At 69.5% G+C, this 55,800-nt stretch carries 53 protein-coding genes, 2 pseudogenes and 1 other annotated feature (1 of these 56 only partly in view); of the genes and pseudogenes, 11 read left to right on the top strand and 44 right to left on the bottom strand.

The genetic code is table 11. The features are described 5' to 3' along the window. The 9 genes from ACZ4UV_RS45900 to ACZ4UV_RS45940 form a co-directional block, all read right to left on the bottom strand. On the bottom strand, positions 1-286 hold the 5' portion of the coding sequence (locus ACZ4UV_RS45900; RefSeq protein ID WP_467847209.1) for an MAB_1171c family putative transporter. The gene continues 830 nt to the left of window position 1, outside the view; only the first 286 of its 1,116 coding nucleotides appear in the window; its start codon is at positions 284-286; its stop codon lies beyond the left edge, outside the window. A gap of 3 nt (positions 287-289) precedes the next feature. Continuing rightward, positions 290-829 carry a hypothetical protein gene (locus ACZ4UV_RS45905; protein WP_351717776.1) on the bottom strand — a complete coding sequence of 180 codons (540 nt, stop codon included), beginning with the start codon at positions 827-829 and terminating at the stop codon, positions 290-292. A gap of 955 nt (positions 830-1,784) precedes the next feature. After that, the gene (locus ACZ4UV_RS45910) at positions 1,785-2,255 is read right to left on the bottom strand and encodes a hypothetical protein (protein WP_467847214.1); all 471 of its coding nucleotides are present in this window, start codon (positions 2,253-2,255) and stop codon (positions 1,785-1,787) included. Between the two features lie 173 nt (positions 2,256-2,428). Next, entirely contained in the window at positions 2,429-2,698 is a 270-nt protein-coding gene (locus ACZ4UV_RS45915) for a hypothetical protein (RefSeq protein ID WP_467847217.1), read from the bottom strand. Positions 2,699-2,868: 170 nt separating this feature from the next. Further along, a complete protein-coding gene (locus ACZ4UV_RS45920) occupies positions 2,869-3,417 on the bottom strand; it encodes a peptidylprolyl isomerase (protein ID WP_467847221.1) in 549 nt (182 codons plus the stop codon). A 306-nt stretch (positions 3,418-3,723) separates the two neighbouring features. After that, the gene (locus ACZ4UV_RS45925) at positions 3,724-4,893 is read right to left on the bottom strand and encodes a bifunctional class I SAM-dependent methyltransferase/NUDIX hydrolase (RefSeq protein ID WP_467847224.1); all 1,170 of its coding nucleotides are present in this window, start codon (positions 4,891-4,893) and stop codon (positions 3,724-3,726) included. 168 nt (positions 4,894-5,061) lie between these two features. After that, the gene (locus ACZ4UV_RS45930; protein ID WP_467847227.1) at positions 5,062-6,975 is read right to left on the bottom strand and encodes an ATP-binding cassette domain-containing protein; all 1,914 of its coding nucleotides are present in this window, start codon (positions 6,973-6,975) and stop codon (positions 5,062-5,064) included. Then, a complete protein-coding gene (locus ACZ4UV_RS45935; protein ID WP_467847230.1) occupies positions 6,972-7,097 on the bottom strand; it encodes a hypothetical protein in 126 nt (41 codons plus the stop codon). The genes ACZ4UV_RS45930 and ACZ4UV_RS45935 overlap by 4 nt, the downstream gene beginning before the upstream one ends. Then, the gene (locus ACZ4UV_RS45940; protein ID WP_467847234.1) at positions 7,094-7,984 is read right to left on the bottom strand and encodes a phosphotransferase; all 891 of its coding nucleotides are present in this window, start codon (positions 7,982-7,984) and stop codon (positions 7,094-7,096) included. The genes ACZ4UV_RS45935 and ACZ4UV_RS45940 overlap by 4 nt, the downstream gene beginning before the upstream one ends. Before the next feature lie 775 nt (positions 7,985-8,759). On the opposite strand from ACZ4UV_RS45940, the gene ACZ4UV_RS45945 reads away from it, so the two are divergent. Next, positions 8,760-8,996 (top strand): hypothetical protein, encoded by a 237-nt coding sequence (locus tag ACZ4UV_RS45945; protein WP_467847237.1) that lies wholly within the window; start codon positions 8,760-8,762, stop codon positions 8,994-8,996. Between the two features lie 28 nt (positions 8,997-9,024). Here ACZ4UV_RS45945 and ACZ4UV_RS45950 read toward each other — a convergent pair whose 3' ends face one another. From ACZ4UV_RS45950 to ACZ4UV_RS46025, 16 genes are all read right to left on the bottom strand, one after another. Continuing rightward, positions 9,025-10,170 (bottom strand): hypothetical protein, encoded by a 1,146-nt coding sequence (locus ACZ4UV_RS45950; RefSeq protein ID WP_467847240.1) that lies wholly within the window; start codon positions 10,168-10,170, stop codon positions 9,025-9,027. 4 nt (positions 10,171-10,174) lie between these two features. Next, complete coding sequence (gene fxlM, locus ACZ4UV_RS45955) at positions 10,175-12,220, bottom strand: methyltransferase, FxLD system (protein WP_467847242.1); 2,046 nt, start codon at positions 12,218-12,220, stop codon at positions 10,175-10,177. Positions 12,221-12,257: 37 nt separating this feature from the next. Next, positions 12,258-13,328, bottom strand: a complete 1,071-nt coding sequence (locus tag ACZ4UV_RS45960; protein WP_351717760.1) for a lanthionine synthetase LanC family protein — start codon at positions 13,326-13,328, stop codon at positions 12,258-12,260. Further along, on the bottom strand, positions 13,325-15,364 hold the full coding sequence (locus tag ACZ4UV_RS45965; protein WP_467847249.1) for a lantibiotic dehydratase family protein: 2,040 nt from the start codon (positions 15,362-15,364) through the stop codon (positions 13,325-13,327). Before ACZ4UV_RS45965 ends, ACZ4UV_RS45960 begins: the two co-directional genes overlap by 4 nt. Positions 15,365-15,449: 85 nt before the next feature. Next, the gene (locus tag ACZ4UV_RS45970) at positions 15,450-15,635 is read right to left on the bottom strand and encodes an FxLD family lanthipeptide (protein ID WP_384577158.1); all 186 of its coding nucleotides are present in this window, start codon (positions 15,633-15,635) and stop codon (positions 15,450-15,452) included. Positions 15,636-15,789: 154 nt separating this feature from the next. Next, positions 15,790-16,365: a DUF6624 domain-containing protein gene (locus ACZ4UV_RS45975; RefSeq protein ID WP_467847252.1), complete on the bottom strand. Its 576-nt coding sequence runs from the start codon at positions 16,363-16,365 to the stop codon at positions 15,790-15,792. Then, entirely contained in the window at positions 16,362-16,925 is a 564-nt protein-coding gene (locus ACZ4UV_RS45980; protein ID WP_467847255.1) for a hypothetical protein, read from the bottom strand. The genes ACZ4UV_RS45975 and ACZ4UV_RS45980 overlap by 4 nt, the downstream gene beginning before the upstream one ends. An 83-nt stretch (positions 16,926-17,008) precedes the next feature. Beyond that, positions 17,009-17,491 carry a LuxR C-terminal-related transcriptional regulator gene (locus tag ACZ4UV_RS45985; protein WP_467847258.1) on the bottom strand — a complete coding sequence of 161 codons (483 nt, stop codon included), beginning with the start codon at positions 17,489-17,491 and terminating at the stop codon, positions 17,009-17,011. 26 nt (positions 17,492-17,517) lie between these two features. Continuing rightward, the gene (locus ACZ4UV_RS45990; protein WP_467847261.1) at positions 17,518-18,750 is read right to left on the bottom strand and encodes a cytochrome P450 family protein; all 1,233 of its coding nucleotides are present in this window, start codon (positions 18,748-18,750) and stop codon (positions 17,518-17,520) included. A 13-nt stretch (positions 18,751-18,763) separates the two neighbouring features. After that, positions 18,764-19,942, bottom strand: coding sequence for a cytochrome P450 (locus ACZ4UV_RS45995; RefSeq protein ID WP_467847265.1), 1,179 nt, complete (start codon positions 19,940-19,942; stop codon positions 18,764-18,766). After that, positions 19,939-20,529, bottom strand: coding sequence for a GTP-binding protein (locus tag ACZ4UV_RS46000; RefSeq protein WP_467847269.1), 591 nt, complete (start codon positions 20,527-20,529; stop codon positions 19,939-19,941). Before ACZ4UV_RS46000 ends, ACZ4UV_RS45995 begins: the two co-directional genes overlap by 4 nt. Beyond that, the gene (locus ACZ4UV_RS46005) at positions 20,507-20,863 is read right to left on the bottom strand and encodes a DUF742 domain-containing protein (protein ID WP_351717744.1); all 357 of its coding nucleotides are present in this window, start codon (positions 20,861-20,863) and stop codon (positions 20,507-20,509) included. The genes ACZ4UV_RS46000 and ACZ4UV_RS46005 overlap by 23 nt, the downstream gene beginning before the upstream one ends. Beyond that, positions 20,860-21,270 (bottom strand): roadblock/LC7 domain-containing protein, encoded by a 411-nt coding sequence (locus tag ACZ4UV_RS46010; RefSeq protein ID WP_351717742.1) that lies wholly within the window; start codon positions 21,268-21,270, stop codon positions 20,860-20,862. The genes ACZ4UV_RS46005 and ACZ4UV_RS46010 overlap by 4 nt, the downstream gene beginning before the upstream one ends. Beyond that, positions 21,267-22,721, bottom strand: coding sequence for an ATP-binding protein (locus ACZ4UV_RS46015; protein WP_467847274.1), 1,455 nt, complete (start codon positions 22,719-22,721; stop codon positions 21,267-21,269). Before ACZ4UV_RS46015 ends, ACZ4UV_RS46010 begins: the two co-directional genes overlap by 4 nt. Next, complete coding sequence (locus ACZ4UV_RS46020) at positions 22,718-24,565, bottom strand: glycoside hydrolase family 15 protein (RefSeq protein ID WP_467847277.1); 1,848 nt, start codon at positions 24,563-24,565, stop codon at positions 22,718-22,720. The genes ACZ4UV_RS46015 and ACZ4UV_RS46020 overlap by 4 nt, the downstream gene beginning before the upstream one ends. 228 nt (positions 24,566-24,793) lie before the next feature. Then, positions 24,794-25,318 (bottom strand): ATP-binding protein, encoded by a 525-nt coding sequence (locus tag ACZ4UV_RS46025; RefSeq protein ID WP_467847280.1) that lies wholly within the window; start codon positions 25,316-25,318, stop codon positions 24,794-24,796. A gap of 130 nt (positions 25,319-25,448) precedes the next feature. On the opposite strand from ACZ4UV_RS46025, the gene ACZ4UV_RS46030 reads away from it, so the two are divergent. After that, the gene (locus tag ACZ4UV_RS46030) at positions 25,449-26,690 is read left to right on the top strand and encodes a helix-turn-helix transcriptional regulator (RefSeq protein ID WP_467847282.1); all 1,242 of its coding nucleotides are present in this window, start codon (positions 25,449-25,451) and stop codon (positions 26,688-26,690) included. Between the two features lie 70 nt (positions 26,691-26,760). Here ACZ4UV_RS46030 and cutA read toward each other — a convergent pair whose 3' ends face one another. The 4 genes and pseudogenes from cutA to ACZ4UV_RS46050 all read right to left on the bottom strand — a co-directional run bounded on the left by cutA (position 26,761) and on the right by ACZ4UV_RS46050 (position 28,517). Then, entirely contained in the window at positions 26,761-27,081 is a 321-nt protein-coding gene (gene cutA, locus ACZ4UV_RS46035) for a divalent-cation tolerance protein CutA (protein WP_467847286.1), read from the bottom strand. A 278-nt stretch (positions 27,082-27,359) separates the two neighbouring features. Further along, entirely contained in the window at positions 27,360-27,518 is a 159-nt protein-coding gene (locus ACZ4UV_RS46040) for an integrase core domain-containing protein (RefSeq protein WP_467847290.1), read from the bottom strand. A 151-nt stretch (positions 27,519-27,669) separates the two neighbouring features. Further along, positions 27,670-28,260 (bottom strand): annotated as a pseudogene (locus tag ACZ4UV_RS46045) (IS3 family transposase); the annotation flags it as partial. Next, positions 28,188-28,299: a sequence feature (AL1L pseudoknot), on the bottom strand. It overlaps the preceding pseudogene by 73 nt. After that, entirely contained in the window at positions 28,257-28,517 is a 261-nt protein-coding gene (locus ACZ4UV_RS46050) for a hypothetical protein (protein WP_467847293.1), read from the bottom strand. It overlaps the preceding feature by 43 nt. The pseudogene ACZ4UV_RS46045 and the gene ACZ4UV_RS46050, both read right to left, overlap by 4 nt. Positions 28,518-28,749: 232 nt before the next feature. On the opposite strand from ACZ4UV_RS46050, the gene ACZ4UV_RS46055 reads away from it, so the two are divergent. Beyond that, the gene (locus tag ACZ4UV_RS46055; RefSeq protein ID WP_467847296.1) at positions 28,750-29,235 is read left to right on the top strand and encodes a hypothetical protein; all 486 of its coding nucleotides are present in this window, start codon (positions 28,750-28,752) and stop codon (positions 29,233-29,235) included. Here ACZ4UV_RS46055 and ACZ4UV_RS46060 read toward each other — a convergent pair. The 5 genes from ACZ4UV_RS46060 to ACZ4UV_RS46080 all read right to left on the bottom strand — a co-directional run bounded on the left by ACZ4UV_RS46060 (position 29,228) and on the right by ACZ4UV_RS46080 (position 33,946). Further along, positions 29,228-30,433 carry an IS110 family RNA-guided transposase gene (locus ACZ4UV_RS46060; RefSeq protein ID WP_467847300.1) on the bottom strand — a complete coding sequence of 402 codons (1,206 nt, stop codon included), beginning with the start codon at positions 30,431-30,433 and terminating at the stop codon, positions 29,228-29,230. The two genes, ACZ4UV_RS46055 and ACZ4UV_RS46060, sit on opposite strands and share 8 nt — an antisense overlap. A gap of 284 nt (positions 30,434-30,717) precedes the next feature. Continuing rightward, entirely contained in the window at positions 30,718-31,494 is a 777-nt protein-coding gene (locus ACZ4UV_RS46065; RefSeq protein WP_351717729.1) for an SDR family NAD(P)-dependent oxidoreductase, read from the bottom strand. A 70-nt stretch (positions 31,495-31,564) separates the two neighbouring features. Further along, entirely contained in the window at positions 31,565-32,428 is an 864-nt protein-coding gene (locus ACZ4UV_RS46070) for a fumarylacetoacetate hydrolase family protein (RefSeq protein ID WP_351717727.1), read from the bottom strand. Beyond that, positions 32,425-33,297 carry a fumarylacetoacetate hydrolase family protein gene (locus ACZ4UV_RS46075; RefSeq protein WP_467847307.1) on the bottom strand — a complete coding sequence of 291 codons (873 nt, stop codon included), beginning with the start codon at positions 33,295-33,297 and terminating at the stop codon, positions 32,425-32,427. Before ACZ4UV_RS46075 ends, ACZ4UV_RS46070 begins: the two co-directional genes overlap by 4 nt. An 82-nt stretch (positions 33,298-33,379) precedes the next feature. Continuing rightward, positions 33,380-33,946 (bottom strand): carboxymuconolactone decarboxylase family protein, encoded by a 567-nt coding sequence (locus ACZ4UV_RS46080; RefSeq protein ID WP_351717723.1) that lies wholly within the window; start codon positions 33,944-33,946, stop codon positions 33,380-33,382. A gap of 107 nt (positions 33,947-34,053) precedes the next feature. On the opposite strand from ACZ4UV_RS46080, the gene ACZ4UV_RS46085 reads away from it, so the two are divergent. Next, positions 34,054-34,869, top strand: a complete 816-nt coding sequence (locus ACZ4UV_RS46085; RefSeq protein ID WP_467847312.1) for an IclR family transcriptional regulator — start codon at positions 34,054-34,056, stop codon at positions 34,867-34,869. A gap of 30 nt (positions 34,870-34,899) precedes the next feature. Here the strand turns inward: ACZ4UV_RS46085 and ACZ4UV_RS46090 are convergent, their stop codons facing one another. Next, positions 34,900-35,655 carry an SDR family NAD(P)-dependent oxidoreductase gene (locus tag ACZ4UV_RS46090; protein WP_351717719.1) on the bottom strand — a complete coding sequence of 252 codons (756 nt, stop codon included), beginning with the start codon at positions 35,653-35,655 and terminating at the stop codon, positions 34,900-34,902. Between the two features lie 222 nt (positions 35,656-35,877). On the opposite strand from ACZ4UV_RS46090, the gene ACZ4UV_RS46095 reads away from it, so the two are divergent. Next, complete coding sequence (locus ACZ4UV_RS46095; protein WP_467847320.1) at positions 35,878-37,284, top strand: MFS transporter; 1,407 nt, start codon at positions 35,878-35,880, stop codon at positions 37,282-37,284. Between the two features lie 93 nt (positions 37,285-37,377). Here ACZ4UV_RS46095 and ACZ4UV_RS46100 read toward each other — a convergent pair whose 3' ends face one another. After that, positions 37,378-38,316 (bottom strand): LysR family transcriptional regulator, encoded by a 939-nt coding sequence (locus ACZ4UV_RS46100; protein WP_467847324.1) that lies wholly within the window; start codon positions 38,314-38,316, stop codon positions 37,378-37,380. A 206-nt stretch (positions 38,317-38,522) separates the two neighbouring features. On the opposite strand from ACZ4UV_RS46100, the gene ACZ4UV_RS46105 reads away from it, so the two are divergent. From ACZ4UV_RS46105 to ACZ4UV_RS46115, 3 genes are all read left to right on the top strand, one after another. After that, the gene (locus ACZ4UV_RS46105) at positions 38,523-40,049 is read left to right on the top strand and encodes a carotenoid oxygenase family protein (RefSeq protein ID WP_351717713.1); all 1,527 of its coding nucleotides are present in this window, start codon (positions 38,523-38,525) and stop codon (positions 40,047-40,049) included. A 17-nt stretch (positions 40,050-40,066) separates the two neighbouring features. Then, entirely contained in the window at positions 40,067-40,723 is a 657-nt protein-coding gene (locus ACZ4UV_RS46110) for an MBL fold metallo-hydrolase (RefSeq protein ID WP_351717833.1), read from the top strand. A 180-nt stretch (positions 40,724-40,903) separates the two neighbouring features. Then, positions 40,904-42,364, top strand: a complete 1,461-nt coding sequence (locus ACZ4UV_RS46115) for an aldehyde dehydrogenase family protein (RefSeq protein WP_351717711.1) — start codon at positions 40,904-40,906, stop codon at positions 42,362-42,364. 249 nt (positions 42,365-42,613) lie between these two features. On the opposite strand, the gene ACZ4UV_RS46120 is transcribed toward ACZ4UV_RS46115, so the two are convergent. Beyond that, positions 42,614-44,419 carry an SDR family NAD(P)-dependent oxidoreductase gene (locus tag ACZ4UV_RS46120; RefSeq protein ID WP_351717709.1) on the bottom strand — a complete coding sequence of 602 codons (1,806 nt, stop codon included), beginning with the start codon at positions 44,417-44,419 and terminating at the stop codon, positions 42,614-42,616. 112 nt (positions 44,420-44,531) lie between these two features. On the opposite strand from ACZ4UV_RS46120, the gene ACZ4UV_RS46125 reads away from it, so the two are divergent. Continuing rightward, on the top strand, positions 44,532-45,158 hold the full coding sequence (locus ACZ4UV_RS46125) for a TetR/AcrR family transcriptional regulator (protein ID WP_467847330.1): 627 nt from the start codon (positions 44,532-44,534) through the stop codon (positions 45,156-45,158). Between the two features lie 271 nt (positions 45,159-45,429). Here ACZ4UV_RS46125 and ACZ4UV_RS46130 read toward each other — a convergent pair whose 3' ends face one another. Next, positions 45,430-47,073: a subtype B tannase gene (locus tag ACZ4UV_RS46130; RefSeq protein ID WP_467847333.1), complete on the bottom strand. Its 1,644-nt coding sequence runs from the start codon at positions 47,071-47,073 to the stop codon at positions 45,430-45,432. 177 nt (positions 47,074-47,250) lie between these two features. Between ACZ4UV_RS46130 and ACZ4UV_RS46135 the strand changes: the two genes are divergently transcribed. Further along, the gene (locus ACZ4UV_RS46135) at positions 47,251-48,483 is read left to right on the top strand and encodes an ROK family protein (RefSeq protein WP_467847336.1); all 1,233 of its coding nucleotides are present in this window, start codon (positions 47,251-47,253) and stop codon (positions 48,481-48,483) included. Positions 48,484-48,848: 365 nt separating this feature from the next. Here ACZ4UV_RS46135 and ACZ4UV_RS46140 read toward each other — a convergent pair whose 3' ends face one another. The 3 genes from ACZ4UV_RS46140 to ACZ4UV_RS46150 form a co-directional block, all read right to left on the bottom strand. Next, positions 48,849-49,682, bottom strand: a complete 834-nt coding sequence (locus ACZ4UV_RS46140; RefSeq protein WP_351720309.1) for a hypothetical protein — start codon at positions 49,680-49,682, stop codon at positions 48,849-48,851. Continuing rightward, positions 49,679-50,947: an NADH:flavin oxidoreductase gene (locus tag ACZ4UV_RS46145; RefSeq protein ID WP_351720311.1), complete on the bottom strand. Its 1,269-nt coding sequence runs from the start codon at positions 50,945-50,947 to the stop codon at positions 49,679-49,681. The genes ACZ4UV_RS46140 and ACZ4UV_RS46145 overlap by 4 nt, the downstream gene beginning before the upstream one ends. Before the next feature lie 89 nt (positions 50,948-51,036). Next, a complete protein-coding gene (locus ACZ4UV_RS46150) occupies positions 51,037-51,864 on the bottom strand; it encodes an SDR family NAD(P)-dependent oxidoreductase (protein ID WP_351720313.1) in 828 nt (275 codons plus the stop codon). Positions 51,865-52,136: 272 nt separating this feature from the next. Here ACZ4UV_RS46150 and ACZ4UV_RS46155 point away from each other — a divergent pair, with 272 nt between their 5' ends. Continuing rightward, positions 52,137-53,150 (top strand): AraC family transcriptional regulator, encoded by a 1,014-nt coding sequence (locus ACZ4UV_RS46155; RefSeq protein ID WP_351720315.1) that lies wholly within the window; start codon positions 52,137-52,139, stop codon positions 53,148-53,150. 8 nt (positions 53,151-53,158) lie between these two features. Here the strand turns inward: ACZ4UV_RS46155 and ACZ4UV_RS46160 are convergent. From ACZ4UV_RS46160 to ACZ4UV_RS46170, 3 genes and pseudogenes are all read right to left on the bottom strand, one after another. Next, positions 53,159-53,580, bottom strand: a pseudogene (locus ACZ4UV_RS46160) (SDR family NAD(P)-dependent oxidoreductase). Positions 53,581-53,817: 237 nt separating this feature from the next. After that, positions 53,818-54,540 carry an SDR family oxidoreductase gene (locus ACZ4UV_RS46165; protein WP_351720316.1) on the bottom strand — a complete coding sequence of 241 codons (723 nt, stop codon included), beginning with the start codon at positions 54,538-54,540 and terminating at the stop codon, positions 53,818-53,820. A gap of 28 nt (positions 54,541-54,568) precedes the next feature. Next, positions 54,569-55,522 carry a LysR family transcriptional regulator gene (locus ACZ4UV_RS46170; RefSeq protein WP_351720318.1) on the bottom strand — a complete coding sequence of 318 codons (954 nt, stop codon included), beginning with the start codon at positions 55,520-55,522 and terminating at the stop codon, positions 54,569-54,571. Positions 55,523-55,800 lie beyond the last annotated feature (278 nt).

Genomic DNA, 55,800 nt, shown 5'->3' on the forward strand with positions numbered 1-55,800 from the left:
GGGCGCGACTGTACGCGGCCGGCCCGTCGGCTGAGTACAGGTAGAAGCACATCAGGAAGTACATGGCCAGCAGCAGAAGCAGATTCTGGACGAGCCGCGCCATCCCGTGGCCGGCCAGGGTGTCGATGCCGTGGGCACCGCCCGGCATGGCCACCGGGTACGAGAGGCCCATGCTCAGCAGAGCCAGCGCCACCGACCGGGTCGGAGCATCGTGCGGAGCACGCCACCACAGGTAGAGCCGCCACACGACAGCACCCGCGATGATCAGCAGAAGGTATTTAGCCACGGTCTACAACCACCCTCGCCGGTCGCCCAGAGCAGCTTGCACCCGACGCACGCGTGGATCCTCCGACAGCGCCGGGAGCGCGTCGACCACCGAGGACCACTCCAGGATGATGGTGGCCGCCAGCTCGACCGAGCACTCCTCCGCGTCGTCGTACGAACAGCGTGCAGCCACCCGCCGAATCAGCTTGGGATCCAGGACTGGAGTGAGGTCGGACCAGGCCTCGACGAACTCGTCCGTAGGTACCTCTGGAACTTCCTCCCGCTTCTCTCCCCACTCGTCGACGAGGACGTGGAGGACCTCGTGGAGGATGATCTGCCGCTGGTGAAGCCGGGTCGTCTCCTCCTGGTAGAGGATCACGTCCATCTGCGGGTAATCGATCCACAGCCCCGAAGGCCCAGGCTTCTCCAGCGCCCAGGGGCGAAGGACCATAGGCCGGCCCCGCCGTTCGCTGAGCGCCTTGACCAGCTTGTCCACGTCCAGCGGAGGGACGACGCCCAGGCTGCGTAGCTCTTGGCGCAGCCGACGGTGGAGATCGCGTTCCACGGTGCGTCGCTCAGCAGTACGCCACCGTCCCAGCCGACGCAGACTCACCCGAGCTCTCGCCGGCACGGCTGGTTCCGGGCCGCCACGGCGGCTTCCTCCGGGAGACATTGAGCAATCCCTTCGTACCGACTGGGACATGGCTCGCGGTCCGAGCCCTGTGCCAGCCACCACGGGTCAACGTTGTCTGGCACCCCGGCGGTACGCACGAGGGTGATCACAGAGCCCAGGCCGGCACCGGAAGAAGTGTCCGTGTCCGCCTTCGCGAGCGAGTCACGAGGACGCGGAAGCTCCACCCCGTACACCATCGGTCACTGGAGCGAACAGCAATCACCCCGCTAGGAATCCTTCGACGAGGTCCCCGGGAGCCACTCGGACCTTACGTGAAGCCCGTTGGAGACCAAGGCTGGAAAGTACCCTTCGGTAGCCAACCCAAGGGTGCCGACCGAAGTGTAGAAAAGTGTCAAATCTACTTATCGCTACAACGATCATGAGTGTGACCTGGTGCTTCGCCTTGTGTTCATAGTGGTCACACTCCTCTCGCGGACGCACACTTCTGTTACCTCTTCGAGATCTTCATGGGAGAGGTAATCGGGCATGGCGGTAATAACTGCCAAGTTGGCGCCTGCTGTCATGGAGATGGTGTGGATGTGGGGGTGGTCACCTTCGTGTGGCATGTGCTGGACGGCGCATCGCCATGTCGGTCGCGCGGTGGTGATGTTTTCAGCCACCCTGGCGCGGACTCTGGGTGACTTGGCGAGTGGAGGTATGTCCAGTGCTAGTCGTTTTATCTGGTCATGGTTTGGAGATGGTGGAGGGTCCGCACGGGTCGGTGTGATCGCTCTGACGTTTCTCAATCGCAAATAGAGCCAGGGGTAACGGGCGAACGGGTCACATGGGTGGTGTTCGGGCGGCGAGTTACCTCCGGGGCGGCTGGGGCAAGCCGGGTCGGGATGTCCTAGACGGGTGCCCGGTCGGCTCCCAGGCCAAGGCGCATGACGTCGACTAGCCGGCCGAGAGCAGCCTCGTATTCGGTGCGGCCGTGGGCGTAGGACCCGTCGTCCGCGCGGGTGCCGGCCGCGGCGAGGTCACGTACATCGCGGAGGCGGCGGAACGCGTGCTCGGAGGCTGCGAAGACGTCCGGCGTGGCCGTGACTGCCATCTGGTACCGCATGCCGTAACACGGTGCGAAGCTGTCGCGGGCGGCGTGCTCCCGCTCGGCCGGACCCAGGTCATCGGTCCGGGCGAGACTGCGGAAGGCGTTGCGGGCCTGGGAAAGGCTGGCAATGTACTCGCTGTACAGGATGCGGCGTGCAGCAAGCAGGCGCTCATCTTTGTCCCGGCGCCATCGGGCGCGGTCGAGCAGGGCGGCGGAGGCGGTCGCGATCAGGGCGCCGACGACGGCGCCGGCCAGCGTTATCCACGGCATGGGGCAGACGGTAAAGCGGGGCGTCACGGTCGGTAAATGCGCACTGTTCGGCCATCGGTCCCATAGGGGGCCGTGCGTCGCTTCCCGAATGTCGGGTGAGTTGCTTATGCGCTCTACCTGTGTCATCCGGCTGCCCTGCGCCCGCTCGGCTGCTGGAAGCCGCCGAGCGGTCTCTACTCCTCCTCCTTGGCGGCGTCGTGCTCTCGAATCGCGGTGTCGGGGGCGCCGAGAAAGCCGCGCAGCAGCTCCACAGCCCGGTCCCCGTGCTCGCTCAGCGCCCAGGAGAGGACCTCAATGTGGCCGGCAACCGGCGCGCCGCCGCCGGAGGCGGTCTTGAGGATCTGCGCCACCCGGCCGCGGTTGACGGGCCTGCCCTTCTCTATCAGCGAGGCCAGGTCGGCGGTCGCGGTGCGCAGCCAACCGAGGCCATCGGCAGCGGTCACGGGAGCGGCCTTGCGGGCGGGCGGGCGAAGGACGGCCTCCGCACCCAGGTTCAGGAGGACGGGGTGGTACTCCGGTTCGCCGCGAGTGCCCAGCCGGTGTTGAACCGGCGCTGGTGTCGGGGATGGGCGGCCTAGGGTGAGGCCCGTGGCTGGGCCCGCATGACTGCGTGTCAGATGTCCATATAGGGCTCCCCTTCGAAGGGGGAGCGGTTGGTCCTGATGGAGTGAACGACTACCTCCGCCATGGGGCGGCCGTCCTGGTCTGTCGGGACGTGGGCGATGGCGTCGACGACGTCTTGTCCTTGAGCCACTTCGCCGATGATCGTGTGCAGTCCGTTGAGGTCCGGCGCTGGCCGGGTCGTGATGAGGAACTGTGAGCCGATGGCATCTGGTTCGGTGGCGGTCAAGGCCAGCATGTAAGGCCGCTCGAACGTCAGATCGGGATGAACTTCATTCGGGCGCGAGAACCCTGGGTCGCCGGTCCCGTCACCCTTCCGGTCTCCGCCTTGGATCATGAGTCCGTCAATCACGCGGTGGATGATTGTCTCGTCGTAGATCGAGCCGATGCCGATGCTGCCAGTCCGTGGGTCTACCCACCTCCCGGTTCCCGACGCGAGAGTGTGGAACTGGATGACGGGCTCCCTTACTTCTTCCAGGAACAGCTTCACGAGGATCTGCCCCAGCGACGTGCTAATCGTCGCGGTGAATTCTTGCTGCATGTGATCCGTCCTGTGCTGCGACTTGCGATGAAAGCGGCCTCATCGCATCGAAGCAGGCTATTTACCCTCACCGGCTTAAAGACACGGCGCCGACACGGCCGGCCGTGTCGGTGATGAGCACGGGCACTCCGGTCCACAGAGTGGTCCGGGAGGCTCTGTACGCGGCGGGCGACATCGCGGTGCCGTGCGCTGCGGAGTCGCTGGGTGGTGGAGAGGTCATGCGCGCTCTGAGTCATCGAGAGGCGCACCGGACTCTGTGGTGCGGGCGGCTGGATAGACGGTGAGGTGGACTGTTGCCGACCGCAGTCATTCCGCGGCGGCCGTCGTGTCGGCAAAGGGGGTGAAGTGCGCGGGCGGGTGGTCGATGGGCAGGTCGGGCCGCCAGGCGGTCAGGACTTGGGCGCTGCACTCGAACAGACCGGACGGCAGGGAGTCCAGGGGCCACCAGCGCCAGTCGCTCACGCTCTCGTCGGGCTGGTCGGCGGGGGTTCCCTGCCAGGCGGTGACGACGGCGGCCACAGTGAGGCGGACGACGTCGCCGACGTGGTCGAGGAGAGTACCGAGCAGGCGTACGTCCGCGGGGAGGGCCGTGAGGCCGGTCTCCTCGGCGAGTTCGCGCACGACGGCCTCGGACAGTGATTCGCCGGGCTCAACCGTGCCGCCCGGCAACTCGACCGTGCACCGGCGGTGTCGGCCCAGAAGTACGCCGTCCGGTCCGGACAGGATGATGCCGACGCCGAGTGCCGCGTGTGCTGCGGGCGGCCGGGTGGTGCGCGGGCGGGACGTGACACGTACGGGGCGGCGGACCTGGACGAGCCGGTATGAGGCGTGGTTTCCCTCTTCCGGGGCGTCGAGGACGGTGATGCTCTCTACTCGCAGCCCGTACTGGACTAGCAGGTCCTCCCACAGTTCGGGCGTGAGCACCCACATCTGGACGGTCAGTTCCGGGCCGTCGGCCAGCCGCAAGGTCTCCGGTCGCGGGACGAGCGCGGTGGAGGGGCCGTTGCCGTGGGAGTTGGTGTGCAGGACGGTGAAGCACAGCCTGCCACCAGGCTTGAGCGCCGTGTTCAGGGCGGGCAGCAGCCGGTGCGGGTCGATGTAGGGGACGGAGTGGACGGAGTAGATCACGTCGTACGGGGCGGCGGCGTGAAGGTGCTCGACGGCGTCCGCGAGCACCACGTTCAGACCAGGCAGCTGGTCGTAGCGGGTGCGGGCGCGTTCGATCTGGGTGGGTGAGGAGTCCACGGCGTCCACGAGCGCGCGGTAGTCGCGGGCGAGGTGGGCGGCGTGCCGGGCGGGCCCGCAGCCCAGGTCCAGCACTCGTCGGCCGTCGAGGTCGCCAAGGATCGCATCCCCCGGCCCAGTGGCGCCCGGACCCCAGTCGATTCGTTCGACTTCTGGCAGGGGCGTGCCGCGCCGGAGATGGTGGCGGCCGTAGGCGGTCCATGCCTCGGTGTTGGTCTCCTCTGACTTCATTGCGTCGTCCTCGTGGCCGACGTCGACCCGGCGAAGCCTGACTGTGGCTGCCTGGCGTCCAGCTCATGTCGTTCGGTCGTCATCACAGTTCCTTCGGGAAGGGGGAAATCCGAGATCGGTGCGAAGGCGGGTGCCGCCCCGCCCCATGACGGGGTGGCACCCGGTCGGTCATCGGTCCTGTGACAGGGCGAGCAGCCGCGCGAAGGTTCCGCCGCCGGCGGCGAGGTCCTCGTAAGTACCGTGCTCGGTGACCCGACCCTCCTCCATCACAACGATCTTGTCGGCGATCTTGGTGTTCTCCAGCCGGTGCGTCACCACGATCGTGATGCGGTCCGCCGCCATGGCTTTGAGCGTCTCGAACGCCCGGTGCTCTCCTTCCGGGTCGACCTGGGAGGTCGGCTCGTCCATGATCAGCAGCTCCGGGAGTCGGTGCAGACCCCGGGCGCACGCCACCCGCTGCCATTGTCCGCCGGACAATTCCACTCCGCTGAAGATCTCCCGCGCCAACAGGGTGTCGAGTTGATCGGGCAGGTCCTCGACCGCCTCGCGCAGTCCGACGGCCTCGATCGCCTCCCACACCGGCACGTCGCCGCCGGGACGGGGCTGGCCGAGGTTGACGTTCTCCCGCAGCCGTAGCGGCCACTGTGCGAAGACTTGCGGGACCAGACCGGTCAGTGTCCACACGGTGTCTGGGTCTACTGCGGCAAGGTCGGTTCCGTTCCAGGTCACCGTGCCCTTGTCGGCCAGGAGGATCCCGGCGAGCAGGCGGGTCAGGGTGGTCTTGCCGGAGCCGTTGACTCCGACCAGCGCGAGGATCTGCCCGCGCCGCAGGGTCAGCGACACCCGGTCGACGGCCGGCTTGTCCTTGCCTGGATAGCGGTACACCACCCCCTGCACGCAGACCTCGTCGATGGGCGCCTCAACCGTCAACTCGCCGCGATGAGGGGCCCTTTCCTGGGCCTCGTCGAGGAAGGTGGTCATGTCGCCGAGGTAGAGGCTCGTGTGGAAGACCGCGGCGGCGCTGCGCACCAGTTGGGTCAGTGCGCCCAGGGTGGTCCGCACGGCGAAGACCGCGGTCGCGGCGATCGCCACCGCGATCTGGCCGGTGGCCGCCAGCCAGTACAGCGCCGCCCAGGTGGCCACCAGGAACAGCCCGCCGCACGCCGCCGCCCCCAGGTTGATCCGCAGGATCCGGGGAGCCGCGGCCAGCGAGCGCTCGTCCGCCTGCTGCGACAGGGTCCGGTACCAGTACAGCAGGTAGTCGGCCATGGAGTTGGCGCGGACCTCGTCCCCGTACTTCGGGCTCGTCGCCCACCAGCGCATCATCCCCCTGGCGTTGCGGTTGGCGATGTTCGCGTAGTGGATCTCGTAGTCCACGCGCGCGGTGAGTATCGAGCCGACGCCCGCCGGGAGCACGGCCAGCAGCAGGAACGGCAGCAGCCGCCAGTCCAGCACCGCCAGGACCCCGCACGCCGTGACCAGTTGGATCAGCGAGGACATCAGCTGCTGGGTGTCGGCGACCATCACGTGGGTGCGGATCACGCCCATCTCGGCGGCTTCCTGCCGGTCGTGGAAGCCGTCCTCGCTGTAGGCGGCGGCCTCCACCCGGCACACCGAGGAGACCAGCGTCGTGTCGGCCTCCGTGGTCAGCTTCGGGGTGATCCGCCGGTCACCGTAGGCCGAGACCGCACTCGCGGTACGCGACAAGGCGGCCATCACCGCGACGAAGATCAGCGCCGGCAGCGCCTGGTGCAGCCGCTCCTGCACCGTGCCGTCCCCGAGGATCGAGCGCATGACGTCCGACGTGGCGGTCAGCTGTCCGGCCGCCGCCAGGCCGACCGTCACCTGGCAGACCAGCAGCAGGACGACCGCCACCCGGTCGACCGCCCACGACATGCCCGCGATCCTCTTCACCACCGACGGGATCCGGGCGCACAACGCCCTAAACGACACCCCGTCCATGGGGTTGACGGAATACTGCCCGGTGTACTTGATCTCCGCGGGCGTTGGCGGCGCAACCGTCGTTCCAGCGGCCTTGGTTGAGAGGCGGGAGCCCTGCGCGGGCACGGTCGGCTGCGTCATGACGTGCCCCCGCTCGCCGGCACGGTGAGGGTGATGTAAAGCCGCATGGGGGTGAATCCCTCCAGGACGTCGCGTACCAGGAGAACGATGACGTTTACCGGGCTCATGTACAGGTCGCTCACGCGGCCGGCACCTCCAGCCGGGCCAGCGTCGCCCGCCCGCGCTCGACGATCTCGCGGTCTCCGTCGGGCACGCCCCAGGCGATGGCGCTCGCCGCGTCCAGCGCGGACAGGCAGCGCAGAGCTCGTTCCTCGTCGCTGGTAAGTCCGCGGCCGTACCCGTCCCAGAACGCCTGCTCCAGGTCGGGGCGCCCGACCCAGGGGCCGCAAGTGAGAAGGACGATGTCGGCGACCGCGGCATGCGGGCGGGCGCGTTCAAGGTCCACGGCCCCGAACGCGTTGCTCGCGCGGTCGGCATCCAGCAGCCAGTTGCGCTCCTGGAAGTCACCGTGGATGTATGCGGCGGGCAGTGGTCCGATCCGGCCGAGTTCGGCGGCATGCCACCGAACGGTCCGCCGTTCCCCGGCGGTGATCGGATCCCCGGCCCGTTCCAGGTGCTTGTCGGTGCCTGCGGCGGCCCGGGCGATCTCCGCGGCGGCGTCCTTGCGGTCTTGGACCGACAGATCGCGCGGGCCGCCGTGGAAGCGCCGCAGCCAGCTTCCAGCGTGGCGGTGCAGTGTGCGCTCGCCGCCGGGGGCGAGAGAGAGTGACCTCACCGGGAGGCCGAGGACGAACGAGAGGAGGAGCGCCTGCTGGTGCGCGTCGGCTGCCCTGAGCAAGGGGGCGGTGCCCGGTTTTAGACCGGGGGCCACTTCACGCAGGGCGCGGGTCTCCCGTCCGAAGGACGTCGGGTTCGGGGACAGCTTCGCGAAGGCCCGACCGGTGTCATAGGTCAGTTCCCACACACGGGAGTTGGGGCGGTTGTGGGAGACGTTGCGTTCGGACACGGGGCCGACGATGGCCTGGGCCCATTCCCGCAGTGCGGGTGGAATCGGAGTGGTCGCGCTCATACCCCCCACCTCGGTTCCGGGCGTGATGTATCCGCGATGCCGGCCGAGGCGCTGTCGCACATCGTCACCAGGGATCGAGCAGCAGTCGCCTGGACGGCCCCGGGCTGTCCAGGGAGAGGATGGGTGGTGACGAGGGTGGGGTTCATGGAGTCTCCTGAGATTGACCGGACGAGAAGACGTGCGGGTGGCCGACGCGGACGGCGGATACCAGTACGCATCACCAACAGAGCGGCCCGCAGGCCGGATTGGGGATGACTGATGATGACCGGGACAACGAGCGGGCCACCGCTTTCGAACACGCGTGTTTGAGTCGCGTCCGTGCCGTGGAATTCCGGGGCACGTAGGTCGCAGACCCCGGCGTTATGGGACCGGCGGGGGCGTCGGCCGTGGCCGAATCGCCGCGCACCGATGCTCCCGTGACCCACGAGACGCGGGGAGCGGCGTCGGCGGAGAGCGCGGTTCGTGCACGAGGCGGCGGTACGGGCGCCCGTGCCCAGATCGTGCGGTGTTGCCGACACTCTTTGCCGTGCTTCGTCCCTGTCATGCGGCGGTGCTCAGCATCTGCTGCACGGTGGGGCGGCTGAAGTTGGCGCTGACGAGAGCGTGGTCGGTCACCCGTCGTACGTCTTTGATGGTGATGACCTCGACGCGCAGGAGCGCTCGATTCCAGTCGGGAGTACCGAGGAGCCAGTCGATGCGCTGTGGGGCCCTGGTCCGTGCGTCGCAGGCTGGCGGTGGCGGCCAGGGCGTCCTTCTGCTGCAGGACGGTGCCCGCGTGGTGGGCGAGGTCGGTGAAGACCGCTTTCGGGCCGCCGGTGAGGATTTCGCTTGGCTGGGTGTCGGAGACACGTTTGCCGTCCCGCTCGATGATGCGCTGCTGGAAGTGAACCGGGTCTTCGACCTGGGCCCAGTCGAGGAGTTCGGTGGTCTCGTCCGCCGCGCGGTGAGGGTAGCTGTTGGTGTCCATGCCGATCAGGGCGGTGCGGCCGGTCGGCGATCTGTGGTCAGGTAGGGCGGGCTGTGATGCTGCGTTCGATCACTCATGTGGTTTGCGGTACTTCCTTCAGGGGGTTGCCTGGTGCCGCCTTGTCGTCGTGCAGAAGTCGCTTCAGCTCGGCTTCGCCGAGGGCGACAGACTCCGACAGAGACCGCAGGTGATCCGCGGGCAGGGTGCCGGCACCGAGACCTGCGGCCCCGACCACGGAGCCGAGCGAAGATGCCCGCGTGGCGCTGAGGATGGCTCGGGCAGACGGGTCGTCCAGCACTTCACGCGCGGCGTAGGCATCGAGACGGGCCACTTCGGCAAGAGCTTCGAGGAGCGCGCTCGACTGCGGCCCGTTGGCGTTGAGTTCCAAAGCGGCCAGGCCCGCCCGGGTCTGGAACACGGCGGTCGAGGGCTTGGGATCGGCCAGGAGCGAGGCGGCTGCGCGCTGGGCCCGGTTGAGGTCGGCCCTCGGCAGCCGTGCCTCGGCGGGGCGGCAGTGGACGCGCAGGAGCTGGCCGACGGCGGTCTCCCAGGGGGCCATGGGCTGGGTGGTGTCGATCAGGTCGCGGGCCTGCTCCTCCAGCCCCTGCTCCATGAGAGCCATGATCTTGATCTGGCGGCCGTCAAGGAGGCGGTTGCCGATGCCGCGGTGCTGGGCCATGGCGTCGGCCGCCTCAGTCCACCGGCCGATGCGGGCGAGGGCGCGGGCACCGTCCACGAGCAGGGTGACGTACAGCTCCTGGCACACCGTGCGGTGGTCCTCGTCCGTGCCGGTCAGAGCAGACAGGTCGATGGTGCGGCCGTCGATGTCGGTCTTGTTCCGGTGTCGGGCAGCGTCGTTGAGGCAGAGCAACAAGCTGTAGGCGAGTTCGCCGTGGCCGGCGCGGGTCTGCAGCCGGGAGAGGTTGACCAGCGGCATCAGCGACATGACGGCGACCCGGCCGCTGAGGCGTCCGGCGTCGGCGAAGACCTGGTGCTGGCGCCAGCACAGATCCTCGGCCAGGTCGGACAGGCCGACGTCGGAAGTGATGAGCGCGGCGTAGTTGAGGACCCCGCAGGCGCGGGCCACCAGGTCGTGGTGGCTCGCACCTGCGGGCGCGACGGTCAGCCCGGTGAGATGGTTGATGCGCTCCTCCAAGGGGAGCGCGGGCGCCTTGGTGCGGCGGACCAGGGGGATGCGGCTGGCTATCGCGGGGATCACCGGCTCAGCCCTTGCGCGCCCAGTCGACGACCAGTCGGCTGTAGGGCTTGTCGATGATGAAGCGCGGGTCGTCCGCCGTCAGCCGGTCGCGGGAGTCGGCGACGGCCATCCGGAAGCCCGGCTCGGGGGCGTCGTTGCCTCCGGTCGCGTCCCAGGCGCGGATCTCACTCACGACGCGCTCGGCGAGGTCGGCGCCGCCCTCGCCGTGGCCGATCACGCCGACCTCCCAGTACCGGCCCTTCTCATCCTCGCCCTCGCGGATGGTCAGGTACGCGAGCGAACCGCCGTCGAGAGCGGCCATGGAGCCCCAGCCGAAGTGGGGGGTGAACCCGGGGCGCTGGCCCGGCAGGCGGGAGAGGCCGTTGGGCAGGACGGCGGCCAAGTACAAGTAGAGCCACTCCCACGCCGAGCCCTGCCGGAACTTCACTGCGGTGTAGAGCTTGGTCTGCTGCTGGTCGAGGACGGAGCGCAGGGCGTCGCGGTCGACGTCCTGCTCGCTGAAGGTCTCCAGACGCACCGTGCCTTCCCCGGCCATGGGCAGGAGGGTGTACACGTCGTCGCAGACGCCCTTGCGCAGGGGGACGAAGGTGGCCATCTCGCAGGAGACGGTCTTCCACGTGTCGCCGTCGCGTTCGAAAGCGAAGGAGCGGGAGACGCTGCCGCGGATGCGCATCGGCAGCACGAGTCGTCCGTTGAGGGCGAGCTGGTCGAGGATTTTCACGGGGACGTCGCCGGCGCCGACGGTGAAGATGATCCGGTCGTAAGGGGCATGCTCGGGCAGCCCGGCTGCGCCGTCGGCCATGACCGCGGTGGCATTGTCGACGCCGACCCCGTCGAGGTTCTTGTTCGCGCCAGCGACGAGGTCCTGGTCCACGTCGAGGGTCCACACCTGTCCGCCAGGGGAGACGATCTTGCCGAGGAGCGCGGCGTTGTAGCCGGTGGCGGCGCCGGCTTCCAGGACCTTGTGGCCGGGCTGGGCGCCGAGCTGTTCGAGCTGGGTGGCGACGATGGACGGCGCGGAGATACAGGAGATCATCTCTCCGTGCTCGTCGTGCTTGATCGGGACGGCGTCCTCCTTGTACGCGCTCTCCAGATCGACGCCGGGCAGGAAGGCGTGTCGGTCGGTGGTGCGGAAGGCGTCGATGGCCGCCTGGCTACGCAGGTGGCCGCTGTCGACGAGCCGCTGGGCGAGGGTTTCGCGCAGCTGGTTCGGGTCGGTTACGGGTGTCATGGTGGTCTCCATTCGAGGGAGGCTAGGGTCCGCCGGGACGGACTTGCGGGTAGACACGTCCGCTCCTTCTCCGGTGGAGAAGGCGACGTGACGGCCGAGCCACGCGGTGGCGGCCTGCGCGTCTGCAGGCACCCCGGCGCGGTTGAACGCGAAGATCGCGTGATGGGCGATGACGCCCCGGATTCCGCGTATCAGCCGGCCGTCGGCGGCGAGCCGACGCAGGCGGCGGCCGGCGTCCTCGAATGCGGCGACGCGCTCGTCCCAGCCCGCCTCCGCGTCGGGGCGCCGGGCGGCGTCCGCGTTCATCAGCCGCCGCATCGCGGAGACGGCTTGCTCCAGGGCGGGCCCGTGGGGCGGGGTGACGGGGGGCCGGAGGGCGGCCCACCGGGCGTACACGTCTCCGGCTTCGAACGGGTCCAGTCCTGCCTCGTGGATCATGGCGGACAGCAGCATCACGCTGCGTTCGCGGGCGCCGGGGGTGCCGGTCTCGGCGAGCGCGGCCGGGCTGTCGGCGCAGAACATGTCGTGCGCCACCTCCATGCCTTCGGAGCCGCCGAAGGCGTGGGTCTCCGGCTCATAGATCCCGTCCGTCCAGCCGGTGATCACGCGGTCGGCGACGAGCTGGTCCAGCAGGCCGGGGACGGGCTGTTCGGTGCGCAGGCGCACGCCGGCGTCCTTGCGCAGGAAGTGGAAGCGGTGCCCGGCCAGCGCGGTCGCCAGTGCCCGGGCGGCGTCCGCGTGCGGGTCGGGGAAAGCCACGGAGGCGTGCCACCAGGACGTGTCCGGGGGGATCGGAAGGTTCTCGGCGTCGAAGGTCATGGGCAGGAAACTCCTTGCGAGGCGGTGGGGGAGAGGGTCAGGTGAGCAGGAGGACACGGGTCCAGCCGGTGGTGTCGGCGGCGTTCAGGGCAAGTTGGGCGCCGGCGCGGCCTTCCATGAATCCGGGTTTCGGTAGGCGCTCCCAGTCGTCGGCCAGTCGTCGGCGCAGGTCCTGGATGATCGGGGTGAAGCGTGCGGGTGCGGGGCTGTCGGCGGCGACCGCGCGGGTGAGCATCAGCAGCCCAGCCCACCCGTGGCAGAGGGTCGAGTCGGTGATGCGGGCCAGCCGCAGCGGGTCGGTCAGGATGGTCTCCACGGTGTCCTCGGCCGCCCGGCGACGGGCGGAGTCGCCGAGGGCGAGCGCGGCGAGCTGCTGGGCGCGGGCGATGCCGGGCTGGCCGTAGCACCAGGACTGGCGGGCCGAATCCGCTGCGGGCGGCTGGTCGACCTCCAAGTGCGCTGCGGTGGACCAGTAGTGGGTGCCGTGCCGGTCGAGCCAGGTCGCGAACGTGCCGACGGCCTCCTCCTGGCCGGGGACGCTGACTCCAGCGCGCAGGGCGAGGGAAAGCACGGACAGGGGCCCCGCGATGCCGTGGGCCATGCCGTTGTTGCCGTGCCCGCCGGCCATCTCCTTCCCGTCAGGGCCGACCGGCGACCACCACCCGGGCAGCATCCGACTGTCACAACGGACGGGGTGAGGGAGCGCGACGAGGCAGGCAAGAACGTCGGGCAGGCGGGGCGCGATCGGGCGGCGGGACAGCAGCAAGGCGGCGAGCCCGGTCAGACCGCGGATGAGGTCCCATTCGGCAAGGCGGGGCAGAACGTCGGCCGCCTGACGGCGGTGGGCGGCGGCGAGCCGGGCATCCACGACGCGGTCGACGGCCGCGCGGACGTCGTCGCCGTCCCCGTGGGCGCGGGCCAGGACGAACTCCAGGGCGGGGGCACCGTGGAAGAGGCTGGCGTTGCTGCCGGTGCTCACCCCCCGGACGGTGGCCTGGGCGAGGTGGCGGCGGGCGGTGGACAAGTCCCGGCGCTCGATGTCGAGCAGGGCCATCCCCAGGACACCCTCGGACAGGTCCTGCGTACGGGGCACGGTCGTCGTGGTCATGAGCGCCTGGCCAGGGGCACGACGATGCTGTGGGCCCGGCCGCCGATCCACCCGTCGGCGTCCGGCGGGGGTGCGTCGTACAGGCTGGCGATGCCGAAGGGGCTGGCGTCCAGGTGCGCCCGCAGGAGGTCCAGGTCGACGTCGCGAGTGAGGTCGAGGGGCAGCTGCTGATCGTCCTCGGCGAGCAGAACCCGCTCGGGAACCCGGAACCGGGCACGCCAGGCGTGGAGTTGGTCCGCCCACTGCTGGAGTGGGGCGGCGCGGGCGGGCAGGGAGCGGCTGCGGATCTTCCATCGGGCGGCGGTGAGGATGGTGCGCCGGTAGGTGAGGGCTGGGGTGAAGGGCAGGGTCCAGGCGGCGCCCCAGTCGAACCAGGTCACCTGCGGCGAAGTGGCCCGGCTGATCTCGCCGAGGAAGCGGGCCATCGGCGGGGTGTAGTGGTTCCACAGGAAGTTGATCGCGGTGGGGGCCAGCAGCTCCAGTCGCTTGCCCGTCGCGGACTCCACTAGCCGGGGCCGACCGTTGGTGACGGTGACCGCGAGGTCGCGGGGGAGGAGGACGTGCGGGCTGGGGTGGCGGAATTCGCCGACGCTGACGATCCGGGGCAGGGCCTGGGGCGCGCGTGTGAGCAGGTCGGCCGGCACTCGCCCGGCGGGGAAGGAGAGTTGCGCGGTTTCCGCCTCCGGGTCGACGGTGGGCAGGTTCGTGTAGGCCGTCTCGGTGCCGGGAAACAGGTGCCAGAACCGGCCGGTCATCGACCCGGCCGAGCGGGAGACGGTCAGCACGCGCAGCCGGAAGTCGCCCCGGTCCAGGGCCGGAACAGAGGCGGCGTGGACCTGTGCGGCCAGTTCGAGGTGGGGAGCCAGGTCGCGGGGCTTGTCGCCCGCTGCTGCTTCCAGTTCCTCGATCATCGCCCCGGTCACCGTAACGATGCGGCTGCCCTCGGTGGCGGCGGTGCCGGCCAGCTCCAGCAGCAGGCGGTCACGCCGGGACATCGGCCGGGGCGGTTCGCTCGCCGTAACAAACCCTGCAGGGAAGCCCACGCCCCGGTCAGGGTCCGTCACCGCTTCCACCGGCATTGCGGTGTTCTCGCCGTAGCGTTCGCAGAATTGTTCGATCCATCGCCGCCAGGGCGGTGTCCCGGTCGGATGGGTGACCAGGCGGGCCAGGACGGTCGCGGCGGTCTCCACTTCGGTCAGCACCTGCACGGGCAGCCGCACGTCGGCGTCCAGCCGCAGGTCGCACGCTGTCCGCAGGCCGGCGGCCTGAGCGCGCACCGCGGGCGGCAAGACGTCGGTGGGGTCGGCGACGGTGGCGGGCGCGCGCAGCGAGGAGCGCAGGAGCCGCACCCGCAGCAGTTCACCCAGCAGGCGGTTGCGCGCGGTGCCGCTCACGGCGGGGAACTCCGCGGCCAGCTTGCCCGACAACTGGCGATACCCGATCGGCGATCGGGCCAGGCCGAGGATGAGACGCAGCGCGGGGCTCAGAGCGAGGCGGAACTCGGCGTCGCCCTCGGAGGGCACGTGGATGTGATGGTCGCGCTGATAGATCAGGGTGTTGACGCAGACCTCGGCGTCGGCCATGCGCGCAGCGTCGCTCTCCCAGGCGCTGAGCATCTCATCGAGCCCGACCGGCTCGAGGCGGGTCACGGCCTGGTGCTCGTCGCCGATGCGAACTGACGTGGTCTGCGCGAAGCCGAGCGGGGCGACGCCGGCGAACAGGCCATAAGGGGTGGAGCGGCGGGCGTAGCGGATCGCGTATCGGGCGGTGGACAGCGCCGCCCGCCGCATCCGGCGCACCTTCGGTGTGCGGCCGTCGATGATGGCCTGTACCTGGTGCGCAAGGTGAAGGCTCGCCTGCGACACGGTGTGGCGGAAGTCGGTGTCGGACCACACCGTGCTCAGCCATGCGCGCCACTCATCCACGGGCGCCGTGGTCGCCGGCCAGGGCAGCATGGCGGGCTCGGTCGTGTGGACCGCGGCGCGCAGCATGGCCTGCCCCGCCGCTTCGTACAGGCTGGGCCGGTGCTGTGTCATCAGGGCTCTCCTCATCTTCTGCGTGGCGGGCGGGCGGGCCGGACGGGGAGAGCCCCGTCCGGCCCGCATTGCCGGGTGATCCGGCTTACGAGGTGGTGCAGGCGCTGGGGCAGGAGCTGCCGCAGTTGTCGCCCGTGCTGCACATCAGGACCGTCTCGGTCGCCGGCGTGCCCTCGATGAAGGTGATGTCGAGTCCGAACGGGTCGTCGTCGGTCTTCACGAGGTCCGCCTGCGCGGGGGCGGTCGGCCTCTCGGCCTGGATGGCGGTCATGCATGCCTCCTAGGAGTGGTGGATGGTGCGGGATGCCGAGGCCCGGTCGGACCCCGGGGTCTGCTGCCGGACGGCGATGGGCGGCGAAGTCGCCTGAGGGTCGCGCGTCCGGAAGGGGGTGTCGTGCCGTCAGGCTCCTGCGGGCTGCGCTTCTTTACGTGGCCTCCGCGAGGACGAAGGTCGGGGTTTCATCGACAGAGCCGCTGGGCGTGTACCGGCGGTGCACCGCCTTCAGTGCGACGGCGATCGGCGGTAGACCGACGGTGGCTCTGCGTGTGTCGACTGACTCCGGCGCGCGCAGCGGGCACAGTTCGATGCCGTTGATGCTCAGCAGGAGCTGGGTGCCGTACTCCTGGTCGCGCCCGCTGGTGATGAGGGCGCGGTCGTGCAGGTGCGCCCAGTGCAGGACCAGCGCGTCGCCGGCCTGGACTGCGCGCCCGAGGAGGGTGGTGGCGGCGCGCTGGAAGTCGGGTTCGTCGTCGCTGTGCAGGGCGATGCGCCATGCGGCACGGGCCGCATCGGGGCCGACGAGGCGATGGCCGGGCCAGTCGTGGTCGGCCAGGATGCGGCGCAGCACTTTGGTGTTGGCGTGGTCGGTGTGCCGGCCCTGTCCGAGTTGGACGGCGTCGAGTTGGTCGCGCACGCGCTTGGCCCGGTGCGCGGCCGATTCCGTGGCGCGGGTGATCAGCTCGCGGGCGAGGTCGGGCCGCTGCGGTTCGTCGGTTGTCATGCGGTGCTCCGATCGTCCGGGGCGGGCTGCGGCGCGTGGACCTGACAGCTGATCAGTGCGCGGAGCCCGGGGCGGGGCTCGGCGGGGAGTTCGAGACGGGCGACTCGATCGCCGTCGCGTCCGGGGCCGGATCCGCGCACGTCCCAGCCGGTGTCGGTGAGTCGATGCAGGAGGGCGGCGAGGGGTTCGGCTTCGAGGGCGTGGCGGGCCAGGGTTTCGGCCCGTACGACGTGGAGGTCGAATCGGGCGGCGAAGTCGGACGCCCACAGGGTGATCAGACGAGTGATGTCGTCGGACTGGCCCGGCAGGGTGTGGACGCAGCCCAGGAAGAGGCACGGGCCCTGTCCCCATCCGAGGTCGGGGTCCTGCTCGGGGATCATGCAGGCCAGCAGCCTCCCGTCCTCGAACAGTCCGGCGGACACGGTCTGCGCCTCGCGGAAGAGTGCCGGGATGTCAGCGCGGGCGGGTACGGGCAGGCCGTGAAGGGTGAGCCAGCGCTGGCGGTCCTGGACGAGGGCGGCGGCTTCCTCGCGCTCGGCCGCGGTGCGCAGCATGCGCATCTCGTAGATGGCAGCCTGTGGTGTGGGCGTGAACGGGACGGGGGCGGAGCGGTCTTCGCTGGCCGTGGAGGTCGTGGGCCGGATCACTGGCTTGCCCCGCTTCGCGTCGCGTGAGCGGCTTCCTCGGCCGGCAGCAGCTTCCAGCTGTGCCCCAGCACCACCAGTTCGGTGGTGTCCTGTGCCCCTGCGGCGGCGAGGAGTTGGGCGAGGGCGTCGCGTAGGTCGGCCGGGGCGAGGTCGGCGGCTAGGGCGATGTCGCGGGGCAGGGTGTGTTCGGCGGCGGCCTTGAGCAGGCTGATCTGTTCGGGGCTGAGATCCGGAGCGGGCCGCTGCGGTGTCGGGGCGGTCAGCTGGTCGGAGTCGAGGAGGCGGTGGGCGACGACGGCGAGGGAGCAGCGTTCGGGGCAGGCCAGCTTCCAGCGCACGGTGCGCAGTGTGGAGTGGACGGTGTTCGGCTTGAGCTCGGTGGCGGCTGCGATCGCGCGGGCGTCCAGGCCCTTGATCACGTGCTGGGCGATGCGCTGTTCGGACGGGGTGAGGGGCTGTGTTGGGGCGGGGGCGGTCATGGCAAGGGTTCCTCGTTGAGGGCCGGTCAGTCGGTCGTCGTGGGGCGCAGCAGGACGGGGACGCTGGTGTGTCCGTTGCTGATGAGGCTCGGCAGGCGCTGCAGGTCCTCGCGCCGGGTGGCGAGCTGGGCGTCGGGGAAGCGCTCGAAGAACAGGCGCAGGGCGGTGGCGACTTCGAGGCGGGCCAGCGGGGCACCGAGACAGAAGTGGACGCCGTGCCCGAAGGCGAGGTGCTCCTTGCTGACCCTGGTGGCGTCGAACTGGTCGGCGTCCTGGTGCAGGCTGGGGTGCCGGTTGGCGGCGGCGTAGGAGGCGAGGATGGCGTCGCCGGAGTGGATGGTCTGCCCATCGGGGAGCGGGATGTCGGTGAGGGCGTAGCGCAGGGGCAGGTGCTTGACCGCGGGTTCGTGCCGCAGGGTCTCCTCGACGATGTCCTGCCAGGTGGACCGGCCGTCCCGTACGTGGGCGAGCTGTTGCGGATCGGACAGCAGGGTGGTGAGGGCCTGGTCGATGACGTTGACGGTGGTCTCGTACCCGGCGCTGATCATCAGCAGGAGCGTGTCGCGCAGTTCGGCGTCGCTGAGGGTGGAACCGTCGCCTTCCTCGTCGCGGGTGGCGATCAGCAGCGAGGTCATGTCCTCGCCGGGCGTGGTCCGCTTGGTGGTGATGAGGGCGTCCAGCAGGCGGTAGAGGGCGGCGGCGTTGGCTGCCTGTTCCTCGGCGGTGAGGTGGGTGGCGAACACGTTGTCGACCACGGTGCGGAACTCGGCGCGGTGGCTGACGGGGACGCCCATGAGCTGTCCGATGACGGCGATCGGCAGCGGGTAGGCGAGGTGCTCGCGCAGGTCGACGCTGTCCCCGGCCGGGAGGGCGTCGAGGTCGTCGAGCAGGCCGGTGACCAGGGTCTCGACGCTCGTTTGGAGGGCGGTGGTGCGGCGGGCGGAGAGGGCGGGGGCGACCATGCGGCGCAGGCGGCTGTGGTTCGCGCCGTAGGCGGTGAACATGTTCTCCACCGCGACCCACAGGGCCAGCGGCCAGGTGGGGACGGTCTCGGCGAAGGCCGGCCAGTGGGCGCGGCCATCCTTGGAGACGTCCTTGCTGGTGAGCAGTTGCTTGAGGAGGGCCGGGTCGGAGACGGACCAGGCGCGCACGCCGAGGATGTCCACGAGGGCGGCGGGGCCGCGCTCGCGCAGCGCCTGGTGTTCGGCGTCCGGGTCACTGCCGGTGGGGTCGAGGACGAGGATCTGCTGTTCGGGCACGTCGGGGTCTCTTTCAGCTGGTGGGGAAGGTGACCGGCAAGGTCACCAGGGAGCGGTGGAAGGGGCCGGGGCGCCAGGTGAGGTCCTCGCGGCGGGTGGCGAGGTCCATCTCGGGCAGGGCGTCGAGGACGTGGAGGATGGCGGCCTCCGCGATGAGGTAGGCGTGCGAGCTAGCCGGACATCCGTGCGGGCCGGCGCCCCACGCGAGGTGGGCGCGGTTGCCCAGCGGCGCGCGCCCGCCGAGGTCGGGGTCGTTGTTGCAGGCGGCGTAACTGATGACCACCGGCTCGTCGGCCGGGAGCAGGTAGCCGCCGACGTCGGCCGGCCGAGGCGGGTAGCTCATGGAGAAGTTCGCCAGCGGCGGGTCGCGGTACAGGACCGTGTCCAGGGCTTCGCGGACGGAGGCATCGCCGGCGTGCAGGTCCCCGGAGAAGTCGGGGTTGGTGAGCATCTCCAGGAGCGTGTTGGCGATTAGGTTGGTCAGCGGTTCGATGCCTGCGCCGTAGAGGGTGATGAGCTGCTGGCCCATCTCGGTGTCGTTCAGCCGCGCGACGTGGACGAGGAGCCTGCTGGTCACGTCGTCACCGGGATGCGCCCGGCGCAGGGCGACGAGGTCGGTGACGGCCTGGGCGAGGATTTGGTTGCCGATGGAGGCGTTGACCCCATCGAAGATCTTGGACATGCCGTCCGCGATCCGCAGCCCGACCTCGTCGGGGCAGCCGAGCAGGTGGCTGAGCATCTTAAAGGCGAGCGGCCAGGCGTACTGGGCCAGCAGGTCGGCCTTCCCCTCGGCTGCGAAGGCGCCGATGGTCTGGGCAGCGACCTGCTCGACGTGATCGCGCAGCGCGTGCTGGTCGACGGCCTGCAACGCGGCGGTGTTCGCGGCCCGGTAGCGGGAGTGCTCGGCGCCGGCGGAGCGCAGGGCGTTGGGCCGGTACTCCATCATCGGCCGGATCGGGCAGGTGTCCGGGACGGTGACCTGCCACCTGCGCGGGTCGGCGGGGAAGCGCTGAGGGTCGCCGAGGATACGGCGGGCCGCCTCGTAGCCGACGACCAGCGTGGCGGGCACGCCGGGCGCCAGGTCCACCGGGACCAGGGGACCGAACTGCTCGCGCATCCGCTTGTAGAAGGCGTGCGGGTCTTGGGCGAAGTCCGGTTCGTACAGGGAGATGCGAGGGGGCGCTGTGCTCACGGTCGGGGCTCCAGACGTGCGAGGTATTCGGTGAGCTGGATCAGGGCCTGCATGCACGACGCCCGCTCGCGGGCGTCGCATACGGTCAGCGGGGTGTGTCCGTCCAGGGCGAGCGCCTCGTGGATCTCGACGAGCGGGTAGCGGGGTGCGCCGTCGAACTGGTTGACCGCGACCGCGTACGCCACTTCGGCCTCTTCGAGGAGGGTGAGGATCTCGTGGGAGGCGTCGAGGTCGCGGGGGTCGACCAGGACCAGGGCGCCGAGGGCGCCGACGATCAGCTCCTCCCACAGGAACCGGAACCGGGCCTGGCCCGGGGTGCCGAACAGGTACAGCACCAAGTCGTCGCCGAGATGCTTGCGCCCGAAGTCGACGCCGATGGTTGTAGTGGATTTCTCCGGCGTGCGATCCAGTTCGTCGACCAGAGCGCTGGCCTGGGTGATGGTCTCTTCCATGTGGACGGGCGGCACTTCGGAGACGCTGCCGACGAAGGTCGTCTTGCCCACGCCGAAGGCTCCGGCGACCACGATCTTCGCGGTCGCCGTCACCGTCGGCGCGACGAACCGGTCAGGCGTGACGGCGGAGGCCATGAAGGACCCTTTCGATCAGTGAGGCGGGAGGGCGTTCGTCGTCGTGGCCCTGGGCGAGGGTCATCAGCCCGAGTCCGATGAGATCGGCGACGAGGATGCGGGTGGTCGAGGGCGGCAGGGCGAGTTCGGAGGCGATCTCCGCGACGGCCAGACCACCGCCGCGGGCGCCGGCGAACAAGGCCAGCAGGCGGCGTCCGTCGGCATGGAGTCCGGGGTGGGTGCCGGTCGCGGCGAAGACCACGCTCTCCAGGCGCACGTCCGTGCCGGGGCGGGTACGTCCGCCCGTGCGGACGTAGGGCCTGACCAGGTCGGGATCCTGCCGCGGCCTGCTCATGCTGGCGGTGCTTCCACGCCACTGGTCACCCGGGTCTTGACACCCAACTGGTCGCCCACGCTGCCCGCCAGCCGCAGGGCGGCCTCGCTGATCACGCCGATGTCGACGTGGGGGCTGCTGGTACGGACGGCGAGCATCGTGTTCTTGCCGGCCGGGATGAGCAGGGAGATGTGGTCGACCGACTCCATGACGAACTGGCGCACGCCCCCGCCGCCCGTCTCACGGTCGAAGGCCCGCGACGCCGCCCACAGCGTCGAGGTGATTGCGGCGATCTTCTCCGCCGGCTCCTTCCGGAGGCGGGGCGTGTAGTCCGGGCTCATGCCGTCGGCCGCGACCAGCACGGCGTACTCCACGCCGTCGGTCTCCTCCAGGCGCTCCAGAAGCCAGCCGATGTTCTTCTCGCTCATGCCTCGTGTCCTTGCTCGTCAGGGGTCAGGGAGGGGGCGGCGTCAAGTTCGGCGCGTGCCGCCTGGGTGCCGCGGGCCCAGGAGGCGATCACGCTCGCGCGTCCCGGCTCCGCGTTGACCGGGCGGCGGGCGGGAGCAGGTGCCGGGGTGCCGCGCCGGTTGCGCCGTGTCAGCCCGCTGGCCGTAGTGCCGGCCGCGGCTGGATCATCGAGGCGCGCCTCTGCCGGCGGGTGTGCAGGGTTGGGGACGGGCTGCGGTTCTCGCACGGGCGGGGCCAGTGCCAGGCGGCTCTCCGGGATGGGTGCGAGCGCGCCCTGCGGGACGCTGTGCGCTGCGGGCGCGGGTGCGGCCTCGGCCACGGTGGTGAGGAGGTCCTGGGGCAGGGTGAGGAGCGCGCGGGTGCCCAGCAGCGCGTTGGGGGCCTGGACGTCGACCCAGAAGCCGTAGTCGCGCGCGAGAGCAGCGGCCACCCGAAAGCCGGTCTTGGGAAGGGCGCCGAGCTGTGTGATGTCGTCGGTGCGCTGGCCGGTGAGGACGTCCCGTGCCTCGTCGAGCTGTTCCGGCGTCATCTGCAGGCCGCTGTCGTCCACGATGACGGTGACCCCGTGGTGGCCCTGCTCGAAGGAGACGTGGACGCGGGACTGCGGCGGGGAAAACCGCAGCGCGTTGTCCAGCAGGAGGGCGAGGGTGTGCACCACGGGCCCGACGACACGGGTCTTCACCGCGAGGGGCAGCTCCTGCGGTGCCACGCGCTGGTAGTCCTCGACGTAGCCCATCGCGGCCCGCACGACATCGGTCAGGGTCGTGGTGGTCCAGTGTCGGGTCAGCTTGCCGCCGGCCAGGACGGTCCAGCCCTGTGCGACCAGCAGCGTCTGTTGGACGGTGCGGTCGATCCCGGTCAGCGTCTCGAAGGTGGCGTCGTCCTGGTGCGCCCGGACCCCCTCGCTGACCCTGCGGCTGGTGCGGGCGGCCATGCCCACCAGCGCCGATGACACGCTGCGCACCGCGGCCTCGGTCGACCGCACGGCGTTCGCCTGCACGCGTGCGATCTCTTGCTGTGCATCGGTGTGCGAACGGCGCAGCTCCTCCGCCCCATGTGTCTTGACCTGTTCGATCTCCTGGTGCGCGGCGTACCGGATGTCACGGACGATGGCCTGGGCGAGGCCGGCAGTGGCCTTGGCCACGAGCTCCAGCCGCTCGCCGACCGCGGTGCCGGTCAGCCCCGGCGGCAGAACAGGCGGAGCAACCCGGCCGCCGGCCTTGTGGATCTGCGGCAGTACCTCGTGGACCAGCCGGTCCAGGGCCTGCTCGGTGGCCTGCTGTTCTCGGGTCAGCAGATGTGCTTGCTGTCGTGCCGCGAGCCAGCGGCGACGGGTGACCCAGATCATTGCCGAGGCGATGACCGCCGCGAGGGCGAGCAGGACGAACGTGGTGATGGCGGGCGTGTTCATCGGGCACTCGCCGCCACGAGGATGTCCGCGTCGGCCGTAGGCGCACTCGCGCCAAGCTGCTGCAGCAGGAGCGCGGATCCGATGACCCCGATGTGGCTGTACGCCTGTGGGAAGTTGCCCAGCTGCCGCCCGCTGGTGGGGTCGTACTCCTCGGCGAGCAGGCCGAGGTCGGTGCGCAGGGCCAGCAGCCGCTCGAACAGAGCGTGGGCTTCGTCCAGGCGGCCGGTCAGGGCGAGCGCGTCGACCATCATGAACGAGCAGAGGAGGAAGGTCCCCTCGTTACCGGTCAGGCCGTCGATCCCGGTGCGCTTCCCGGTGGTCCGGTACCGGTGCACGAAGCCCTCGGGGGTGGACAGTTCCCGGCGGACCGCTTCCACCGTTCCGACCACGCGCGGGTCGTCCGGTGGCAGGAAGCCCACCCGGGGGATCAGCAGCAGGGCGGCATCAACCTCCTGCGATCCGTAGGACTGGGTGAAGGTGTTGCGCTCGGCGTCGAAGCCGCGGGTGCACACGTCGCGGTGGATGGCCTCGCGCAGCTCGATCAGTGCGAACAGGTCGGCTTCCATGGCGCCGGCCTCGATCAAGCGGATGGTGCGGTCGACGGCCACCCAAGTCATGATCTTGGAATGGACGAAGTGCCGACGCTTTCCGCGGACTTCCCAGATCCCCTCGTCGGGCATCTGCCACCGCTCGGCGAGGTGCTCAACGAGTCGCTGGTGGAGGACCGCAGTGTCGCCGCAGTGGGCGACATCGCTCTCGTGCGCGAGGTAGAGGGTCTCGATCACGTAGCCGTAGACATCGAGCTGCACTTGGTCGGCCGCGCGGTTGCCGATCCGGACCGGTGCGGAGTTCTCGTATCCGGGCAGCCAACCCAGCTCCCGCTCCGTCAGGTCCCGCTGGCCGGTGATGCCGTACATGATCTGCAGGTTCTCCGGATCGCCGGCCACCGCCCGCAGGAGCCACAGGCGGAAGGAGCCGGCCTCCTGGCGAAAGCCCGACCCGAGCAGTGCGCCCAGGGTGGTGGAGGCATCGCGCAGCCAGGTGTAGCGGTAGTCCCAGTTCCGTTTGCCGCCGAGTTCCTCGGGCAGCGATGTGGTCGGCGCGGCGACGATGCCCCCGCTGGGCGCGTACGTCATCGCCTTCAGGGTGATGAGCGAGCGGAGGACGGCGTCGCGGTAGGGCCCGGTGTAGGTGCACTGGCTCGTCCAGTCCTTCCAGAACGCCAGGGTCGCCTCCAGAGCGGCTTCGGGCTCTGGGATCTCGGGCGGGCTGCCGTGGGAAGGGCTCCAGCTCAGCACGAAGGCCACGCTGTCGCCGGCGGTGACCGTGAAGGAGCCGACGATGGCCCCGTTCTTCTCCCGCTGCTCGGTGGCCGTGTCCAGCCACAGTGCGTCCTCGCCGCCCTCGGCCACCATGCGCCCGCCCACCTCGTGGACCCACGGACTGATGCGGCCGTAGCCCGGGCGGGCGCGCAGCGCGGACACCATGAACACCTGACCGGCCGTGCCTTCCACGATCCGGATCACCTGCGGCGCTCCGTTGCGCGGCGGCATGAAGTCGGTGACCGTCACGCTGCCGGAGGAGGTCGTCCACACCGTCTCCAGCACGAGGAACTCGCCGACATAGCGCCGCTCGGCGCTTGCTGCGGAGCCCTCCTGGAAGGCGGCGGCGGGGGCTATGCGCCATGCCCCGTGCTTCTCCGAACCGAGCAGGGCCGGGAACGGGGCCGGCGAGTCGAAGCGGGGCAGGCACAGCCAGTCGATCGAACCGTCATCGCAGACGTGGGCGCTGGTCTGCATGTCGCCGATCAGGCCGTACTGCTCGATGCGCGGAAGCCGTTTCATCGTGTGGATCTCCGTGAGCCCCGTGCGTCCGGGGTGGTATCGGGGCCGCCGCAGCGGCCTGGAACGGTGGGCAGAAGGCAGGTCGGTGGTCACGGGGGTGAGGGGGAGCGTTGCCGGGCGGCGGCAATTCCTCGGCGGTTGGTGCAGGGCCGGCCGCCCGCTCGCCGTGAAGCACCAGCCGGGCCGTCGGCCCGAGGACCAGAGCGATGACGACGGCACCGGTCAGCGTCATGTCCGCGGCACCGAAGCGGCGAAGACCGCGTACCGGAACTCACACCACGTCTCCTTGCCGTTGCTCGCCCACGCGTCTGAGATCGCATCGACAAGCCGGATCCCGCGACCCGATTCACCGTCGAGTCCGGCTTCCTTGAGTACAGCTGGGACCGGATTGTGATCGGTGACCGAGACGCGCACCATGTCGACGGCCGCCGTGATCCGGAGCACGACTTCTCCCTCACCGTGAACCACGGCGTTGGTGACCAGCTCCGAGACGGCCAGTACGACGACCCTCGCCACCGGCTCCGAAACACGGCACCGCCGTAGGAATGCCCCGGCTGTCTGCCGCATCTCCCCAACTCTCGCGAGATCAGGGAGAAAGGCCGACTGACAGCCATGGGATGCCGCCGGTATGCCTTGCCTCGCCGATGCGGTGTGCCGGTCTTCGTGAACCGACCTCGCGCTGGACACGCCTGCCACGTCGGCAAAGCTACGGATGCCCCCGCCGGGCGGGGTCTCCTCTTGGAGCCTGGTCATGGGGGCTATCGCACCGCGTGGGGACACCGTCGACCAGGGGAATCCAGAGGGGGGAAAATCTGTCAAGGGGGAAAGTTGGAGGGGAATTAAGGCCATGATTGGATTCCGCCCACCAACAGAGGTCACACTCATGGCAGATCCGTTCGCCGACCTGCTCCTGCGGCTTCGGCAGGATGCGGGCCGGACGCAGGAGGAGCAGGCAGAGGCAATCAACGCTGTCTCCGGCCGGGACACCATGACCCGCCGTGAGATCAGCCGCTATGAGAACTTCGAGAACATCCCTACCAATCACACAATCGGCCACATCGCGGCGGCCTGCGGTGTCCCCTTCGAGGAACTACAGCGGGAGGCCAAGGCTGCCCGCGCTCGGAAGAGGAAGGGGCATGCCCATGCGGGGGAGGACCAGGACGCCGTGAAGCGTCGCACGCTGCTGGGTGGCGCCGCTGCCGGCGTGAGCGCGGCTGCCGAGCCCTGGGGGCGCCTCGCCATCGCCCTCAGCAGGGGGGCCAAGATCGATTCGTCCTCCGTCGGCGTGCTCATCGACCGTGCTGCTGAACTGCATGTCCAGGAACTCAACCTCAGCGCCCGGCGGCTACAAAGCACGGTCGAGTCGCATCTTGACGCGATCACTGCGGCTCTGCCACGTGCCGGCGAGCACGAGCGGGCTCTCACTATCGCCGCCGGAGAAACCGCCGCCCTTGCCGGTTGGGTGGCCTGGGATCTGGGTGAGCACGAAAAAGCCGACGCCTACTACAAGGTCACGTCCCAGTGCGCGACGACCGCCGGGCACCCTCCGCTCCGAGCCCTGGCCCTGACCTACAGCAGCTACGGCGCCTCGACGCCGAAGGCGAAGTTGGAGTTCCTTTCTCAAGCGGCCAGCGATGTGCGAGGCCACGGCAACGCTACTGCTGCCGCCTGGGTTCTCGGGAGGCACGCGGAGGAGGCCGCGGCGGTCGGCGACGAGATGGGGGCGCTCCGGGCGTTGGAGCGAGCGCGTTTCGCCTACGACTTCGCGGATCACACCAGCGAGCAGGCGTGGGTCCGCTTCGTGACCCCGTACCGCATGGACTCGCTGGCCCTCTCTGTATACGGGCAGCTGGGGCGTCCCGAACTCATCGCTACAGCAGACACCGCAGTCGACCGCCTCGGAGACGAGCTCCCGGACGGAGGCGTCGTGGTCCTCGGCGATCTCGCTTCGGCCCTGCTGCGCGGAGGTGACGTCGACCAAGGCGTCTACGTGTCGCGCCAGTTCACGGCGGCGGCACAAGCCAAGCCCAACACGATGGGCAAGGAGCGTGCAGCGACCATCGCAGCGTCGCTTCCGGACAGCGAGCAGGAACTCAGCCGCCATCTGCGGCAGTTCGCATCCTGAGTCCCTATGCGGACTCGGACAAGCCCAGGACGCGAACGCAGTCGTACGGCCGGTCCGTCTTTCCGCAGACCTATGCCGTCTCCTCGACAATCCAGGACAGGTACGCCTCCGACCCGCCGGTCACCGGCAGCGTGATCCACTGGGGGACATCGTACGGGTGCTTTTCGTGCAGCCACGCCTCCAGTGCCGGGAGACGGTCCGTCGTAGTCATGTACGAGATCCGCCACTCCTGCGCCGTCTCGACCTCCCCCTTCCACCAGTAGAAGGCGGTGATTGGCGCATCGATGTGAACGCCCGCTGCCAGCTTGCTTTCGACCGCGCCACGGGCCAGCGCCTTCGCCTGATCCTCGTTGTCGCTGGTCGTCTGCGCGATCACAATCTCGTTGGCCATGCCATTACCTCTCCAACTCGGGTACCGCGACTCTACCGAGCGGTCAAAGGCACACGTCACGCTGCTGAAACAGCTCCATCCCAGCCCGTGCTGGACTTTCCGCTAAACAGACCCGACCCGATCATGTGGGTCGCCGAGCCATCAAGGCGGCGACGCCCCTGTCCGAGGACGATTGGGGGCAGTTACGGCATCCCAAGCGGAACCATGCGATTGGTGGGAGCACAAGCCCGCGGGCACACCCGAGTGAACCGTTCCGGGTTCGGTGAAGAGCTGGGATGTCACGTGCTGACGGGTTCGTTGGCGTGCGTGTGTTGGTGATGGTAGGTGGTTTCGTATTCGGCTGGTGATACGTGGCCGAGAGCTCCGTGGAGTCGGCGGTGGTTGTACCAATCGACCCACTCGGCGGTAGCGAACTCGATGTCCGTGAAGTCTTCCACGGTCCGCGGCGGTTGATGAGCTCGGCCTTGAACAGGCCGATGGTGGCCTCGGCGAGGGCGTTGTCGTATGCATCGACGACACTGCCGATCGAAGGGGCGATGCCGGCCTGGGCCAGGCGCTCGGTGAAGGCGATCGAGGTGTACTGCCCGCGTCCGAGTGATGCACCAGCCCGGTGACCTGGTCGTTCGGCCGGTAGCCGCGTTGCCACAGGGCTTGTTCGACCACGTCCAGGACCAGGCTCGTGTGCCTGCTCGTCGATGCCTTCCAGCCCAGGATCCGCCGGGAGAACGCATCGAGGCAGAACGCGACGTAGACGGTGCCGACCCAGCAGGGCACGTAGGTGAAGTCCGCCACCCACAGTCGGTCCTGGCCGGCCGCACGGAAGTCGCGATTGACCCGGTCGCCCGCGCGCCGGCCGTCCTTGCCGGCCAAGGTGGTGCGGACCTTGCGGCCCCGCACCGCTCCGGCCAGGCCCTCGGCCCGCATCAGGCGCTCGACCGTGCAGCGGGCCACCGGTATACCCTCGCGCCGCAGCTGGTGCCAGACCTTGCGCGCCCCGTAGACACCGTAGTTGGCCTGGTGGACCCGCCGGATCGCGGCGGTCAGCTCAGCATCGCGCAATGACCGGTCCGCAGGCGGACGGCGCTTGGCCGCGTAGTACGTCGAGGCGGCGATGGCCAGGGTGCGGCAGATCAGCTCGACGCCGAACCGGTCACGGTGAGCGTCGATGAAACGGATCAGCGCGGCGGTCGAGGGTCGAGCTCCGCTGCGAAAAAAGCAGCCGCGGCCTGGAGGATCTCGTTCGCCGGCCGCAGCTCGGCGTCCTCCTTTTCCAGCTGGCGGATCGGCGCGGACTCGTCACGGGCGGCAGCAGCCTGCGGGGCAGCGTGGGCATCGTGCTTCTTCACCCAGTGCCGCATGGCTTCGGAATGAATGCCGAGGTTCCTGGGGCGGGGCCCCGGTCGCGTCGAGGCTGTACGCCGTGCCGTCTTCGACACGCTGCCCCCTGACCCAGTGAGTCAACGCACGGACATCGGCGACATGATCGGCGCGGCTCTGCGCCGAGCGGACGCCAGGGAAGATGACCCTGAAGTGCTGCCCCGGTGCCGCCGGCGGTGCAACACACGAGATCTTCGGGAGACCGGGGCTGGGGTCCGGGGGGGTGCCCCTATCCCTTTGGTCAAGGGAAACGAGGGTGCGTTGGGCCGGAGAGCCGGGCAGCATGGCGGGGTGGCTCATCTGCTGTGGGATGACGTGAGTTCCTTCTTCGACCCGGACTTGGTGGGGTCGTTGCCGGACGTCCGTGTCCCGAATACCCCGGTGGAGGACTGGCAGGCGGTCCTCGACCTTGTCGCGGTGAAGGGCTGGAAGTGCCAGTACTCCGAGGGAGAGACGGTGCTTCCGGTGCCCCGGGCGGAGGCTGTGCTGTCTCGTCCGGCGGATGCCGAGTGTCCGGACCTGCGGGTCTGGCCGGCTGCCGGTGTGTTGGCGATCTTCCGTTTTCATGCCGACGATGAAGTCGACTTCGACGTCGACCTGCGGGAGTTGCAGGGGCAGGACCGACTTGATGTGTTCTGTGCCTTCCTTCGGGAGATCGGGCGGCGGTTGGGCAAGCCGGTGCTGATGGATCCGGAAGGCGACTATGGCCGTCCGGTGCTCGGCTTCGATGTCGAGGCTGATCGAGTCGTTCTCCTCGCAGACCCGCAGGTCAGGTGACGGGGGCCGACGACTGCGGTTCGTAGAAGGTTCCGTCACGGAGCATGGCGAACAGGACGTCGGCCCGGCGTCGGGCGAGGCAGAGCAGGGCCTGGGTGTGGTGTTTGCCCTGGGCGATCTTCTTGTCGTAGTAGGCCCGGGACGCGGGATCGCTCAGAGCGGCGAACGCGGAGAGGAAGAAGGCCCGTTTGAGCTGCTTGTTTCCTCTCCTGGATGGTTGTTCGCCGCGGATCGATGAGCCCGAGCTCCGGGTCGCCGGGGCGAGTCCGGCGTAGGCGGCGAGGTGGCCGGCGGTGGGGAAGGTGCTGCCGTCGCCGACCTCGATCAGGATGCGGGCTCCGGTCCTGATGCCGACTCCTGGCATCGACGTCAGGACTTTGGAAAGAGGGTGGTCCTCCAGGAGTTCCTCGATCCGCCCGGCTAAGAGTTTCCGCTGGTCAAGCACGACCGTCAGCGAGCCGGCCAGGCTCGGGACGATCAACGCGGCCACCTCGGTGCCCGGGACCGTCACGGTCTGCTCGTCCAACGCGGCGAATATCTCCTCGACCAGTTGCTCGGCCATCCTCGGCGCCTTCGGTCGCAGCAGGGTGATCAGCCGCCGTCGGCCGGCCTTGCGTATCTGGGCCGGGGACCCGAACCGTTCCAGCAGCGTGAGGACGGCAGGGTGCTGCAACCGTGGTCCCAGGACCCGTTCCAGCGATGGATGGATCTGGGTCAGCAGGCCGTGCAGCCGGTTCGCGACCCGGGTCGCCTCGCTGGCCAGGTCGTCGTCGAACCCGACGATCATCTCCAGCTCGGCGATCGTCTCGTCCTCGCCATCGATCGCGCGCAGTGTGTGCGGCATCGCGCGGGCGGCGTCGGCGATGATGAACGCGTCCTTCGCGTCCGTCTTCGCCTCACCCGGGTAGAGGTCGGCGGTCCGCCGCATCGTCAGGCCCGGCAGGTAGGCGACCGGGCAGCCGCTGTCCCGGGCGACTGCCAGCGGCAGGGCCCCGATGGAGGCCGGCTGGTCGACCACGACCAGCACCGTTCCGTGCTTGGCCTGGAGCTTCGCGAACAGCTCGCGGAGCTTGGGGTCGGTGTTGGGCAGCCGCTTGTCGAACGCCTTCTTCCCGGCCGGGGTGACGGCGGTGGCGTGGTGTTCGCCCTTGCCGACGTCCAGGCCGAGGAAGACGTCGATGTCGCCGGTGTCGATCACGTGCAGGCCCCTCCATCACGCTTTCGTCCGGCCTTGCCAGGGCACCGAGCTGCCACATGCACGTTACGGAGAGCTCTTCCGGCTCGGGTGAAGCCGGTGCTCAAGCCCCTCATCAGCGGCCCGTCGATGCCTCCGGGCCCGGTGACACCACCCCCCGGATCATGAACAACAAGGGGGGGAAGTCATGCCGGACCCGAAGGCCGGAGGCCCCGTTGCGGAGCCACGAAGACGGTAACGGGGGGGGGCGGCCACCGGACCGGCGTCCCGGTGGCCGGTCATGTCGCTCACGCGCCGATCATGTTGAAGCCGCCGTCGGCGTTGAGGTACACGCCGGTCATGTGGGAGGCGTCGTCGGTGGCGAGGAAGAGGGCGGTGCCGGCGAGTTCGGCCGGGCCCGGGATACGGCTCATCGGCGTCTTGGCGATCATGTCCTCCCGTCGTCCGGACTTCCAGTCCGCGCGGTTCAGGAGGGTGTCGGTCTCGATGAACCCGGGCGCAAACGTGTTGACCCGTACGAAGGGTGCGAACGCCTGGGCGTAGGACTTGGTGATGCCGAGGATGCCGTACTTCGCGGCGGCATACTGCGGGGCCCGCGCGCTGCCGCGTACGATCACGGTGGAGCCGATGTTGACGATCGCGCCGTGCCCCTGCTCCAGCATCCGGGACCCGAACTCGTGCACGCACAGCATGGTTCCCTTGACGTCCACGGCGAGCACATGGTCGATGGACTCCTCGGTGAGGTCTCGCCAGGACATCTGGTCGCCCGCCACGTCGCCGACGTTGTTCACCAGCACGTCCAAGCCGCCGTAATGGCCGAACACTTCCTCGGCCATGCGGATGACGTCCTGGTGGACGGCGATGTCGGCCTGCACGGTGAACGCCTGGCCGCCGATGTCCTTGATGCGGGTGACGGTCTGCTCGGCGCCGGCGGCGGAGCTGCGGTAGTGGACGGCGACCTGGGCGCCTTCCCGCGCGGCACGGACGGCGATCTCGGCGCCGTAACCGGTGCCGGCGCCGGTGACCAGCACGGTGCGGCCCTCGAAGCGACGGGGGATGGGCATGGGTGGCGGCGTGTGCTCGGACATGGGGGTCCTTGTCTGCGACGGTCGGGTGCGGGGTGTACTGGGGCGCTCAGAGGGCGTGCGGAGGCCGCGCCGGACCGGTGAAGCGCTGGCGGATCTCGCCGATGCCCTCGATACCGCTGACGAGTTCGTCGTCCATGGTGAGGTACCGGGGTGGGTTCATGCGGTTGCCGACCCCGGCCGGGGTGCCGGTGAAGATCAGGTCGCCCGGGAACAGCGGCAGTACGGCGGAGAGGCGCGCGATCAGGTCCGGCACCGGGAAGACCATGGACTTGGTGCGGTCGTGCTGGACGGCCGCACCGTTGAGCAGTCCGGTGATCTCTAGGTCGTCCGGGTCCTCGAACTCGTCCGGAGTGACGAGGACGGGTCCGGTCGGGCCGAAGCCGGGGAAGGACTTGCCCAGGCTGAACTGAGCTGGCTTTCCCTGGAGTTGGGTGACGCGTTCGGAGAGGTCCTGGCCCACCGTCAGGCCGGCCACGGCGTCCCAGGCGCGGTTTTCGCTCACCTTGTACGTCTCGCGTCCGATCACGGCGACGAGTTCGACCTCCCAGTCCACCCTGCCGTCGGGGAGGGCGACGGTGGTGTGTGGGCCGGTGATGCAGGACGGGAACTTGGTGAAGACGAGCGGCTCGTCGGGCGGGGTGAAGCCGGCTTCCGCCGCGTGCGGCGGGTAGTTGAGGGCCACGGCGAAGATCTGGCGGGGGCGCGGCACCGGCGCGTCGAGTGCGGTGGGGTCGACGGGGGTGTCGTACGCCTCGTCGGGCAGTCCGGCCGCCCAGTCCCGCACGCGGGGCCAGTCCTCCAGCAGGGCCATCGGGTCGTCCGGCAGTCGTCCTTGCGAAGCCCAGCGGACGCCCGCGGCCCCGTCGCCGCGGACCACCACCGCGCGGCCGTCGAGGACTGCCAGCCTCACCAGTCCACCTTCTTTGGTACGGGGGTGCCGTGGCCCTCTTCCCAGCTGACGATGGGGGTGCGCAGCACGCCGAGGCGCTCGACCTCGGCCTCGACGACGTCGCCCGGCTTGAGGTACATGTCGGGGTCGCCGCTGAAGCCGGCGACGCCCTGGACGGTGCCGGTGGTGATCAGGTCGCCGGCGCTGTAGCCCTGCGGGGAGTGGTACGCGACCAGGTGCGGGATGGAGACGGACATGCGGTTGGTGTTGGACTTCTGCCGGACCACGCCGTTGACGCGCAGTTCCATGTCGAGGTTCTGGGGGTCGGGGATCTCGTCGGCGGTGACGATGTAGGGGCCGACGGGGCAGAAGGTGTCGATGGCCTTGCAGAAGGAGAAGACGCCGGACTCCATCTCGCGGCGCTGGATGTCGCGGGCGGTGACGTCGTTGAAGACGACGTAACCGGCGATGTGGTCGGGCGCGTCGTCCACGCCGAAGAACTTGCCTGGCTTGCCGATGACGACGGCGATCTCCAGCTCGTAGTCCAGCTCGCTGGTCAGGTGCTCGGGGTAGATGACCGGCTCGTCGGGGCCGACGATCGCGTCGACGTTCTGGAAGAAGACGATGCCCTTGTGCATGGGGTGCGACCAGTCGACGTTCTTCGACTCGTCCTCGTGCTCCCGGAAGTTCCCGGAGGTGTGGAAGAACTTCTTCGGCACGATCGGCGCGCGCAGCCGTACGTCGTCCAGCGACAGCCGATCACCAGTCTCGCGGACCTGGCCGTCACGCTCGAAGTACTCCCGGGTGCTCCTCACCTCCAGCGGCAGCACCAGCCGCTCTTCCAGTTCCAGCCTGCCGACACGTCCGTCGTCGAAGGTGATCAGCTTCACGGGGCCTGCCTACTTTCGATGGATGAAAGTGGAATTCGCTGGGTGAATACGGCATGAGTATTGATGGGTCGGCTACGGCCTGTCAAGGCCCCTCACCTGCGAAAACTCGAAGCTGAAGGGCCAGGGTGGCGTAGTAGCCGACGAGCGTCGTCAGTTCGAACAGGCCCCGTTCTCCCACCGCGGTCACGGCGTCGGCGTACTCCTCGTCGCTCAGCGTCCCGTGGTGCAGCATCGCGAAGGTTGCCCGCAGGGCGGCCCGCTCGCCGGGGTCGCCGAACTCTGGGACCGTGCCGGTACGCAGTGCGGCCATCTCCGGCTCGGTCAGTCCGGCGGCCCGGCCCACGGCCTCGTGGGCCTCGCGTTCGAAGGTGCTGTTCCAGTGTGCGGCCACGGCGAGGATCGCGAGTTCCCGTGCCCGGTCGCCCAGGACGGATCCGTATCGCACTGCCGCGCCGAGGGCCTGCACCGCAAGGCCCACCGGCGGACTGAGCAGCATGGCGTTGAACGGGCCGCGCAGCCGTCCTTCCGGATCGGTCAGTGCGAACGCCTGCGACCCGGCCGCGCGCGGGCCGCCGGTGATGGCCCGGTAGACCTCCGCCTGTTCCTCGTCCAGTTCTCCGGGCAGCAGCCCGGTCAGTCGCTCTGCCATGAGTTCCTCGAGTCCTCCTCGTCACGCAAGAGCTCTCTTGCGTGATATCGACTTCCGTACAATGAAAGTTCCTTGTCAGGTGCGCCCATACAGAAAGCGAGCCCCGAGTGCCGCCGCGTGACGAACCGACCTCCCCGTCCTCCGAGGGCTCCGCGTCGAAGCGGAGCTACCACGTCGAGGCGCTGGCCAAGGGGTTGCGGCTGCTCGGGCTGTTCTCCGAACAGCGACCGTCGATGAAGCTCACCGACATGGCTGCCGAGACCGGGGTTCCGCTGCCGACCGCCTTCCGGATGGCCGCCACCCTGGTGACCGAGGGCTTTCTGGAACAGCTGCCGGACGGCGCCTACCGGCCCGCTCCGAAGGTCCTCACGCTCGGTTTCTCGGCCTTGCGCGGTATGGATCTGGTGGAACTGGCCGACGGGCAACTGCGTCGGCTCGCCGCGGCGACCGGTCAGACGGTGAACCTCGGCACTCTGTCCGACGACCGCGTGCTGTACCTGATCCGGCTGCGCAACAACGATCTGGTGACCGCCAACATCCAGGTCGGCTCCCGCCTTCCCGCGGTCGGCACCTCCATCGGCAAGGTGCTGCTGGCCGGTCTGGACGACACGGAGCTTGAACAGCGCCTGACGGAAGCGTCCTTCGCCGGGACCACCGGCCCCAACGCGATGCGGTCGCTCGCCGAGCTGCGACCCGCCCTGGCCGAGATCCGCAAGGAGGGCTGGGCGGTGCAGGACGAGGAGCTCGCCTACGGACTGCGCTCGGTGGCCGCCCCCGTCTTCGACGCGTCGGGTTCGGTGGTCGCCGCAGTCAACGTGGCCGTTCCGGCCATGGAGTTCCCCGTCACCCGCCTGCTCGACGAACTGCGCCCGCCGCTGCTGGGCGCCTGCCGGGAGATCACGCGGCTGCTCGGTGGCAGCTGACGGCCTTGGCGGCCTTCCGGTCCGGCGCGGTCATACGAGGGTGCGGCCGCCATCCACGTACAGGACCTGTCCGGTGACGAACGACGCCCGCTGCGAGGCGAGGAACAGCACCGCTCCCACCACGTCCTCCGGCGTGCCCAGGCGCCCGGCCGGCACCAGCCCGACCATCTCCTCGCGCATCCCCGGCCTGGCCAGGTACTCGCTGGTCAGCTCGGTCTCCGTGTAGCCGGGGGCGACCGCGTTGACGGTCACGCCGTCGGCCGCCCACTCCCGGGCCATCACCTTCATCAGCTGGTCAAGGCCACCCTTGCTCGCCGCATATGGAGCGTGGTGCTTGTGCGCGAGGCGGGAGGAGACCGACGAGAAGAACACCATGCTGCCCCGGCCGGCGTCGCGCATCAGGCGCCCCGCCGCCCTCCCGGCCCAGAAGGCGGTCGACAGGTTCAGTGTGACGATCCGCTCCCACGCCTCGTCCGGGGTGTCCAGCACCGGACGGCGGTCGTTCGTGCCCACGGCGTGCACCAGCACGTCCAGCCCGCCCAGTTCGGCGGCCGCCACCCCGATGACCTCCTCGCACGCCTCCGAGGTCGTCACGTCGGCCGGAAGCACGCGCACGTCGGTGTCCGCGAGGGCGGGATCGTCCCGCAGCGACTTGAGTCTCGCCTCGTCCACGTCCACCACGGCCAGGCGCGCCCCGGCGTCCGCCAGGCCCCGGGCGCAGGCGGCACCCAGCCCTCCAGCCCCCATGACGAGCGCTCGGCGGCCTTCCAGCTCCAACCATCCCATGACGACCCCTCTGCTTTCGTTCAATAAAAGCTGCTTTCAAAAATTGCTGGGACGATAACTCCGACAAGGTGGCGGTGTCCATCACCTCCGGCCTCTTGACCACCGCCTGGCGCCGGTGCTTTGGTTCCTTCCGGATGGAACAAGCCACTTTTATTCAGTGAAAGTGGCTGGATCTCGCGCAGGGCCGCATCCCCCCTGCAAGCTCGACGAGGAGCTGCCGCCATGGCCGTGACAGATGCGCAGAGCACCCAACAAGCCCTGCAAGCCGACCAGTTGATCAGCCGGATGGACCGCGTCCCGGTCTCCCGCTTCCACGCCCGCGTCGTAGGAACCCTCGGGGCGGGAACCTTCTTCGACGCCTTCGACATCGTCTCCATCGCCACCGTCCTCAGCGCCGTATCCGCCACCTACGGCCTCAGCTCCAGCCAGGCCGGCCTGCTGGTCAGCGCCGGTTTCCTCGGGCAGGCGGCGGGGGCGATCGGATTCGGCCTGGTCAGCGAGCGACTGGGGCGCCGACGCGTCTTCCTGGCCGCCCTGGTCGTGATGGGCGTGTTCGCTCTGATCTCGGCCGTGTCCTGGAGCAGCACCAGCCTGGGCGCCCTCCGGATGATCCAGGGCTTCGGCCTCGGCGCCGAAGTACCCGTGGCGTCGGCCCTGCTGGGCGAGTTCGTCTCCGCCCGGCAACGGGGCAGGGTCACCGTTCTCTACAAGCTGGCCTCGCCGCTCGGCAACCTGGCCACCTCGCTGACCGCGGCCGCGCTGCTCGCGTCCACCAGCCCCGAGACCGCGTGGCGCCTGCTGTTCGCCATCGGCGGCGCCCCGCTGCTGGTCGCCCTGGCCGCTTGGCGCCTGCTGCCAGAGTCGCCGCGCGTCCTGATCCGCCGGGGGCAGCTCGCCGAGGCGGAGCGGATCGTCACCGCCATGGAGACCGCAGCCGGTACGGCCACCTCCGCGCCGGTCCCCGACACCCCGGCCGGGAGCGCGCCGGGCGCCGACCTGGCCGCGACGCGCCACACGGAGCTGCTGTCGCCGCAGTACCGCAGACGGACGGTCACGGCCTGGGTGCTGTGGTTCACCGTGTTCTTCGCCCTGCTCGGAGGCACCGCCTGGATGCCCAGCCTCTACGTCAAGAGGGTCGGTGTCTCCCCGGCGACCGCCAGCCTCCTGAGCGGTGCGGTCACCCTCGCCTCCATCGCGCTGATCATCGTCGTCGGAGCCACCGTCGACCGAGTGGGCCGACGCCGCTGGTTTCTCACCGGTTACACGATCTCGCTCGTCGGGGCCCTGCTCGCGGTCGCCCTCGGTGTCACCGGCCTTCTCCACACCTGGCCCGCGCTGCTGGTCAGCGGCGGCCTGATGCTGCTCGGCGTGAGCGCCATCGACCCGCTGGTGTACGCCTACACCGCCGAGATCTACCCGACCCGCATGCGCTCCTGGGGCACCCTGAGCGCCAGTTCGTGGCGCGGATTCGCCGCAGTCCTCGCCCCCAGTGTCATCGGCGCCCTCGTAGACAACGGCATTGCCTTCGTCTTCGGCCTCTTCGCGGCCGTCCTGGTCGTCGGCTTGGCCGTCACCGCCCGCTTCGGCATGGAGACCAAGCAGGCGCCACTGGAGGAACTCGGCCAGTAGCCCCCACAGCACCCGGGCAACCGCCGCCTCCCGTGAGGCGGCGGTTGCCCGGGTGCAGGTCGGGCATGTGGCGCACGGTCCTCGGGCCAGGTGTCAGCCGGACAGGGAGGCGGCGTCGATGCCGGTGGCGCTGTCAGGGGCCAGCCGGGCGAGCGCGAGTCGCAGGAACGCCTGTGCTGCGGGCGAGGTCGGAGCGGGGTCCCGGTGTGCGAGCGCCAGGGGCAGAAGAGCCTGCGGGTCGTCGAGCCGCAGCACGCAGTCGGCGTACTCGGCCGGAACGATCGCCGCAGCCACCGGGCGGGGCACCACGCTCACCCCGATCCCCTCCAAGGCCAGCGAGGCGAGATCGCCCGCGTTGCGCAACGCGCACGCACTGCGGCGCCGCGCCCGCACGCGGCCGAACGCCGCGTCCACCTGCGTGCGCAGACCCGTCTCGGGTGTGCAGTCCAGGAATCGGTCGTCGGCCAGCGCTCCGAGGCTCGTGACGCCGGAGCCGCGCAGGCGATGCCGGCGGCCGACGACGGCTACGAGCGGGTGCAGGCGGATCAGGTGGTGAGCGATCCCGGCCGGCAGCTGCTCCTCGTGGAGCGCGAGGACGGCCACCTCCAGCTCACCGGTCAGCAGCTGTGCGGTCGCCGTCGCGCTGGCGGCATCGGACACGATGACCTCGACTGCGGGATGTGACTCCTGGAACTCCCGCAGCAGGCCCAGGATGTCGATGTCCCCGGCCGTGAGCGTCATTGCTCCCAGCAGTAGCTGTCCCTGCACGTCTCCGTCGATGGAGGCGATCGCCGCACTCATCTCCTGCACGGTTCTCAGCACGCTTCGGGCGCCCGCGACGAACGTCTGACCGGCGGGAGTCAGCCGGACGCTGCGGCTCGTACGGTCGAACAGCCGGGTCCCGACCTCTCGTTCCAGCTCGGCGATCTGATGGCTCAGGCCGGACTGCCCGATGTGGCAGCGTGTGGCAGCCCGCGTGAAGTTGAGCTCGTCGGCGATCGCCACCGCGTACTCCATCTGCCGAAGATCCATCGGACTCTCCGATCGTTTCCTGCGCATTCCGCTGTTGGACGCCCCAGGAGCTCCGGCACCATCATCGCTGTTACGGGCAGATGAACGCCAGATCTCGGGCCGCGCGCACGGGTGTCATTTCTCACCGCCGCCCTCTGCCGGAAGGCATCAACGGCAGACATCAATCCGATTCTTCGCTTGATCAGCCATGCCCTGAGGAGGACGCCATGGCCGTTCCGACGCAGCCGGACACGACGCGCCAGCAAGTGGGGACCCAGCCGCCCCCGCAGACCATGCAATGGCCGGACACCCCCAAGTTCCGCGGCTTCTTCGCCTCCTCCCGGATCGAGGCCGACGTCTACGACCTGGAGATCGAGGGCCGCATCCCGCCCGAGCTGAACGGCGCCTTCTACCGCGCCGCCGCGGACACCCAGTACCCCCCACGGTTCCCGAACGACGTGTACATCAACGGCGACGGCATGATCCACATGGTGCGGTTCGAGAACGGCCACGCCGATCTGAAGACCAGGTACGTCCGGACCAAGCGTTTCGAGCTGGAACGCCAGGCCCGCCAGGCCCTGTTCGGTGCCTACCGCAACCCCTACACCGACGACCCGTCCGTGTCCGGGATCGACGACGGCAACGCCAACACCTCGATCATCTGGCACGCCGGCAAGCTGCTCGCGCTCAAGGAGGCGGCCCTCCCGTACGAGCTGGACCCACTGACGTTGGAGACCCGGGGCGTCCACGACTTCTCCGGCCAGATCCCGGGGCGTACCTTCACCGCCCATCCCAAGCACGACCCGCGCACCGGCGAGCTGATTGCCTTCGCGTACAACGCCAGCGGTCTGCCCGACAAGCAGATCCACATCTACGAGATCTCGGCCTCCGGCAAGGTCACGCGCTCCCAGACCTTCGAGGTGCCGTACTCGTCGATGGTGCACGACTGGCTGGTCACCCGGGACCACTTCGTCTTCACCATCTCGCCCATGGTCGCCGATCTGGAACAGCTGAAGCGGGAGGCACAGTACTTCGTCTGGGACCCGAACCAGGAGACGTATGTGGCGATCATCCCGCGCGAGGAGGGCGTGAGCGGCATCCGCTGGTTCCGCAGCGAACAGCTCATGGAGACGCATTCGTTGAACGCCTGGACGGACGGCGACAGCGTGGTCGCCGACCATTTCACGACCAAGTCCGGCTGGTTCTCCCAGTTCCCGATCACGACCGTGGGTCCGCTGCCCGAGCAGCCTCCGTTCCTGCACCGCTGGATGTTCGACCTCAAGGGCGGCGCACCGCACTGGGAGGACGCCACCGACACCTACCGCAGCGAGCAGCTCATCGCTTCTCCCGGTGACATGCCCCGGGTCGACCCGCGCGTGCTGATGGAGCGCAACCGGCATGCGTGGATCGGCGGCATGCACCCCGATGTGCCCAAGTGCGAGGTCGGTCCGATGGGCCCGCCGTTCAACTCGCTCATCCACCGCGACGACCACACCGGCGAGACAACCTTCTGGGCCCCCGGCGAGCACGCCGCACCCGAGGAGCCGGTGTTCGTGCCGAAGTCGGAGGGCTCCGCCGAGGGCGATGGCTACCTGCTCGCGCTGATCGGCCGACGCGACCAGAACCGGCACGACCTGGTCGTCCTCGACGCTCTCGACATCGCCGCCGGCCCCATCGCCACCGTGAAGATCCCCTTCCGGCTCCGGTACGGCTTCCACGGGACGTGGGTCCCGGCCGAGGAGCTCCAGCGGTGAGCTCGCTTCAGCCGGATCTGCGGCTCACCAAATGGGGTCACGCCTGCGTCCGCCTCGAACGACCCGGTGCCGTCATCGTCATCGACCCGGGCGAGTACACCGAGCCCCATGCCCTCGACGACGCGGACGCCGTGCTCGTCACCCACGAACACGCCGACCACTTCGCCGAAGACTGGCTGCGGGCAGCCGCCGAGGCCAATCCCGCCCTGCGGATCTGGACCAACCGGTCCGTGGCGGCCAGGCTCGACGGAATCGGTGACCGGGTCACCGTCGTCGGGGACGGAGACACCTTCGACGTCGACGGCATCGAGGTCGAGGTGCACGGCGAACTTCACGAACTCGTCCATCCCGATCTTCCGCGCGTCCCCAACGTCGGCTTCCTCGTGGCCGGAACGGTCTTCCACCCGGGTGACGCCTTCACCGTGCCGCCGAGCCCGGTGGACACGCTCCTTGTGCCGGTCCAGGGTCCCTGGTCCCGAACCGGCGAAGTCATCGACTACGTTCGGGAGATCAAGCCCCGGCTGGCTGTGGCCGTCCACGACGGCGGCCTGAGCACGATGGGCCACGCCGTGGTGGACGGGATCGTCGGAGCCACGGTGGGCAAGGACGCCGCCACCCGTTTCGTCCGGCTGGTGGCCGGGATGCCGGCGCACCTCTCCCGGCTCCCGTCCTGACACCGCCCCTGCCGCACCCGGTCTCCCAGGCCGTGCGACGCCCCCAACCCGACCGTGCGGCACCCCGTCTCCCCGGCCGTGCGATCGGTGTCCGCCTCAGGGCTTCCGGCGCGCGTTCCGGCGTGCCGGAAGCCCCGAGGCGGACGCCGGAGCACAGCCCCTCACCTCAGCGGAGTCTCCATGACCCTCACCCGTGATTTGCTGATCGGCGGCAAGGAAGTGCCCGCACGGTCGGGCCGCACCACCCAGGACCTCGCCCCGCACACCGGCGAGGTGTACGCCGTGGTGGCAGCCGCCGGCACTGAGGACGTCACGCTCGCCGTGGCCGCCGCGCAGGGCGCGTTCGACGCCTGGGCCGCGGTGAGCCCCTACACCCGCCGCGCGATCCTCCTCAAGGCCGCCGACCTGGTCGAGGAACGTCGTGAGCAGGCCGCCGACCTGATGGCCGGCGAGGTGGCCGGTACCCGGGGGTGGGCGTACTTCAACGTGGGCCTGGCCGCGCACACGTTCCGTGAGGCCGCCGCCGCGGTGACCGCCCCGCGCGGTGAGGTACTGGCCGCGCAGGAGGAGGGCGCCCTGGGGTTCGCAGTGCGCGAGCCGGTCGGCGTCGTCGCCGCCTTCTCGCCGTGGAACGCTCCGGTCATCCTCGGCGTCCGCGCGGTCGCCGCGCCGCTGGCGGCTGGCAACACGGTGGTGCTCAAGCCCAGCGAGGACGCCCCGCTTTCCTGCGGCCTGTTCATCGCCGACGTGCTGCGCGACGCCGGGCTGCCCCCGGGCGTCCTCAACGTGATCACCAACGACCCGGCCGACGCCCCTGAGATCGCCGAGACGCTCATCGCCGATCCTCGGGTACGGGCCGTGAACTTCACCGGGTCGACCGGCGTCGGCCGGATCATCGGCGCCGTCGCCGCGCAGTTCCTCAAGCCCGCGGTGCTTGAACTCGGTGGCAAGAACGCGGTCGTCGTGCTCGACGACGCAGACGTCGACTACGCGGTCGACGCCGCCGCCTTCGGCGCCTTCATGAACTCCGGACAGATCTGTATGTCCGCCGACCGCATCCTGGTGCACGCCTCGCTGGCCGAGGAGTTCACCGCCAAGCTCGCGGCGAAGGCGGCGGCGCTGCCCTCCGGCGAACCGACCGATCCCGCCGCCGTGATCGGCCCGCTGGTCACCCCTAAGGCGGCGAAGCGGGTCGCCGACCTGGTCCGGGACGCCGTCGCCAAGGGCGCCACCGTGCTGACCGGCGGTGGCGCAGCGGACGGCGCGCTCTACCCGGCCACCGTGCTCACCCACGTCGCCGAGGACGCCCTGCTGCACCACACCGAAGCCTTCGGCCCCGTGTGCGTGATCGACACCTTCACCACCGACGACGAGGCCGTCACCAAGGCCAACGACACCGACAACGGCCTGACCTGCGGCATCATCACCGAGAACGGCACCCACGGCCTGGCGGTCGCCCGCCGTATCCGCACCGGCATCGCGCACATCAACGACCAGTCCGTCGCCGACGAACCCCATGCTCCCTTCGGCGGCCTCAAGTCCTCGGGTTATGGCCGTTTCGGCGGCCGCTGGGGCATCGAGTCCTTCACCAGCACCCGCTGGGTCACCCTCGCCAGCCGGCACGCCCACTATCCCTTCTGAGCATCGCCGCCGAGGACACGGCCGTAGCTCTCCGCGGCCGTGCTCTCCCCGCCCGAGCCGTCGAACAGCGGCCCGTCCACGCATCCCCGCAAAAGTCCCCGCCGTCTCGGAACCGGCTGTCCGGCGGGCGGAATCGCAGCCGTTACGGTGACCCTGCGAGCGGCGGCTGCAACCGCCTTGGTCGGGTGGCCCGAGGGGATCGCCCCCGGACTGCCCGGCCAAAGGAGAACCGTTCCCGTCGTGCCGCTCCTACGAGCCGAGTCTGTCCAGGCCGAAGCGTTTACTCAGGATCGCGTCGATCCGCCGGGACGGCAGGAACGGCTTGAACACGGTGTAGGGCCACACTTCGCGGCCGAGCCTCAGCCTGACGGGGGGCTTGTCGGACAGCACGGCGTCCGCGGCCTTCCGGGCGAACTCATCGGCCGGCATGGCATTGCTGGTCTGCGATCCCTGGGCGCGGGAGGTCATCGCGTCACGCAGCCTGAGGTACCGCGAATCCGCCGAGATGCGAGCGGTCAGGCCGGTGGTCGCGGTGTCGCCGAAGCGGGTGCGGATCTGGTTCGGTTCGATGCGTACGACGGCGATCCCGAAGGGCGCGAGCTCCATACGCATGGCATCGGTGAGCGCATGGACCGCCGACTTGGTGGAGCAGTACACACCGGCGAAGGGCGAGGTCAGCACCCCTGAGGTCGATCCGATGTTCACGATGGTGCCGTGACCGGCCTCGATCATGCCCTGCGCCAACCGCTGGGTGGTCGTCAGCAGCCCGAAGACGTTCACCTCGTACTGTCGGCGCACATCGGCGATCGGCATCTCGATCACCGGGCCCATGGCGCCGTAGCCTGCGTTGTTGACCAGCAGGTCCACCACCTCACCGTCCGCGGTGAGGCGTTCGACCAATGCGTTCACGCCGGCGGGGTCGGTGACGTCGAGGGCGGCGACGCGCAGTCCGGCGGCGGCCAGGTCGTCCATGGCCTCCGTCTTCAGCCCGGTCGCGTACACGGTGCGGCCGCGGCGGTGCAACTCCCTGGCCAGCTCCTTGCCGATGCCGGAGTCGCAGCCGGTCACCACGGCCACGCCCCGCATGCCCTCCGCGGCACGGCGCGGACGCGCGCCGAGGGTGTTGGTGACCGTGGCCGGCTCACCGGCCCCCAACTCGAGCTCGAGGCGAACCTCGTCGCCCGGACGGGGGAAGCGGCGCATCTCCAGCCCGCAGCAACCCGGCAGAGTGCCGCTGGACAGTACCTCGCCGGGGCCGAGGGACTCGCCGCGCGCGGCGTAGGCGACGGCTGCTCCCAGGTCGTGCAGGGGGGATGCGGTGCCGCCCTGCGCCCATACCTCCCCGTTGACCAGGACCCGGCCGGTCAGCGCGCGCCACCGGGGTAGTACCTCGTCGGCCGTCACGACGACCGCGGACATGGCACCGGCGAACGTCTTGGCCTTCACCACACCGCCGAACGTGCCGCGGCGGGTGTCGTCCCACTGGGTGTCGCGTGCGCTCCAGTCGTTCATGACCACAAAACCGCCGATGGCCGCCACTGCCTCGGCCGGCGTGCAGTCCCTGACCTCGCGGGCGATGACAACGCCCAACTCCAGCTCGAAGTCGAGGACCTGGGCGAACGACGGCCACGCCACCTCCGCTCCGTCCGGCAGCACCGAGCGGTGATTGCCCATGTAGAACTGCGGCTCGCGGTAGTAGTTGGCCTTGGGACGCAACGGGGGCAGAGCGCGGCCGGTCACCGACTCGAATCCCCGCGCCAGCCGACGGACGCCCGGGGAGCCGAACGCGGCGACCATGCCCCTCGCCCCGTTGACCATGTGGGACTCCCACAGGGCGAACGCGCGCAGCGAAGCCGGCGCGAAGGGCAGCCCGCCCGGCGGCCGGCCCGGAACCCGCTCCGGATCGGTGAACGTGCGCTCGGCCTCACGCACCGCCTCTTCCCCGTCGGCCAGGAAGGCCAGCAGGTCGTGGTTCCACCGCGAGCCGACAACGACCCACTCCTTGCCGTCGGGGTCCCAGGCGACCAGCGACCCGTGGTCCATCCCCAGTTTCATGCGACACTCCCGGTGCAAGCAGGTTACGAGACGTAACTTACGGCTCGTAAGTTACGATTCGTAAGTTGTATTGTCAATGCGCCCGCCGGGCAGAGAAGCATTCGGAGGACATGTGGCCGCCACCGCACGCCGGCGCCTTACCGGGAAGCAGCGGGAAGAGCAGCTGCTCGACGTTGCCGAGGATCTGTTCACCGAGCGCGGTTACGAGGGTGTATCCGTCGAGGACATCGCCCGTGCCGCCGGCGTCAGCCGCCCGGTCGTGTACCAGCACCACGGATCACAGGAGGGCATCTTCGTGGCGTGCGTGCGACGAGCCCGGCGGGAGTTCGAGGACACCCTTGTCGCGGCGATCACGACTGCCGGTGACGACACGGACGAGTTGATCACCGCCGGGGGCCGCGTCTTCCTCGAACTCGTTGCCAACAACCCACGGCGGTGGGCGCTGCTGTTCACTGCCTCCTCCGGTCTCGGCGGTGACATGGCAGAACAGCTGATCAAGCTCCGCCGGCACACCGTCGAGCGCATCGCGGACGTCGCCTCGCCCCACGCCCCGGAACTCGACCGGCCGAGCCTCGTGGCAGCCGCCCACGTCATCTCGGGTATCGGCGAGCAACTCGGCCACTGGTGGCTGAGCCACCCCGAGCAGGACCTCGACCACGTCCTGCGGATGTACGTCGCCGCCGTCGGCGGCGCGGTGCGCGCACTGCTCACCGCGTACGAGGACCTCAACCGCCCCTGAGATGGGTCGACTGCGTCCACGCACGCCGAAGGGCCCCACCGCTGAGGAAGAACGGTGGGGCCCTGCGATGACGTAGTCGGTGAGGCGCTGGCGAGGACACGGGATTCGGGCTCGTGAGGGATCGCCGACCGCCCACCAGCTCTTCGTGGCGCCGAGCCCGGCTGGTATGGAAGGGTTCGGCGCCGTCGCGGGTGGTGTCCTGGGGGCGGACCGACGAGACGGCCGCCAGGTGTGTGCGGGTGGTCGCGAGGCGGGGGCTGCGCCTGGCGGGCTACTTCTTGTACCCGGTCACCTTGGCGACCCACTTGATGAAGTCGCCGGGGTCGACGTTGGTGGCGTGGCCCTGGTCCCAGTAGAAGGAGTGGTTGACGTCGTCGCCGAGGTTGTCCACCGCGGCGGCGAGGTTGGCGGAGATGACGTGCGAGGTGTCGGTGTCGCTGGTGCCCAGGCGGATCCACCAGTGCTTCGAGCGGCTCGGGTTGCGCTCCTCGAGCAGGTGGTACATCGGGTTCATCAGCCGCAGCTTCTCGGGGATGTCGCTCGCGACGCGCTTGGTGCTCAGGCCGGTGGTGTCGTTCTTCGCGCTGTACGCCGTGAAGTGGCGGTTCTCGGTAGTGCCCGCGCCGAACTCGTTGTTCTCGCCGGCGGACAGGTCGAAGGCGTCGAAAGCCGGCGTCGTCTTCTTCCGTGCGCCCACGTGCGCGAGATAGTCCTCCCATGTGAAGGTCGCCTTGCCGCCGGACCAGGTGATGAAGGTGTTCTTTGCCAGGTAGGTCTCGCGGTCCGAATCCGACAGGGCGGCGAGGTACTTGGTCGCGGACTCCTGGAGATAGGTCCTCAGGAGATAGTCGTCGTAGTTGCGGGCGGTCAGGAGGCCGTAGCCGTTCAGGCCGCGCAGCTTCAGCTTCGCCTGGTACTCGGCGAACTGGGACTGCAGTTCCTTCGACACCGTCTGGTCGACGACCTTGCCGGTGGACTGGGTGACGTTGGAGCCCCAGTTCCACTCGTAGGCGCCGTCGGCGTGCTCCAGGTCGGTGATCGGGCACCACGCGCCGGTCGCGAAGATCGCGTCGGAGGCGTCGGCCGCACCGGCCTCCTTCAGGTACTTGTCGTAGATCTTGCTGTCGCCGGACGCGCCGAGCAGGGCGGACGAGGCGCCACCGGCGCTGGTGCCGGTGGAGACGATCCGGTCGGCGTTGCCGGGCAGTCGGCCCTTGTTGAAGCGGATGTAGCGCACCGCGGCCTTCAGGTCCACGATGACCGCCGGGGCCGTCCCGTAGTAGGTGCCGGACGAGTCGGTCAGGCTGCGGCCGCGGGTACCGGGCTCGACGGCGACGTAGCCTGCCACCAGGGCGAGCTTCGCGAGGTTGACCATCCCGTTGATGGCCCCCGTGCCGCCGCCCGTGCCGCCCGACGGCATTCCGCTGGGTATCGACCCGTCGGTGGGCAATCCGGACGGCATCCCGCCGGTGCCGGTGCCGCCGCCCACGGAGCCCATCTCCAGCGCGGCCTGCCCCACGCCCGTGGCGGTCGCGACGGTCGACGGCATGTAGGCGCCTACCGCGTTCGCCAGGACGATCGGGGCGTCGGAGGCGTCGACGGCCTTGCCGTCGATCTTGACGGGGACGCTGACGACCAGGCTCTGGTGGGTGTCGTCACTGGGGTTGGTGACGTAGTTGCGGGGCTTGTAGAAGTGGTACGTCACCGAGTGGTCGGTACCGGCCGCGTCCGCGATCGTCTCCGTAAGCTCCGTGTAGTCGTCCTTGTCGAAGACCAGGGCGTCGGGGGACGTCGTGGAGCCCTTCTTGTCGCTGGACGCCTGAGCCGTCAGCGCGATGCCGCCGACCGCCGCGACGCCTGCGGCGGCGCCGATCCCGATGACGACGTTCCTTCGCTTGAGTGCCCTGTGCTGCACGGTCTCTCTCCTCATCACGCGGTTCGCGATATCCGTTGTGTTGGCGTTTGTGAACCTAGTGATGTTTCGCAGAGATCGTCAACAATTCTGTCGACTTCTAAGTGGATCCACAGGTAATTTTCAACCGTTGAAAAATATATCCTTCACGGTAGCAGACCGGTCAGGGAGAATCCGTACGTGAACAACCCAGCGGTCTCCGCGGACGTGCGCCGCAGCAACCTGTCCCTCGTGCTCAGGCATATCGAGGCGTGCGGCCCCTGCGCGCGCACCGAGATCGCCGCCGCCACCGGACTGGTGCACGCCTCGGTGACCGCACTGGTCGCGGACCTCCTCGCGCGGGGCCTGGTGGAGGAGGCCGGTGCCGCGGCCTCGGGCGGGCGGGGACGCCCGCGCCGCCTGCTGCGGCTCCTTCCCGGGCGGGTGTGGACGGTGGCCGTGCACGTGAGCCGGGAGCATGTGCATCTGTGGGGCGCGGACCTCGCAGGCATCGCCGTTCATACCGACCGCGTCCGGCACGAGGCTCTATTCGGTGACCCCGGGGCGATGGCCGCATCGATCGCGGAGGTCGTCGCACGGGCTGTCGTGCGGGCGGACGGTGCGCATCTCGGCCGCGTGGTGATCGCCGTGCCAGGACCGGTGATCGAGGGAAGGGTCGGCGCCGCCATCGGCTTCGGCTGGGAAGTGACCGACCTGGCGGCTCTGGTCGCCGGGCACCTGCCAGGGCTCCGCGCCCCGGTCGAGGTCGTCAACGACGCCAGTGTGGCCGCGCTGGCCGAGTACCACGCCCTCGCTGCTGCAGGCTCTGGCCATCCCGACACCGTCGTGTACGTCAAGGGCGACACCGGAGTCGGCGGCGGACTGCTCATCGGGGGCCGTATCCACCACGGCAGTCATGGCATGGCCGGCGAGATCGGCCATGTCCCCGTGTCCCTCGACGGTCCCCGCTGCAAGTGCGGCTCGCGTGGCTGTCTGGTCACCCACCTCGGCCTCCACGCACTGACAGCCGCCGCAGGGATGGACCCACTGATTCCGGGTCAGGACACCGCCGCTGCCCGAGTCGAGCTGGACCGACGCCTGCGGGCAGGAGACCTTCGAGCAGTCGCGGCCCTCGACGGCGCCGGCCATGCTCTGGGAGCTGCACTCCTTGCTGTCGCGAGCGCCGCCGACGTCGGTGAGGCCATCCTGGGCGGCTATCTCGCCGACTGGGCTCCGTGGCTGATCCCCGGCATCGACGCCCGCCTCACCGGACGCCGCACCGAGATCCCGGGCGTGGGGTTCACCGTCTCCGTCGGCGTCCTCGGTGCCGACGCCACGCTCCACGGGGCCGTTCAGGCAGGCCGTGAGCGGATCCTCGACGATCCCACAACTGTGCCCGCATGCGGCGGGAGAGAGGCGCCTACGGCTGGGTGAGGCGACGTCGACCCGTCCACGGATCGCGGGTTGTCCGGGAATGGCGAGGAACCAGCTTGCCCCAGGCTTCGCCGGCACGGCCCTGGTCGGGGCCCGCACCTCGGGCGCCGTCGCGCTGTCCGCGCCTTCATGCGTTGGCCTCGGTGATCGCACTGAGTGCGGCCCACGGGGGACCGCTCGATGGGGGCACCGGCCACGATCACGCAGACAGCCGAAGCCGCAGCCGCAGCCACGGCGACGAACGCGCAGCTGTCCATCACTACACGCCTGCCGTGCCCGCCACCTGCGGCCGCATCGCCACCGCGGGGGTGTCCGGCGGGGCCCGTCCACTGACCGAACTCGCCCAGCCCCACAGGTGGTCCGTGTCAGGGGCCGACCGGAGGGCGCGTCCTGATCACCGGCTCGGTGTGCGCGACGGTGAATGCGTGGACGGCTGTCATGACCGTGTGCTGGTCGGCGACGAGATCGGCGACCTGCTTGGACGCCAGGATCTCGTCCACGGCGGCGCGGCCGTCGGCGCCGAGGACGACACATCCGTGGTAGCGGCGGAAGGGCGGATTGTCGTGCGAGATACCGGGCGTGGGATGCGGAAGCGAGGTCCACGGCAGGAAGGTGTACGTGCGGAGGTCACGCGCACCTGCCTCATGGAGCGCGGGACCCATGTGGTGGTGTACGTACCTTCGGAACGCGCGGCGGCTCACTCCGCGCCGTCGGCGCAGCAGAAGGACGGTGCGGTGACCGACGTCGGCGTCATGACCGTCGGTCCACCAGCGGCCGGCTCGGGGGCCGGTCAGGTTCCCGAGCACCCGGTCGAAGACGTTCTGCTCGTCGAGGTACACCTCTCGCATGTGGACCGGGATGGTGAGCGCGGCGGCCATGCTCACCATCCGCACCTCGGCGATGCCGTCACAGCGCCAGCTCGGGGGTACGACGGTGCCGACGGTGGGAGAGGAGGGCCAGTAGCCGTGATCGGTGGGGGAGAAGTGGTGCTGAAGGTATTCGGCGATACTGGGCAGCCGCGCGACGATCCGCGCGTGCGGTCCTTTCCAGTAATGCAGGGCGACTTCTCTCGGCAGGTCCTCGCGGAGCCAGACCGGGAAGATCCCCGAGGTCGTTGGTACAGGAACGGTCGTACTCCCGGTGGCCGGGTTGCCCAGGCGGGTGCCAAGGGGTTCGTGGTCGTTCGGCACGTGGTTCACGCTTGCTCCGTCCCTCGCAGCATGTGGTCCTTCTGGATGCGGATCGGCTCGACGTAGCAGTCGATCGCCTTGCCGCCGAAACGGGCGATGCATCCGTTGCGGTACTGGCACACCGGCCGGCCCGGCACGGGGTCCTGCATGTTCTTGAACAGGTAGGGGTCGGCGATCATGGCCCGGGCCGCCGAGACGGCGTCGCAGCGGCCGCTGTCGATGGCCGACTCCATCCCTTCCCTCGTGTGGAAGCCACCGACGCAGATCACCGGGATGTCCAGCTGCGCGGTGAACTGCTCGGCCTGGGGGAGGTTGAAGCCCTCGCCGCCGGGCGCGAGCCGCTCTGCGACGCGTTCGATGACGGGGGCGGCGGCGAGCATCGCCAGGCGTCGCCGACGCGTCATCGATATCCCTGAGCCCTCGGTGATCTGTCCGCGGATGAACCCTTTGTAGTGTCCCAGGATCATGCCCGGCCACGACTCGTAGTGCGCCCTCGAGATCTCGACCGCGTCGATGCCTTCGCCTTCCAGCACCTTGGCGACGCGTACGAGCTCGGCGGTCGTCGCCCCCCGGCGCAGCGGGAGCATGTCCGTGCCGTTCAGCTTGAGCAGGACGGGGAAGTCGTCGCCGACGCGGGCGCGTATCGCGCGGAACACCTCGCGCAGCAGGCGCATCCGGTTGTCGAGGCTGCCGCCGTACTCGTCGTTGCGGCGGTTGGTGTGCGGGGTGAGGAACTGGCCGAGCAGGTAGCCGTGGGCGGCGTGGATCTGCACACCGTCGAACCCCACGTCCTGGGCTCGCTCCGCGGCGGCCGCGAAGGTTTCCACCACTGCCGGGATCTCGTCCCGGCGCAGGGGCCGCGGTTTCGTTCCGTACAGCGGCTCGCGCACTGCTGACGCGGACACCGGCGCCTTGCCCGGGTCGGCCGATTTGACCATCTGTCGGCCGCCGTGGTTGAGCTGGGCGATCAGGAGGCTGCCGCCGTTGTGCGCCAGGTCCACCCAGTCCCGCAGGCCGGCCTTCTTGTCGTCGGCGTCGATGCCGGCCTGACGTCCCGCGGACTTGGACTGCAGAGAGACGTAGAGGTTGCCTGTGACGATGAGCGGGGTACCGGCCCGCGCCATGGGTTCGTAGAAATCGAGCAGTTCGTCCGTCACGTAACCGTCGTCGGTGGCACGGGTCTCGCTGGTCGCTGACTTGAAGAGTCGGCCCGGCACGGTGAGCGTGCCGATCCGCAAAGGACGCAGGAGCGGGCTGGTCGGGGGAGTAGGCATCGGCGGCTCTCCTCTACCTCATGGATGCTGTGTGTGCGAGCGCGTCGTGGCTGGGTCGTCCACGACGGCCGGTTGCCAGTGCTGCCGGTTCAGTGGTTGGTGAGTGCGCGTGCCGCGACGGCCGCGGTCACGCGTTGGTAGGAGGGCCCCACGATGCGGACGAAGGCGTCGAGGAGCTTCGCGTCGGCGCCGACGAGCACACGTGCCTTGTTCCTGCGGACGCCGCGCAGAATCGTCCGTGCCGCGTCGTCGGGGGAGATGCGGGCCAACTTGCGGTCGAAGAGGTCGACCACCGCGGCTCGGTCGTCGCCGGCCGGCACACCCGCGTTGCGTGCGATGGCCGTCTTGACGCTGCTCGGGTGCACGCACGTGACCTTGACGGGGTGGCCGGCCGCCAGCATCTCCTGGCGCAGGCACTCGGTGAAGCCACGCACCGCGAACTTCGCCGAGCTGTAGGCGGTCTGACCGGGCACCGACATCAGGCCGAACAGGCTCGAGACGTTGACCAGGTGTCCGTCCCCCGACGCGATCAGGTGCGGCAGGAACGCCTTGCTGAAGTTCACCACGCCCCAGAAGTCGACGTTCATGATTCGCTCGACGTCCTCGAGAGCGGAGCGCTCGAACGCGCCGTGGTACTCGATGCCGGCGTTGTTGTAGAGCTGATGGACCCGCCCGAAGCGACCGACGACCTCACCGGCGTACCGAAAGACGGCCGCACGCTCGGAGACGCCGACCGGCGCTGCGTCGACCTCGGCGCCGAACGCCTCGACGCGCCGTACTGTTGCGGCGAGACCTGCGGTGTCGACGTCGGACAGTGCCAGCCTGGCCCCCTCGGAAGCGAGGGCGACGGCCAGCGCCCGGCCGATGCCGGAGCCCGCTCCGGTGATGACGGCGACCCTGTCTGCGAATGCGTTCACGCGGCTCGATGCCTTCCGGTGGGTGCGGGCGGGACCGCAGGTCGATGGCGGGTGGGCTCGGGGCAGCCCGACCGAAGTCGAGCGGTCACCCTGCCCTGTCCGCGACGCGTCCCGGCGGCCGGACCTGGCGTGTGACCCGCTGGCTGGCGAGCCTGTCCCTAGGCTCGCGGAGGCGTGTCCGCTACCTGAAGTAGCTGGCGCCAGCAGTGAGTGTGACGCGGCACACCAGGGTTTGCTTGACACCCGACGACATAGTTTTTACTTTGCACGACATGGAACCACTGGTGCGGGCCGCGACCCTGCGGGGCTGGGCGAGTCTGGTCCGCGAGCTCGGAGGCGACCCGGAGGCGCTGCTCACGTCGGCGCGTCTGCCCGGTCAGGCGCTGGACGAGGAGGATGCCCTGGTTCCCGCGCGCGCTGCCATGCACCTGCTGGAGGCATCGGCGGTAGCTCTGCGCTGCCCGGACTTCGGTCTGCGGATGGCGCATGCGCAGGACCCGACCGCGCTCGGACCGCTCGCCCTTGTCCTGCAGAACACACCGACGGTGCGGGAGATGATCCAGACCGCGGCGCAGTACCTGTTCGTGCACAGCCCGTCGCTCACCCTGGCGCTGATTTCCGCGGGCCAGGAGTTCCCCGGCCACGTCGCGATGCGGTTCGACATGGTGCTCGATCCCCGCCCGCCGGCCCGTCAGGCGATGGACCTCGGTCTCGCCACTGCCCACAGGCTCCTCGGCCTCGTCGTCAGGACCGGATACCGGCCTCGGGCCGTGCTGCTGCCGCACGCGCCCGCCGTCCCGCTGTCGAGCTATGTGCGGTTTTTCGGAGCGGAAGTGCGACCGGAACGTGCGTACGGTGCCCTGATCATCGAAGAGCAGTTGATGGACGTTCCTCTCCAGGACGTCGACGAAACGATCCGCCGGGTCGCGACCAGCTACCTCGACACGAATTACCCGGCGCCCGGCTCGTCCACGGCCGACCTCGTGCGCACCGCGATGGCGCGAACCGCCGACGGGCGGGCGGGAGCGAGCCTGGAGCAGGTGGCGGGGTTGCTGGCACTCCATCCCAGGACGCTGCAGCGTCGCCTAGCAGAGGAGGGAACCGGTTTCGACCACCTGCGCGACCAGGCGCTGAGGGACCTCGCACACCAGTACCTCACGGAGTCCTCCCTTTCGATGTCGCACGTGGCGCTGGCCCTGGGCTTCTCCGAGCAGTCGGCCCTGACGCGCGCTTGCAGGCGCTGGTTCGGGCAGACACCGACGGCGCTTCGTCGTGGCAACCGGTAACCCCTGGCTCAGCGGCGGGGGCCGCCACCGTCGACCACGAGGGTGTGGCCCGTCACGAAACGCGCGGCGTCGGAGAGCAGGAACAGGACGGCGTCGGAAACCTTGCCCGGAGTGCCGATCCGGCGGAGCGGTACGGGCTCCATGGCTGACCGCAGCATTGCGGGTTCCCCGGTGAGCGAGGAGAGCATGTACGTGTCGATCATGCCGGGCGCCACGACATTCACGCGAATTCGCCGGGGGCCGAGTTCCACGGCCTGGACTCGGTGAGGTGTTCCACGGCGGCCTTGGAGGCGGAATAGGCGCCCGACCGGGCGCGCACGACGTACGCCGCGATCGAGGCCACGTTGACGATCGCGCCGCCCGATTCTCCCATCGCGGACACGGCGGCCTGGACGCCGAACGAGGCCCCGAGGACATGGATCTCGTGCATGCGGGTGAGGTCGGCGCCGGATGTCTCCAGTACACCGTTGAGGCCGTAGACGCCCGTGGCGAGGCGTCGCCACCCGATACGACAAGACTCCAGACAGCTACCTCGCCGGCCTACAGCTGCGCGCCTCGATGGCCTGGATCAGAGACCTCATCCGGACCACCCATTGATCACGACGCGATACTTGCCTTTCGGCGGCCGCCGCCCGGGCAGTCGACGTTGAATGTGTATCTCATTTAGTTATTTCAGGATGCTGCCGCCGTCGACGACGGCCACGTTCCCGGTGACGTAGTCCTGTTCCATCAGATTGACATAGATCTTCGCGATGTCCTCCGGATCGGCCACCCGGCCCAGAAGCGTGTCGCCTCCGGCGCGGTCGAAGAACATCTTCTGTGCCTGTTCAGGCATGCTCGACCACAACGGCGTGCGCACGATACCGGGGGCTACGACGTTGACTCGGATCGGGGCGAGTTCGGCGGCGAGCGAGCGGGCGGCGGCGATGACGGCCGCGGTGACCGTGGTCCCGAGCAACTTCCCGGTTCCACCGTGGAACGCGGCGGCACCGCTGGTCAGCGTCACCGAGCCGGAGCCGCGGAGAGTCGCCAGTGCGCGACGCACAGTGTCCAGAGCGCGGAAGAGACGGATGTCGAAGAAATCATGAGCCTGTTGTGGGTCGTAGTCAGTGATCACGCCGCCAACGAGAGCGTCCCCGGCGGTGTAGACGAGATGGTCAAAGGCACCCACCTCAGCGAAGAACGAATCCAACGATGCGGCCGAGGTGACGTCGACCGGCAGCCCGGCTGCCTGACCGGGGAGCAAGGCGAGCGCCCGCTTCACGGACTGCTCCGAGCGGGATCCGACAATCACCTGTGCTCCGGCCGTGGCCGTCGCCTGGGCGACGGCCAGGCCGATGCCGCTGGTACCACCGATCACAACGACACGGGTTGAGGGCGAGAGAGACACGACAAGCTTCCTTTCGAAGGGGTCGCTGTCAGCCTCCCGTCTGCTGAGCCGGCTCGTCCAAGACCGGTCGGTTACCAACTGATGCCGCATCGGCATGAGCGATCGCCGGAGGCCCGGCAAGCAGCGTTGTCCGGGCGGTTTCCATCAACTCGCGCAGGACTGCGGAGCGGCGGCGCGATTCGACCACCAGGCAGACCATCGCCTCGGGCAGGTCAGTCACCCGTACAAAAGCCAGGTCCGGGCGGTGGTAGTAGCGCGTAGCGGACTCCGGGATGACGACTACGCCCCGTCCCGCGGCGACAAGCTCGAACTTCTCCTCCACCGTGAGTGAGACGGCGACAGAACGGTCGCGGTTCAGCCCCAGGGGAGCCGCCGCTCCACGCCACCCCGGAACAGCCTCGACCGGCTGCAGCAACACATCGCCGGCGAGATCCGCGAGGCAGAGTCCGCTTCTGCCGACTCGCGGATCGTCGATCGGCAAGGCCACCGCACGGCTCTCGGAGTGCAGGTCCACGACTGTCAGGCCCTGGTCGTCGAACGGCCGGTGCGCGAAACTGGCATCAAAGCGACCATCACGCACAGCGGTGATCTGTTCACTCCACGAACTCCGCACGACGTCCACCCGTAGACCGGGGAAATGCTCCTCCAAATGGCGCACCACCGGAGTGAGGACAAGGCCGGGCATGAAACCGATCGTCACGCTGCGACCCTCGTGCTCCGCTACCCGAACGCGCCGCTGCAGTACTTCGGCCGAGCGCAGCAGCTCCCGCGCGTCCTCACGGAGAAGCTCACCGGCGGTCGTCAGACGCGTTCCCCTTTGTGACCGTTGGAAGAGTCTCACTTCCAGTTCCCGTTCCAGAGTGGCGATCGAACGGCTCAGCGCTGGCTGCGCGATGTGCAGGATCTCGGCGGCCCGGCCATAGTTCAACTCGTCGGCGAGAATGAGGAAGTACCGCAGTCGGCGAAGATCCAGATCGGCCATACGTTTCATTGAAGCAGCCGAACCCAGGCATCTGCCAGGAGGATTGGAGGTCCGAAGGTTCCTCTTCGGCAACGCTGTAGGTGCGTGCCGTTGGGGGAGACTGCAGAAGTGAGGAGTTTGGTGCTGCTCAACAGTTGGTGGTCCCAGTCAGCGGTCCGCGACGCCATCCGGACGTCCGATCTGCACACCCTGGGAAGCACGGCTGTGTCCCGCAATCGGTGACGACGAAGAGTGGCGACTACCGTGAATGCGCCCCGTCCGTATATCTTCCTCGTGGT

This window comes from Streptomyces sp. NPDC028289 (assembly GCF_055565975.1).

What these genes read in the sequence shown, in the direction of transcription:
- ACZ4UV_RS45910 (WP_467847214.1), bottom strand. Translation starts at nt 2,255, where the DNA reads ATGCCGTGGATAACGCTGGCCGGCGCCGTCGTCGGCGCCCTGATCGCG.
- ACZ4UV_RS45920 (WP_467847221.1), bottom strand. Translation starts at nt 3,417, where the DNA reads ATGCAGCAAGAATTCACCGCGACGATTAGCACGTCGCTGGGGCAGATC.
- ACZ4UV_RS45925 (WP_467847224.1), bottom strand. Translation starts at nt 4,893, where the DNA reads ATGAAGTCAGAGGAGACCAACACCGAGGCATGGACCGCCTACGGCCGC.
- ACZ4UV_RS45930 (WP_467847227.1), bottom strand. Translation starts at nt 6,975, where the DNA reads ATGACGCAGCCGACCGTGCCCGCGCAGGGCTCCCGCCTCTCAACCAAG.
- ACZ4UV_RS45940 (WP_467847234.1), bottom strand. Translation starts at nt 7,984, where the DNA reads ATGAGCGCGACCACTCCGATTCCACCCGCACTGCGGGAATGGGCCCAG.
- fxlM (WP_467847242.1), bottom strand. Translation starts at nt 12,220, where the DNA reads ATGACCTTCGACGCCGAGAACCTTCCGATCCCCCCGGACACGTCCTGG.
- ACZ4UV_RS45960 (WP_351717760.1), bottom strand. Translation starts at nt 13,328, where the DNA reads ATGACCACGACGACCGTGCCCCGTACGCAGGACCTGTCCGAGGGTGTC.
- ACZ4UV_RS45965 (WP_467847249.1), bottom strand. Translation starts at nt 15,364, where the DNA reads ATGACACAGCACCGGCCCAGCCTGTACGAAGCGGCGGGGCAGGCCATG.
- ACZ4UV_RS45970 (WP_384577158.1), bottom strand. Translation starts at nt 15,635, where the DNA reads ATGACCGCCATCCAGGCCGAGAGGCCGACCGCCCCCGCGCAGGCGGAC.
- ACZ4UV_RS45975 (WP_467847252.1), bottom strand. Translation starts at nt 16,365, where the DNA reads ATGACAACCGACGAACCGCAGCGGCCCGACCTCGCCCGCGAGCTGATC.
- ACZ4UV_RS45980 (WP_467847255.1), bottom strand. Translation starts at nt 16,925, where the DNA reads ATGCGCATGCTGCGCACCGCGGCCGAGCGCGAGGAAGCCGCCGCCCTC.
- ACZ4UV_RS45985 (WP_467847258.1), bottom strand. Translation starts at nt 17,491, where the DNA reads ATGACCGCCCCCGCCCCAACACAGCCCCTCACCCCGTCCGAACAGCGC.
- ACZ4UV_RS46000 (WP_467847269.1), bottom strand. Translation starts at nt 20,529, where the DNA reads ATGGCCTCCGCCGTCACGCCTGACCGGTTCGTCGCGCCGACGGTGACG.
- ACZ4UV_RS46005 (WP_351717744.1), bottom strand. Translation starts at nt 20,863, where the DNA reads ATGAGCAGGCCGCGGCAGGATCCCGACCTGGTCAGGCCCTACGTCCGC.
- ACZ4UV_RS46010 (WP_351717742.1), bottom strand. Translation starts at nt 21,270, where the DNA reads ATGAGCGAGAAGAACATCGGCTGGCTTCTGGAGCGCCTGGAGGAGACC.
- ACZ4UV_RS46015 (WP_467847274.1), bottom strand. Translation starts at nt 22,721, where the DNA reads ATGAACACGCCCGCCATCACCACGTTCGTCCTGCTCGCCCTCGCGGCG.
- ACZ4UV_RS46020 (WP_467847277.1), bottom strand. Translation starts at nt 24,565, where the DNA reads ATGAAACGGCTTCCGCGCATCGAGCAGTACGGCCTGATCGGCGACATG.
- ACZ4UV_RS46025 (WP_467847280.1), bottom strand. Translation starts at nt 25,318, where the DNA reads ATGACCAGGCTCCAAGAGGAGACCCCGCCCGGCGGGGGCATCCGTAGC.
- ACZ4UV_RS46030 (WP_467847282.1), top strand. Translation starts at nt 25,449, where the DNA reads ATGGCAGATCCGTTCGCCGACCTGCTCCTGCGGCTTCGGCAGGATGCG.
- cutA (WP_467847286.1), bottom strand. Translation starts at nt 27,081, where the DNA reads ATGGCCAACGAGATTGTGATCGCGCAGACGACCAGCGACAACGAGGAT.
- ACZ4UV_RS46065 (WP_351717729.1), bottom strand. Translation starts at nt 31,494, where the DNA reads ATGCCCATCCCCCGTCGCTTCGAGGGCCGCACCGTGCTGGTCACCGGC.
- ACZ4UV_RS46080 (WP_351717723.1), bottom strand. Translation starts at nt 33,946, where the DNA reads ATGGCAGAGCGACTGACCGGGCTGCTGCCCGGAGAACTGGACGAGGAA.
- ACZ4UV_RS46090 (WP_351717719.1), bottom strand. Translation starts at nt 35,655, where the DNA reads ATGGGATGGTTGGAGCTGGAAGGCCGCCGAGCGCTCGTCATGGGGGCT.
- ACZ4UV_RS46095 (WP_467847320.1), top strand. Translation starts at nt 35,878, where the DNA reads ATGGCCGTGACAGATGCGCAGAGCACCCAACAAGCCCTGCAAGCCGAC.
- ACZ4UV_RS46100 (WP_467847324.1), bottom strand. Translation starts at nt 38,316, where the DNA reads ATGGATCTTCGGCAGATGGAGTACGCGGTGGCGATCGCCGACGAGCTC.
- ACZ4UV_RS46105 (WP_351717713.1), top strand. Translation starts at nt 38,523, where the DNA reads ATGGCCGTTCCGACGCAGCCGGACACGACGCGCCAGCAAGTGGGGACC.
- ACZ4UV_RS46115 (WP_351717711.1), top strand. Translation starts at nt 40,904, where the DNA reads ATGACCCTCACCCGTGATTTGCTGATCGGCGGCAAGGAAGTGCCCGCA.
- ACZ4UV_RS46120 (WP_351717709.1), bottom strand. Translation starts at nt 44,419, where the DNA reads ATGAAACTGGGGATGGACCACGGGTCGCTGGTCGCCTGGGACCCCGAC.
- ACZ4UV_RS46145 (WP_351720311.1), bottom strand. Translation starts at nt 50,947, where the DNA reads ATGCCTACTCCCCCGACCAGCCCGCTCCTGCGTCCTTTGCGGATCGGC.
- ACZ4UV_RS46155 (WP_351720315.1), top strand. Translation starts at nt 52,137, where the DNA reads ATGGAACCACTGGTGCGGGCCGCGACCCTGCGGGGCTGGGCGAGTCTG.
- ACZ4UV_RS46170 (WP_351720318.1), bottom strand. Translation starts at nt 55,522, where the DNA reads ATGGCCGATCTGGATCTTCGCCGACTGCGGTACTTCCTCATTCTCGCC.